A 42,076-nucleotide genomic window follows, 5' to 3' on the forward strand; every position below is an offset into this window, starting at 1 on the left:
GTCCATCCCTGGCCAGCCCGTTCGGAGCATTGCTCCTCACCCATGGCGTAGGAGCTCCGCTTAGACTTGCCCTCGGCGCTGACTCCCAATGCCGGCACGTCAGCGCTCTCAGGCGGCAGCCGGCTGCAGCCGGGCGAAGACGCTGTCCACGGTCAGCGCCAGCAGCCCGATCAGCAGCGCGCCCTGCAGCACGTAGGCGGTGTTGCCGTTGACGATGCCGGAGATGATCGGGTCGCCCAGGTTGCTCGCCCCCACGGTGGCGCCGATCGCCGCGGTGGCGATATTGATGGTCACCGAGGTGCGTATGCCGGCCAGGATCACCGGCGCGGCCAGGGGCAGTTCCACCTGGCGCAGCAGCTGGCCGCCGGTCATGCCCATGCCGCGGGCCGCCTCCCGCACGCCGGGATCGACGCCCTCCAGCCCGGTCAGGGTGTTGCGCACGATCGGCAGCAGGCCGTAGAGCAGCAGCGCGACGATGATCGGCAGGGTACCGAAGCCCAGTACCGGCACCGCCAGTGCCAGCACCGCCACCGGTGGGAAGGTCTGCCCGATCGAGGCCAGCTGGGCGACCAGCGGCAGGAAGTCGCGGCCGGCGCGGCGCGTGACCGCCACCGCGGCCCCGACGCCGATGGCTACCGCGGCCAGCGCCGCGACGGCCACCACCAGCAGGTGACGCCCCAGCAGGGTCAGGAAATCGGCCCGGGCATAGACGACGCTGCGGCTGTCCGGCTCGACCAGCCGGAAAAGGCCCTCGAGCCACGGCATGCCCACGCAGGCGGCGAGCAGCAGCGAACTCCAGGCCAGCGGCACCAGCCAGCGCCGCCCTCCCCCCGTCACCAGGCGACTCACGGCCTCACTCATGATGCTTCGCCCCCACCAGCTGGCGCAGCGACAGCTCGCCGACCGGCATGTCCTCGTCGTCGACCACCGCCAGGCGCTCGGCGTGGCGCCACAGCATCATCGACAGCGCCTCGCGCAGGGTGGCATGGCGGGAGATGCGCTCCCGCGGCAGCAGCCGCGGGCTCAGCGGCATCATCCGCTCGCCGACGGTCAGCAGCGCCGCCTCCTTGAGGCCACGGTCCTCGCCGCCGAGCAGCGATTCGACGAAGGCGTCGGCGGGCTCGCGCAGCAGCTCGAGCGGATGGCCCTGCTGGCGGATGCGGCCGCCGTCCATGACCACCAGCCGGTCGGCCAGCCGCAGCGCCTCGTCCATGTCGTGGGTGACGAAGACGATGGTCTTCTGCAGCCGCGACTGCAACTCGCGCAGTTCGTGCTGGAGCGTCTCGCGGGTGATCGGGTCCAGCGCCCCGAAGGGCTCGTCCATCAGCAGGATGTCGGGGTCGGCGGCCAGCGCCCGGGCCACGCCGACCCGCTGGGCCTGGCCGCCGGAGAGCTGACGCGGATACTTGCCGGCGAACTCCTCCATCGACAGGCCGAGCATCGCCATCAGTTCCTCGACCCGCTTGCGGATCCGCGCCGGGGGCCATTTCAGCAGCCGCGGCACCAGGCCGATGTTGCGCGCCACCGTCCAGTGCGGAAACAGCCCGGTGCTCTGAATCGCATAGCCCATGCGCCGACGCAGGGTCTCCTCGCGGAAGTCGCGGATCTGCTGGCCGTCGATGTGGATCTCGCCGTCGCTGTGCTCGATCAAACGGTTGATCATGCGCAGCGTCGTCGACTTGCCGCAGCCGGAGGTGCCCACCAGCACGCACAGCTCGCCGCGTTCGACGCGCAGCGAGATGTCGTCCACCGCGGTGGTGTCGCCGAAGCGCTTGGACACGCCGATGAGTTCGATCATGTGGCCTCTCCCTGGCGTGTGAGGTCGGTCAGGGCGCCCAGCAGGGCATCGGCGATCAGCGCCATGACCAGGATCGGCAGGGCGCCGAGCAGCACCATGTCCATGGCCGCCTGCCCCAGCCCCTGAAAGATGAAGGTGCCGAGGCCGCCGGCGCCGATCAGCGCGGCCACGGCGGTCAGGCCGATGGCCTGCACGGTGGTGATGCGAATGCCCTCGAGGATCACCGGCGCCGCCAGCGGCAGACGCACCTGGCGGAACACCTGGCCGCGGCTCATGCCCATGCCGCGAGCGGCATCGATCACGCCGGGGTCGACCTCATCGAGGGCCACGAAGGTGTTGCGCACCATCGGCAGCAGGCTGTAGCCGACCAGCGCCAGCAGCGCCGGCGCGGCGCCGATACCGCTCACGCCCAGCGCCGCCAGCCACTCGACGTGGGCACCCAGCCAGGCCAGCGGCGCCAGCAGCAGGCCGAACAGCGCCAGGCTGGGGATGGTCTGCAGGAAGTTGAGCACCGCGAAGCCGAGCGTTCGGCAGCGCGCCCAGCGGCGCATGGCCAGCGCCAGAAGCACGCCCAGCACCAGGCTGACGCCGACGGCGGCGCCGACCAGCAGCAGATGCTCGACGATGGCGGCGATGAAGCCGTCGCGGCGGGTCAGGAACTCCTGGCGCAGCGCCAGCGGTGCGAGACCGAACGTCAGCCAGGCGGCGAGGCTCGCCAGCGGCACCAGCAGCAGCGACCAGCCCAGGGTCCGCGGCAGCGCCAGCCGTGTGCGCAGCTCGATCAGCGCCAGCAGCAGCAGGAACAGCGCCACCCAGACCCCGGCGCCGACGCCCATGCGCGCCTGGGGCAGATCGGCATCGACCAGCCGCGCCGACGCCAGCGCCAGCCAGGCCGGCAGTGCGGCGAGCATCGCCACCGCCAGCCCCAGGGCCCAGCGCAGTCGACGCCGGTCCGGGCGCCAGGCCAGCGCCAGTACGGCCAGCATCGGCACCAGGCTGAGCAGGAATCCCGGCCAGCCGGCCACGTCCCAGGCGGCGTGGCCCTGGCCGGGCACGATGCGATTGGGCGCGACGCTGACGGCATCGAGCCCGCTCCAGGCGACCAGGGTCGCCAGCAGCAGGCTCACGAGCACGACGTTGGGGCGAGGCGAGTCCCTGTTCACCGCTTCCTTGTTGATCACTTCCTTGTTCACCACTTCGGCGTTCACCCCGCCCTTGCTGCGCTCTTCGGTGTCTGACGATCCCGACTCGCTCTCACGACTCGCTCTCACGGCTCATTCCGGAGCGGCTTATTCGTCGAGCGTGTCGAGGAAGTCGCCGGCCACCTTGGCCGGGTCCAGGCCGTTGACGGCCACGTCGCCGTTGAGGCGCTGCAGGGTGTCACGGTCCAGCGCCTGGAACACCGGCGCCAGCAGGGTTTCGATCTCGGGATGCGCCTCGAGCACCTCGGCGCGCACCACCGGCGCCGGCTGATAGACCGGCTGCACCCCGAGGGTGTCATCCAGCACATGCAGATCGAGGGCCTTGAGGCCGCCGTCGGTGCCATAGGTCATGGCGGCGTTGACGCCGCTGGTCTGCTGGGCGGCGGCGCGCATGGTAGCGGCGGTGTTGCCGCCGGAGAGCACCAGCAGTTCGTCCTCGGAAAGCTCGAAACCGTATGCCTGCTGGAAGGCCGGCAGCGCCTGGGGCGATTCGACGAACTCGGCGCTCGCCGCCAGCTTGAAGTCCCCGCCGTCGTCGAGATAGGCGGCCAGATCCTCGAGGCTCTCCAGCTCTTGCTCGCGGGCTAGGTCGCCGCGCACGCTGATCGCCCAGGTGTTGTTGGCCTCGGCGGGCGTCAGCCACACCAGATCGTTGGCCTCGCGATCCTTCTGGCTGACGGTGTCGAAGGCCTGCTCGGCGTCCTTCCATACCGGGCTGTCGGCCATGTCGAAGAAGAAGGCGCCGTTGCCGGTGTATTCTGGGTAGAGATCGATCTCCCCGGCGACCAGGGCGGAACGCACGATGCTGGTGGCGCCCAGCTGCAGGCGATCCTCCACCGCGATGCCACCGTCCTCGAGGCGCTGCAGGATAAGCTGCCCGAGCACCGAGCCCTCGGTGTCGATCTTGGAGGCGATCACCACCGGCTCTCCGGCGTTGTCCTGGGCCTGCGCCGCGCCCACGGTCATCAGGGTGCCGGCCGCGATGGCGACGAGACGTGTCAGTACTGGCTGCATGGATACCACCCGCTTCCCGAATGAATGTATGCTGGAGTATAAGGCCTGTATAGCTTCTCTGTCAGAGCGCCATCTCAACGCCCGGAGCGAGACCGCATGCCGCCATTCCGCGATGACATCCGCCCCTGGCGCCACGCGCTGGTACGTGACCTGGCCTGGCTGGTTCAGGCGCCGGACCTGATTGCCCTCCCCTCGTCCGGCCGCCCCGATCGCCACTGCCTAGGTCTCGAGAGCGACGACGCCCTGACCGACTATCTGAGCCACCTGGACGATGCTCCCGAGGACCTGGAGCGCTACGTCGGTGCGGCCCTAGAGGGCCGCATGGGCCACTATCACGAACGCCTGTGGCAATTCCTGCTCGATACCGCCCCCCATACCCGACTGCTCGCTCACAACCTACCGGTGCTGCAGGAGCGTCGCACGCTGGGCGAGCTCGACCTGATCTATGCCGAATCGCCGGATCCCGTGCCGGTACATCTCGAGGTGGCGATCAAGTACTACCTGGGTCTCACCGAGGGCCCCGGCGACGACGACGATCAGGCCCGTTGGGTCGGCCCCGGCGGCCTGGACAGCCTGGCGCTCAAGCGCCACCACCTGGAGCATCACCAGCTGCCGCTGGCCCAGCGCCCGGTGGCGCAGCAGGCGCTGGCCGAGCGGCTGGGAGCCCCGGTGACGAGGCTGCGGCAGTGCCTGGCGATGCCCGGCGTGCTGTTCTATCCCTGGCGGGCCGAGCTACCCGCCCCGCGCGATGCCACACCCGATCACCTGCGCGGCCACTGGCTGCCCTGGCGCGACTGGTCACGCTGGCGCGCCAGACTCCCGGGACAGGCGCTCGGCGCCTGGCTGTGCAAGCCCCACTGGCTCGCGCTGCCGCCCCGTTCACAGCTGAGCACGCTGCCGACCCTCGAACACCGCCTGCGGCTGCATTTCGCCCGTGGCGGCGCACCGGTGCAGCTCGGCCTGCATCTGGAGCACGCCTCCGGTGCCGCCTGGCAGCGCGTGTTCATCGTCGACGATGCCTGGCCGCATCGACTGCCCCTGCCACCGTCATGATGGGCTAACAGCCTCTCCACGACCGACTTGAGCCACCCGTCTGTAACTTTAATTTACAAACAGCGTTTCTGAACTATGCTGTCGGTAACGGCCCGCCTGACGCTCCCACGACCGGCGACGGCGAGTCGCTTCCCTTGGTTCCATGCCGTTCGGAGGGATGCCTCATGAACCAGGTACTGCGGTTGACCCACAGGTCCGTTGAGCAACACTCACTCCCTCGAGCGCGGCCGATGAGCCACGGCCAACGCCAGGCGTCACGCCCCCGAACGCGCTCTCGTCCCCATCGAAGGATCGCCGGCGGCTGTCTCGCCCATACGCCTCATGACGTCCTTGGCCGCGCGGATCTCGCCAACGCCGAGCGTCGACGCGATGTCTATTCCCGCTGGCACGGGCTGACGGAACCCCGCCTGAAGATCTGGAAGGCTTGCTGAGCGCTCGCCCGAATGGGCGGCTCACGAAGGAAGGTGACGCATGAACATGAACGCTCGGATCGACCCGCGCTGGCATCATGTCCACGCCGACTGGTGGCAGGACGACCGGGGCAACGACATCCACCGTGTCGACATCGATGACGATGCCCTCTATCACTGCCACCTCGTCGGATCGACCCTGCCCTGGGACGCGGTTGCCGCCAGCCTCGACGAAGCCATGGCGCTGGTTGACGAGGCGCTCGGCGCGGAGACGCGCTGAGGATCGAGGATGCCCAACGAGAAACGCCCGGCACGGGCCGGGCGTTTCGACACCGTGCGTTGGCGGTCACGCCAGCTGAATCATGCGCTTTGCGTAGCCGATCAGGTCATCGGCCTGATGACGAATGATCGACATCACGATCGGCGCCTGGACGGCCTGATAATCATGCACGGCGATGTTCCGGAAGCCGGTCATGCGCTTCATAGTCTCACCTAGAGCCTCATCGAGCAGGCCCGCCTGCACCAGCAGCGAAAAGACATCTCGCGCACTCTGCGGCAATCCCAACTGCTTCAGACGAACTAGGCGATTCCCGGCATCAATGGCCGCCTCACAGGCACGCTGCAGATTGAGGATGGCGGCATCCTGACGCGTCTGATCGGACTCGAAGGTGTCAGGATCCTTGTCATACTCTTCCCTAGCACGCCCGATGCATCGCTCGATCGTGGCGGCCTTGTTCAGCAGCACGTCATCGGCCATGTATGCTTCCCCGTTGCTTGATGTCCTCGATCAGGCCGCGCCGCCGGATGCCGAGATCCCAGTACTCGCTGAATATGGCCAGCTCGAACTCGTCGACCTCGGTGCCGGCACGCCACAGCGGCACCCCCTCCGAGACCACCTGATACTGCATGACGGTCGAAGCGCCTCGCAGATCCACGAGATCGACATCCCGATCCAGCAGGCTGGCGAGGGTTCCCGCCAACGCCCAGCAACGGTCGGATGCCATGGCCGAAGGCAGCAGAACGGCCAGGTCGACGTCGCTGTCGCGTCGCGACATTTCGGTCGCCTGGCTGCCGAACAGATAGACGGCCTGCAGGGCTGGCAATGCCTGGCGCAGCGATTCCACGCAGCGTTGGCCTTCCTCCGGTCTCAGCGGCATGGCATGCCTCCCGTCAGCAAACAAGGGGCAGCTCGCGAAGCGGCGCCGCCCACGCGGTTTGACGCAATCCGCCGTTACTCGCCCGGCGCCTCGAACACCCAGCCGGTGCCCTCACGGCTGTCCTTGAGCACGATGCCCAGTGCGGCTAGCTCGTCGCGGATGCCGTCGGCGGTGGCGAAGTCGCGAGCCTTCTTGGCCGCGGCGCGCTCGGCGATCTTCGCTTCGATCTCGGCCTCGGTCATCGGCAGCTCGCCGGCACCGGCGCCCTTCAGGAAGGCCGCCGGTGCCTGCTGCAGCAGGCCGAGCACGCCGCCCAGACGCTTGAGCTCGGCGGCCAGGGCCGGCGCCTGCTCGGGGCTTTCCTTCTTGGCGCGGTTGAGCTCTCGGGCCAGGTCGAACAGCACCGACACCGCCTCGGCGGTGTTGAAGTCGTCGTCCATGGCGGCGGTGAAACGCTCGTCGAAGCGCGCATCGACCTCGCCTTCCCGCACCTCGACGCCGTCCAGAGCCAGCCCGTCCAGAGCATTGTAGAAGCGCTCCAGCGACTTGCGGGCGTCGGCCAGCGACTCCGGCGCGTAGTTGATCGGGCTGCGATAGTGGCTCGACACCAGCAGGTAGCGCACCACCTCGGCGTCGTGATGCTCGAGCACGTCGCGAATGGTGAAGAAGTTGCCCAGTGACTTGGACATCTTCTCCTGATTCACGCGCACCGCGCCGGCATGCATCCAGGTGTTGACGTAGGGCTTGCCGGTGGCGGCCTCGCTCTGGGCGATCTCGTTCTCGTGGTGCGGGAAGGTCAGGTCCGGCCCGCCGCCGTGGATGTCGAAGGTCTCGCCGAGGCAGCAGGTGGACATCGCCGAGCACTCGATGTGCCAGCCGGGACGCCCCTCGCCCCAGGGCGAGCGCCAGTTGGCCTCGCCGGGCTTGGCGGCCTTCCACAGCACGAAGTCGAGCGGGTCTTCCTTGTGCTCGTCGACGTCGATCCGGGCACCGGAGCGCATGTCGTCCAGGTCACGGTTGTTGAGCTTGCCGTAGCCGTCGAACTTGCGCACCCGGTAGTAGACGTCGCCGTTGTCCGCCGCGTAGGCGTAGCCCTTGTCGATCAGCGTCTGGATCATCGAGACGATCTCGTCCAGGTGCTGGGTCGCGCGCGGCTCGGCATCCGGACGCAGCACGCCGAGGCGGCCCTCGTCCTCGTGCATGGCATCGATCATGCGGTCGGTGAGCGCCTCGATGGTCTCGCCGTTCTCGTCCGCCCGCTTGAGGATCTTGTCGTCGATGTCGGTGATGTTGCGCACGTAGCTGACATCGTAGCCGCGGGCCCGCAGATAGCGGGTGATGACGTCGAAGGCCACCATCACCCGGGCATGGCCCAGGTGACAGAAGTCGTAGACGGTCATGCCGCAGACGTACATGCGTACCTTGCCCGGCTCGATGGGCGTGAAGGTTTCCTTGCGACGCGTCAGGGTGTTGTAGATCTGCATGTCAGCCCTTCTTCTGGGCCTTGGCCCAGCCATCCTTGAGTCCCACGGTGCGGTTGAACACCAGCTTGCCGTCGCGGCAGGCATGGCGGTCGGCGCAGAAGTAGCCGACCCGCTCGAACTGGAAGCGGCTCTCGGGCGCGGCGTCGGCCAGGCTCGGCTCGCCCATGGCCTGTACCACGGTCAGCGACTCGGGGTTCAGGTGCTCGAGGAAGTCGGCGTCCTTGTCCTTGTCCGGCTGCTCGACGGTGAACAGGTTGTCGTAGAGCCGCACCTCCATCGGCACCGCCTGCGCTGCGCTGACCCAGTGGAGCACGCCCTTGACCTTGCGACCCTCGGGGTTCTTGCCGAGGGTGTCGAAGTCGACCGAGCAGCGCAACTCGCTGACCTCGCCGGCCTCGTCCTTGATCACCTCGTCGCAGCGGATGACATAGGAGTTGCGCAGCCGCACTTCCTTGCCCGGCGCCAGGCGGAAGAACTTCTTCGGCGGCTCCTCCATAAAGTCGTCGCGGTCGATGTAGATCTCCCGTCCGAACGGAATCTCGCGCACGCCCATGTCCTCGCGGGCCGGATGCCCGGCGACCCGGTAGGTCTCCGCGAAGTCCTCGTCGACGTTGGTCAGCACCACCTTGAGCGGCTTGAGCACGCACATGGCGCGCGGCGCGTTGTCCTCGAGGTCGGAGCGGATCGCGTGGTAGAGCATGGCGATATCGACCAGGCCGCCGTCGGCACGGGTCACGCCGATCATCTCGCAGAACTTGCGGATCGAGGCCGGGGTATAGCCGCGGCGACGCATTCCGGACAGGGTCGGCAGGCGCGGGTCGTCCCAGCCGTCGACGATGTTCTCGTCCACCAGCAGCTTGAGCTTGCGCTTGGAGGTCAGGGTGTAGTTCAGGTTCAGCCGTGCGAACTCGATCTGACGCGGCTTGGCCGGCACCGGCAGGTTGTCCAGGAACCACTCGTACAGCGGACGGTGATCCTCGAACTCCAGGGTGCAGACGGAGTGCGTCACCCCTTCCAGGGCATCGGACTGGCCGTGGGTGAAGTCGTAGGACGGATAGATCTTCCACTTGTCGCCGGTCTGGTGGTGCGAGGCGTGGCGGATGCGATAGAGGATCGGGTCGCGCAGGTTGATGTTCGGCGCGGCCATGTCGATCTTGGCGCGCAGCACCTTCTCGCCCTCGGCGAACTCCCCGACGCGCATGCGCTCCAGCAGGTCGAGGTTCTCCTCGACGCTGCGCTCGCGGTAGGGGCTCGGCGTGCCGGCCTCGGTCAGCGTGCCACGATACTCGCGCATCTCCTCCGGGGAGAGATCGTCGACGTAGGCCTTGCCCTCGCGGATCAGGTGCTGGGCCCAGTCGTAGAGGGTATCGAAGTAGTCCGAGGCGAAGCGCACGTCGCCGGCCCACTCATAGCCCAGCCAGCTGACGTCCTCCTTGATGGCGTCGATATAGGCCTGCTCTTCCTTCGCCGGATTGGTGTCGTCGAAGCGCAGATGACAGTCGCCACCGAACTGCTCGGCGAGCCCGAAATTCAGACAGATCGACTTGGCATGGCCGATGTGCAGGAAGCCGTTGGGCTCCGGCGGGAAGCGGGTGACGATCTTCCCCTGTCGGCCGGCCTCGATCTCTTCGCTGATCTGGTTGCGAATGAAGTTCGGCGCGCTGGTGGTCTCGCTGGTCATGTTGATTGGGCAACCTCTGGTTGAACGCGGGCCTGTCGTCGCGACGCCGCGGGCCTGACCACGGCTTCGCGCATCGACGCAAAACGGCTATTATAGCGCCACCTGCCCATAGGGCGCCAAGGCATCCCGCTTCGAGAAGACAGGACATCATGATGATCATCTTGCAGACCAATTTCGGCGATATTCATGTCGCCCTGAATCACGACAAGGCGCCGAAGACCGCCGCCAACTTCGAGCAGTACGTGCGCGACGGCTACTACGACAACACCCTGTTCCATCGCGTGATCGACGGCTTCATGGTCCAGGGCGGCGGCTTCGACCTGGACTTCAACCAGAAGCAGACCCGTGAGCCGATCGAGAACGAGGCCGACAACGGCCTGGCCAACACCCGCGGCACCCTGGCCATGGCCCGCACCCAGGACCCGCACTCCGCCAGCGCCCAGTTCTTCATCAACGTGGCCGACAACGACTTCCTCAATCATCGTGGCAAGAACCTGCAGGGCTGGGGCTACTGCGTGTTCGGCGAGGTCATCGAGGGCATGGACGTGGTCGAGCGCATCAAGGGCGTGACCACCACTCGCCGCGGCATGCACGCCGACGTGCCGGCCGAGGACGTGATCATCCAGCGCGCCTACATCAAGGACGACGCCGAGGCCTGAACCCCGGCCCGTGAGTCCCGCGCCCTCGCCCTCCGGCGGGGGCGTTTTCCTTCATCCGCTGCCCGCGAGAGATGCCATGTCGACCCTGCTGATCTCCGATCTTCATCTGCATCCCGGCGCCCCGGCCATCACCGAGGGCTTTTTGAACTGGCTGGAGACCCGCGCCGCCGGCGCCGAGGCGCTCTATATCCTCGGCGACTTCTTCGAGGCCTGGATCGGCGATGACCTGCTGGATCTCGGCGCCGCCGATCCCACCGGCACCGCCGCGCTCGCCGAGCGCATCGCCGAGGCGCTGAAGCAACGCGCCGAGGCCGGCACCGCCATCTACCTGATGCACGGCAACCGCGACTTCCTGATCGGGGAGCGCTTCGCCGAGGCCGCCGGCGCCACCCTGCTGCCCGATCCCAGCGTGGTGACTCTCGGCGACGAGCGGGTGCTGCTGATGCACGGCGACAGCCTGTGCACCCTGGACGAGGCCTACATGGCCTTCCGCGCCAAGGCCCGCGACCCGCAGTGGCAGGCGCAGATCCTGGCCATGCCGATTCCCGAGCGCATCGCGCTGGCCAAACAGCTGCGCGACCAGTCCGGGGAGGCCAACTCCAACAAGGCCGAGGACATCATGGACGTGACGCCGGCCGAGGTGGTCGAGGCCCTGCGCGAACACGACGTGACCACGATGATCCACGGCCACACCCACCGCCCCGCCGTCCATGACGTCGACCTCGACGGCGCGACGGCGCGCCGCTTCGTGCTGGGCGACTGGCAGCCGAACCAGGGCTGGGAGATCGAGGTCGCGCCGGGCCAGGCACCGGTGCTGCGCGACTTCCCGCTGCAGGGCTGAGCGCTTCGCCCCGGGCGATCATGCTCCAGCGTCAAAAAGGCCGGATGGCACCTCGCCATCCGGCCCTTTGGTGGGTACGCCCCCGCTCCCGCCCTGTCCTAGATCGACGATGTCCGACGGCAGCGGGCCATCCCGGCCTCGAGCGCCTCGGCGTCCGGCATCCCTCCGGCCTCGGCGATCAGCTCCAGGCGCGAGTCGCGGCGCCACTCGCTGGGCGACAGCGGCCCCTCCCCCCCGGTGCGGTTGATCGAGACCCATCCCGTGTCCGTGTGCAGCACGCCCTTGACCCGCAGCACCGCCGGCAGAGCGTCCAGCCAGGCCGTGATGGCCGAGGCGTCGAAGACCTCATCGGCATGCCAGCGCCAGCCCAGGCTCTCGTGACCCAGCGACGCGCCGCTCTCGCGCACCGGCGCCCCGACGCGCGGTGCCCGAGCGTCCAGATCGAGCCACGGCCCCGGCGCCTGGGCCAGAGCGAGATGCGCCGCCGGAGAGACCGATGAGGCCAGATCCCGGTGCGCGCCACCGTCGAGCAGCCGCTCGACCGGCAGGCGACCCTGGGGCGCCTCGACCACCCAGCGCTCGCCCGGCAGGGTCTCGGCCAGCCAGTCCCGTGCCGCCGCCACCTGCTGCGCCCCGAGCCGATCGACCATGGTCAGGGCCACGCCGTCGGCCAGCCGCAGCTGATCGCGGAAGGTCTCGTGGCCCCGCGCGCGCGGATCGTCCAGGCGTCGCGGGTCCAGTACCGCCACCACGTCACGAAGATCGAGCACCCCGCCGAAGGCCTCGCCTCGCAGCAGCTCGATCAGCCCCGCCGGATGGCCGAGCCCGGAGGGCTCGATGATCAGCCGGTCGGGCCGCTCGCGACGCAGCAGCTGGACCAGGCTCGTCTGCAGCACCGTGGCCAGCTGGCAGCACAGACAGCCGCCCGGCAGGGCCTGAACCACCACATCGTCGCGCTCGGCGAACATCGCCTGGTCGATGCCGACGCGGCCGAATTCGTTGATCAGTACCGCCCAGCGTTCACCGGGCGGCTTGTTCTGGATCAGATGATGAATGAGCGTGCTCTTGCCGCTCCCCAGGAAGCCGGTGATCAGATGGGCGGGAATATCGCGCAGCGGGGGCCGGGCCATGGACAACTCTCGTCGGTGGAAGGAAGATCGAGCGTCATCATCGCATGCTCACGGCCCGCCCCCAGAGCGAAGCCCCTCGACCGGTGGCAAGGGATTGCAAGATAACGGTATAAATTCGGAGACCGGATCACTCGGCCCCCAAGGACGTCATCGCCGGCCGAACGGCAGACACGAACGACAGCCACGAAAAAGGGGGCCGAAGCCCCCTTTTCACCTTCCTTTTCTCCCCTCGCGGGATCCCGCGAGCGGGGTCGCCCGTCAGGGACGCTCGATCTCGGCCTGTTCGCGCAGGTGGTCGAGCAGCCCGTTGACCGCGGCCTGGGAGCGCAGCTGCTGCGCCATGCGCGCCACGAAGGACTCGATCTGCGCGTTGGCCTCACCCGCGGTGACGGATTCCAGCCCGATCAGCACCACCCGCTGGCCATCCCCGGCGCGACCGTAGACGGTCTCGCCTTCGGACGGATGCGGCAGGCGGAAGGCGGCCTCGATCACCGGCTGGGCCAGCTCGCTCTGCCCCTGACGATTCAGCGATTCGGCCCGTTGCCAGTCGAGGCCCAGCGTCTCGCCACTGCGTAGCGAGGCCAGCATCTCGTCGGCGCGCGCCTCGAGAGCCTCGCGCGTCTTGTCGGTCTCGACGGCCGCCACGACACGGTCGCGCACCTCGTCCAGCGGCAGCGTGGTGGCGTCGCGATGCTCGACCACGCGCAGCACCATGCGGCGATCCTCGTCCAGCTCGATGACCTCGCTGTTGAAGCCCTCCTCCAGCACGTCATCGCTGAAGGCCTGACGCATCACACCGGGCTCTGACAGCACGCCGGCGGCGGCGTCACGGCTCACCCAGTCGCTCTGCTGACGCTCGAGGCCCAGATTCTCGGCCACGCTGGCCAGGTCCTCGGCGGCGAAGCTCTCGTCGATCAGCTGCTGGGCCTTGTCGTTGAAGGCGTCATCGACCTTCTCCAGGGCCACGTCCTGACGCAGACGGTCGCGGGCCTGCTCGAACGACGGGCGATCGAGCTCGGTGACCTGGATCAGGTGCAGCCCGTTGTCGGTCTCGACGATATCCGAGACCTGATCCTCGCCGAGGGCGAAGGCCGCGTCCTCGAAGGCCTCGCCGAAGAAGCCGCGGCTGATCACGCCCAGGTCACCGCCGGCATCGCTGGTCGAGGTATCGTCGGAATAGTCGGCGGCCAGATCGGCGAAGGACTCACCGTCGGCCAGCCGGGACTTGACCTCCTCCAGGCGGGCCTCGGCCTCCTCGCGGCTGCGCTCGTCGCCGAAGCTGACCATGATGTGCGAGACACGACGATCGGCGCTGGCCGCTTCGTCCTGCCAGGCCAGGCGCAGATCCTCGTCGCTGACCTCGACATCATCGGCCATGGCCTGCTTGTCGAGCACCACGTAGGCGAGCTTGACCTGCTCGGGACGCTGGTAGGCCTCGGCGTGAGCGTCGTAGTAGGCCTGCAGGTCGGCGTCGCTGATCTCCGGCGCCGCGTCCAGATCGGCCGGTGTCAGGGCATAGTGGCGGAAGGTGCGCGCCTGGCGCTGCAGCTCGGCCAGCCGCTCCTGCTCGCTCGGCAGGCTGAACTCGCTGACCGTGAGCCCCTGCTGGAGCTGGCGACGCTTCATGTCCTCGCGCAGCTGGGCGCGAAAGGTGATCGGCGTGAAGCCGGCGCTGGCGAGGCGGTTCTGAAACAGTTCACTGTCGAAGCGACCGTTGGCGTCCTGGAACTCCGGCAGGCTCACGATCAGCTGGTCGATCTGGGCGTCGGAGAGATGCAGGCCGCCCTCCTCGGCATACTGGGTCAGCAGCTGGTTGGTGATCAGGCTGTCGAGCGTCTCGGCGCGCAGCTGACGCTCCTGCTCCGGCGGCACCTGGCCGCTGCGGATGGCCCGCTGCACCTGAAGCTCGAGCTGCTGACGCGTGATCGGCTCGCCGTTGACGGTGGCGACCTCCTCACCGTCGCTGTTCAGCAGCCCCACCAGGGACTCGACGCCGAACAGGGCCATGGTCACCACCACGGCGCCGACCAGGATCTTGGCGCCCCAACTGGTGGAGCGGTCACGAATACTTTGCAGCATGCAGGCCTCTGCGGATCTAGTGGGTCAGGACGCACATCTTACATGCGTCCGCACTGGCCACGCGACGGGGCGAGCGCCTTGCGCCCGGCTCCGCGTCGGGGCCCCGAAACAAAACAGGCGCACCGCGACAGCGGTGCGCCTGTAGGGAAACGTCGGTCAGGAAGACGGCGAGGCCGTATCCTTAGTTGACGGAATCCTTGAGCGCCTTGCCGGCCTTGAAGCTCGGCACCTTGGCGGCGCTGATCTCGATCGGCTCACCGGTCTGCGGATTGCGGCCGGTACGCGCGGCCCGCTCCTTGACGGTGAAGGTGCCAAAACCCACCAGAGAGACGCTGTCGCCCTTCTTCAGGCTGTCAGCCACGGCGTCGACCATGGCGTCCAGCGCACGGGAAGCGGCTGCCTTGGGAATATCGGCAGACGCAGCAATGGCTTCGATCAGCTCGGACTTGTTCACACTTCACCCCTTGACTGTTACGTAAATTGGCTCTAATCGGCGAGACTAACGGCTGACTGACGCGATCACAGCATGGCGGTAGTTTATAGCAATGCGATGAAAGACGTGTCAAGCAACCTTCCCTGACAATCCCCGTCATGCCGGGGTTTTCACCCCGGCAATAGGGAAAAAAGTCGTCAGTGTGTACTGATCATCGAGTGAGAAGAGGCCTCGTCTTCCGCTCGAGAATCTTCATCCGGTGCACCGAGCTTTTCGCTCAGGGCCACCTCGAGGACTTCGTCGATCCAACGCACGGGTCGGATATCGAGTGCCTGCTTGATGTTGTCCGGGACCTCCTTGAGGTCTCGGCGGTTCTCCTCCGGAATAAGCACGGTATTTATACCACCGCGCCTGGCGGCCAGCAATTTCTCCTTGAGGCCACCGATCGGCATCACTTCGCCGCGCAGATTGACCTCACCGGTCATGGCCACGTTGCAGCGAACCGGCCGGCCGGTATAGGCGGAGATCATCGCCGTGACCATGGCCACGCCGGCGCTGGGGCCGTCCTTCGGCGTCGCGCCCTCCGGCACGTGGATGTGCAGGTCTTCCTTCTCGAACCGCTCGGGATCGATACCGAAGCTGGCGGCCCGTGCGCGCACCACGGTCTGAGCGGCGCTCACGGATTCCTTCATCACGTCACCCAGCGAGCCGGTCTTGTTGATGCGTCCCTTGCCGGGGGTCACCACCGACTCGATGTTGAGCAGCTCGCCGCCCACCGAGGTCCAGGCCAGGCCGGTGACGCGGCCCACCTGATCTTCCTGGTCGGCCAGGCCATAGCTGTAGCGACGCACGCCGGCATAGGCCTCGATATCGGCCGCGGCCAGGATCGCCGGTGCCTGGGCGCCCTCCTTGGCTTCCTGCTCGATACGCTCGCGCAGCACCTTGCGACAGACCTTGGCGATCTGGCGCTCGAGCTCACGCACGCCGGCCTCGCGGCTGTAGTAGCGGATCAGCTCCAGCAGCGCCTCATCGGCGAAGCCGAGCTCGTCCTCCTTGAAGCCGTTGGCCTTGAGCTGCTTGGGCACCAGGTAGCGCTTGGCGATGGCCAGCTTCTCGTCCTCGGTGTAACCGGGCAGACGAATCACTTCCATGCGGTCGAGCAGCGGCCCCGGAATGTTCATCGAGTTGGCGGTGCAGATGAACAGGGTCTCGGACAGATCGTAGTCCAGCTCCAGGTAGTGGTCGCTGAACTTGTCGTTCTGCTCCGGATCGAGCACCTCGAGCAGCGCCGAGGAGGGATCGCCGCGGTGGTCCATGCCGACCTTGTCGACCTCGTCGAGCAGGAACAGCGGGTTCTTGACCCCGGCCTTGCTCATGCGCTGGATCGGCTTGCCGGGCAGCGAGCCGATGTAGGTCCGACGGTGACCGCGGATCTCGGACTCGTCGCGCACGCCGCCGAGCGCCAGACGCACATACTTGCGGTTGGTGGCGCGGGCGATGGAGCGCCCCAGCGAGGTCTTGCCGACGCCGGGCGGCCCCACCAGGCACAGCACCGGACCCTTGAGCTTCTTGACCCGCTTGTGCACGGCCAGGTACTCGAGGATGCGTTCCTTGACCTCTTCGAGGCCGTAGTGATCCTCGTCCAGCACCTGCTGGGCGTGGGCGAGGTCGTGGCGCACGCGGGTGCGCTTCTTCCACGGCACCGCGATCAGCCAGTCCAGATAGGAGCGCACCACCGTGGCCTCGGCGGAGGACGGCGTCATCATGCGCAGCTTGCCGAGCTCCTGACGCGCCTTCTCGGCGGCGTCCTTGGGCATGCCGGACTCTTCGATGGCCTGCTCGTACTTGTCGGCCTCGTTGGGCGCATTCTCGAGCTCGCCCATCTCCTTCTGGATGGCCTTCATCTGCTCGTTCAGGTAGTACTCGCGCTGGGACTTCTCCATCTGGTCCTTGACCCGCGAGCGGATGCGCTTCTCTACCTGAAGCAGATCGATCTCGGATTCGATCAGCGCCATCAGGTGCTCGATGCGGTCGCGCACGCGATCCATCTCGAGCAACTGCTGCTTGTCGTCGATCTTCAGCGACAGGTGGGCACAGATGGTGTCCACCAGCCGGCTCGGATCCTCGATGCCCGACAGCGAGTTGAGCACCTCGTTGGGCACCTTCTTGGACATCTTCACGTACTGCTCGAACTGGTTGAGCAGCACGCGGACGAGCGACTCCTGCTCGCGCTCGGACAGCGGCTCGCTGTCGCGCAGCACCACCTCGGCGCGGCTGTAGCCCTCGTCGACGGCCAGGATGTCCCGGATGTCGGCCCGGGATTCACCCTCGATCAGCACCTTGACGGTGCCGTCGGGCAGCTTGAGCAGCTGCATGATCTCGGCCACGGTGCCGATGGCGAACAGGTCCTCGTTATCGGGATCGTCCTTGCTGGCCTCACGCTGCGCCACCAGCAGCACGCGCTTGTCGGCCTCCATGGCGGCTTCCAGCGCCTGGATGGACTTTTCACGGCCGACGAACAGCGGGATGACCATCTGCGGGTAGACGACCACGTCCCGCAGCGGCAAAAGGGGCAGACTCTGGGTCTGTTCGGCGTTCTGCTGCATCGCAGACCTTCCTCAAACGATCAGTGGAGATACCCAAGGAATGGGGGCGATGACGCGGCATTGCAAGGCCAGGGCAATGACGGCGCAAAGAAAAGGGCCGCCGAAGCGGCCCTTGGGTCGACGACGCCCGATCGGGGGCGCCGCACCGGAGCGAGACGAGCGTCTCAGCCGTCGGTGCCGTCGACCTTCGGCGATTCCTGCTGGGAGTAAATCAGCAGCGGCTCGCTTTCACCGGCGATGACGGAGGCGTCGATCACCACCTTGGAGACGCCTTCCAGGGAAGGAATCTCGTACATGGTGTCGAGCAGCACCGACTCGAGGATCGAGCGCAGGCCGCGGGCGCCGGTCTTGCGCTCCATGGCCTTGTGAGCCACGGCCCGCAGGGCGTCCTCGCGGAAGTCGAGCTCGACGTTCTCCATCTCGAACAGCCGGGCGTACTGCTTGATCAGCGAGTTCTTCGGCTCGGTGAGGATCTGAATCAGCGCATCCTCGGTGAGCTCGGTCAGGGTCGCGATCACCGGCAGACGGCCGACGAACTCGGGGATCAGGCCGAACTTGACCAGATCCTCGGGCTCCACGTCCATCAGCAGGTCGCCGACGCCCTTGGTCTCGTCCTTGCTCTTCACCTCGGCGTTGAAGCCGATGCCGCCCTTCTCGGCACGGTCACGGATGACCTTGTCGAGGCCGGCGAAGGCGCCGCCGACGATGAACAGCATGTTGGTGGTGTCGACCTGGACGAACTCCTGCTGCGGATGCTTGCGGCCGCCCTGCGGCGGCACCGAGGCGGTGGTGCCCTCGATCAGCTTGAGCAGCGCCTGCTGCACGCCCTCACCGGAGACATCCCGAGTGATGGACGGGTTGTCCGACTTGCGCGAGATCTTGTCGATCTCGTCGATGTAGACGATGCCGCGCTGGGCCTTGTCCACGTCGTAGTCGCACTTCTGCAGCAGCTTCTGGATGATGTTCTCGACATCCTCGCCGACGTAGCCTGCCTCGGTGAGCGTGGTGGCATCGGCGATGGTGAACGGCACGTTGAGCAGCCGCGCGAGCGTCTCGGCCAGCAGCGTCTTGCCGCTACCGGTCGGGCCGATCAGCAGGATGTTCGACTTGCCGAGCTCCACCTCGTCCTTGGACGCGTAACGAAGCCGCTTGTAGTGGTTGTAGACCGCCACCGACAGCACCATCTTGGCGCGGTCCTGGCCGATCACATAGTCGTCGAGGGTGTGACGAATCTCGCGGGGGGCAGGCAGACGCTCCTCGTCGCTCTCGGCATCGGCATCGAGCACCTCCTCGCGAATGATGTCGTTGCACAGATCGACACACTCGTCGCAGATATAGACGGACGGGCCGGCAATCAGCTTGCGCACTTCGTTCTGGTTCTTGCCGCAGAACGAGCAGTACAGCAGCTTGCCGCCTTCGTCCTTGCCTTTGCCGTCGGCCATTCGCGTACCTCTCTCGCAGCGGCGGCCCGCGGGCCGCCGGGAATCACGTAATCACAGCGTGGTTGATTTCACGCTATCAGGATGTCGGCCGCTTATCCAGCACGGCGTCGATCAGGCCATATTCCGCCGCCTGAGGGCCGCTCATGAAGTTGTCGCGGTCGGTATCCCGAGCAATGGTCTCGAAGTCCTGACCGGTGTGGTCGGCCAGAATCTGGTTGAGCTTCTCGCGGATGCCGAGGATCTCGCGGGTGTGGATCTCGATGTCCGAAGCCTGACCCTGGTAGCCGCCCAGGGGCTGGTGGATCATCATCCGCGAATTGGGCAGGCAGTAGCGCTTGCCCGCTGCGCCGCCGGCCAGCAGCAGCGCACCCATGCTCGCCGCCTGACCGATGCACACGGTAGAGACGTCGGGCTTGATGAACTGCATGGTGTCGTAGATCGACATCCCCGCGGTGACGGAGCCACCCGGCGAGTTGATGTACAGATGAATGTCCTTGTCCGGATTCTCGGACTCCAGGAACAGCATCTGTGCCACCAGCAGGTTGGCCGTATAGTCCTCGACCGGCCCCACCAGGAAGATCACGCGCTCCTTGAGCAGGCGGGAGTAGATATCGTAGGCCCGCTCGCCGCGTGCGCTCTGTTCGACCACCATCGGCACCAGGCCGCCGGCGGATTGGGTATCGAACTCGTTGCTCATGATGATGTCCTTGCGTCCGATGTGTGGGGGCGACACCAGTAGCCCGCCGGGCCAGCTGATCTCGCGAGGGTCACGACGTTGTCTTACCTCAGGATGAGGTGGGGGTGAATAGCGGACTATTCAACGCCGTCCCTCGACAGAGGAGGAAAACGTCGCTCGCCGACGCCGATCCACGCGTCCCGGCGGGATGACCGCCTTCCCGTCCGCGGCGGACGGGAAGGCGGAAACAACCATCAGGCCTGGGCGTCGGCCTCGTCGGCCTCTTCGTCGTCGGCTTCGCCACCCTGCTGCTGAGCGGCGGCCAGCGCCTCCTGATAGCTCATCTCGACGTCCTTGACGCTGGCCTGGGCCAGCAGCACGTCGACGGCCTTCTCTTCGAGGACCGCGGACTTGACCTGATCCTTCATCTGGTCGTTGCCCATGTAGTACTCGACGACCTGCTGCGGCTCCTGGTACTGCTGGGCCAGCTCTTCGACCTTGGCCTTGATCTCGTCATCGGAGACGTCGAGCTCATTGACCTTGATCACTTCGGCCAGCAGCAGACCGATCTGCACCCGGCTCTTGGCCTGCTCGGCGAACAGCTCGTCCGGCAGCTGGCTGACGTCGAAGTCCTCGCCGAGGCCGAACTGCTGGGCGGCCTGACGCTTGAGACCGTCGGTCTCCTGCTGCACCAGGGCCTGCGGCACCGGGATGTCGTTGGCCTGCTTGAGCGCCTCGAGCACCTGCTGCTTGACGCGGTTGTCGACGGCCTGGGCGGCCTCGCGGGTCATGTTCTTGGTGATCTCGTCACGGAACTTGGCCAGATCGCCGTCCTCGACGCCGAACTTCTCGACGAAGGCCGCATCGATCTCGGGCAGGGCCTGCGCCTTGACGCCGTTGACCTTGACCTTGAAGGTCGCTTCCTGACCGGCCAGCTGCTCGGCCTGGTAGTCCTCGGGGAAGGTGACCTTGATCTCCTTGTCCTCACCGGCCTTGGCACCGATCAGCTGCTCCTCGAAGCCGGGGATGAAGCTGCCGGAACCGATCACCAGGTCGTGGCCCTCGGCGCTGCCGCCTTCGAACGGCTCGTCGCCCAGGTAGCCCTGGAAGTCGATGTTGACCTGGTCGCCATCCTCGGCGGCACGCTCGACCTCTTCCCAGGCGGCGTTCTGCTTGCGCAGGGTCTCGATCATCTCGTCGACGTCGGCGTCGGTCACCTGGGCCACCGGACGCTCGACCTCGGTGCCTTCGATGGAGGCCAGCTCGACTTCCGGATAGATCTCCAGGGTCGCGGTGAACTCGAGATCCTTGCCCGCCTCGTTGACGTGGGCTTCGATCTGCGGGTTACCGGCCGGATTCAGGCTCTCGTCGGTGATGGCCTTGACGTAACGCTCGCGCATCACCTCGCCGACCACCTCGTCGCGCACGCCACGGCCGTAGCGCTGGCGGATCACGGACATCGGCACCTTGCCCTGACGGAAACCATCTAGGCGCACGTTCTTGGCGGCGTCCTTGAGGCGAGTGGCAACGGCATCGTCGATTTCGGCGGCCGGCACCTGCACCGTGATGCGGCGTTCAATCTGGGAGGTCGTATCGACGGAAACTTGCATGAATTGTCCTCTACCGACTGGGGCGTTCAGTGTGTAAAAAAAGCGCTGCGTGAAGAGCGTTCAAACGTTCAAGGGCAAGGATTTTATGAATCCCGCCCAGCAGTGGCAAGCGCCATGCGTGAAGATATGGGGGCGATCACCCGATTAGACAAGGGCTCGGCGCCGATTCTCCGTGACGCGATGTCAGCCGGCCACGAAGTGACCCTGACACGGAAACGACAGAACCGCCGCTCACCTCAGAATGGGTGGCAGCGCCAGGAATCCGAACGATCAGAATCATGTAAAGAAGGGAGGCAATGGGGTGGATGATGGGGATCGAACCCACGACCACCGGAGCCACAATCCGGGGCTCTACCACTGAGCTACATCCACCACTGCCTGGGGTGATATCGAAATGGGGTGGATGATGGGGATCGAACCCACGACCACCGGAGCCACAATCCGGGGCTCTACCACTGAGCTACATCCACCATTTCGATTTCCGCTCGACCGACACGAGACCGCATAGACGCCATACTGACTGGCGCGCCCAGCAGGACTCGAACCTGCAACCTACGGCTTAGAAGGCCGTTGCTCTATCCGGTTGAGCTATGGGCGCATTCTACGTTCCCGAGCATCTTACCGCAAGAGGAAAATTGGATTTTTTCTATTCAATCAACATCTTGTGGTCGGGGTGGAGGGATTTGAACCCCCGACATCCTGCTCCCAAAGCAGGCGCGCTACCAGACTGCGCTACACCCCGCCGGCTCTTGCACGGCCTCGACGCCGCCGCAGAGGCCTCATCGAGCGCTGCGTATTCTACGGATCTCTCCGCGTTCGTCAAGCCACAATGCCCTTTGATCAGGATGTTAGCCGACGCCCTCTTCTCCTCTGCCCTGCTCACGCGCCTGAGCGCCGAGATTGCTTTGCCTGGACGCCGGCTCATGCGAAAATCGCCGCTCTTTTTCTCACCGTCTTCTTTTCACCCAGAGGAAAACTCGATGTCCGCCCAACTGATCGATGGCAAGTCCATTGCCGCCCGAGTTCGCCAGCAGGTCGCACGCCAGGTGCAGGCACGCCACGAGGCCGGCGCACGGGTCCCGGGACTGGCCGTCGTGCTGGTGGGGCAGGATCCGGCGTCTTCCGTCTATGTGCGCAACAAGCAGCGCGCCTGCGAGGAAGCCGGCATTCAGTCGACCAAGTACGAGCTGCCCGCCGAGACCTCACAGGCCGAACTCGAGGGCCTGGTCGACCGCCTCAACGCCGACCCGAGCGTCGACGGCATCCTGGTTCAGCTGCCGCTGCCCGACCACCTGGATTCGCGCCCGATCCTCGAGCGCATCCTCCCCCATAAAGACGTCGACGGCTTTCACCCCTATAACCTCGGCCGCCTGGCGCAGCGCCTGCCGCTGCTGCGGCCCTGCACGCCCAAGGGCATCATCACCTTGCTGCAGGACACCGGCGTGGACGTTCGCGGCCTCGACGCCACCGTGGTCGGCGCCTCCAACATCGTCGGCCGCCCCATGGCGCTGGAGCTGATGCTGGCCGGCTGCACCACGACCGTCTGCCACCGCTTCACGCGGAACCTCGAGGAGCACGTGCGCCGCGCCGAGCTGCTGGTGGTGGCCGTCGGCATGCCGGGCCTGGTCAAGGGCGAGTGGGTCCGCGACGATGCCATCGTCATCGACGTCGGCATCAACCGCCAGGACGACGGCCGCCTGATCGGCGACGTGGAATTCGAGCCCGCCGCCGCCCGCGCCAGCTACATCACCCCGGTTCCCGGTGGCGTGGGCCCGATGACCGTCGCCTCGCTGCTCGAGAACACCCTGCTCGCCGCCGAGATGCACGACGCCATGGATAGCAAGGGCTGACGCCCAGCGTCGGCGCCCATTGGGCCACGGAAGCCGGCCACTGCCGTGCACCCGTGGCCCGATTTCGTTAAAATGTGCCGCTGATTCCCCACGACGCGCGAGGATCGCCAAGGGCACCGCCCGCGGCTTTCTCACCCAGCGTGACGAATGGGCCCAGGTCTTCGGCGACGACGCCGGCCCCTTCCCTCTGACCCCTTCACTTCGCGGAGACACCGGATAGATGAAACGCATCGGCATCATCGGCGCCATGGCCCAGGAAGTCGCCCGACTGGCGGACATGCTCGAGGATCGTGAGACCCGCACCCACGTCGGCTCCACCTTCCACCAAGGCCGGCTGCACGGCGTCGAGGTGGTGGTGCTGCAGTCCGGGATCGGCAAGGTGAACGCCGCCATCGGCACCACCCTGCTGATGGACATGTACCAGCCGGAGGCGATCATCAACACCGGCTCCGCCGGCGGCTTCGGCGAAGGGCTCGAGATCGGTGACGTGGTGGTCTCCAGCGAGGTGCGCCACCACGACGTCGACGCCGTGGTGTTCGGCTATGAGCATGGTCAGGTGCCACAGATGCCGGCCGCCTACCTGCCCGACCAGCGCCTGGTCACGGTCGCCCGCGAGTGCGTCGAGGCAATGAACGAGGTCCGCGCGGTCGAGGGCCTGATCGCCACCGGCGACGTCTTCATGGCCTGCCCCGAGCTGGTGGCCAAGACGCGTTCGCGCTTCCCCACCATGCTGGCCGCCGAGATGGAAGCCGCGGCCATCGCCCAGACCTGCCATCTCTATGGCTGCCCCTTCGTGGTGATCCGCGCCCTGTCCGACATCGCCGGCGGTGGCGACAACCACCTGTCGTTCGAGGAGTTCCTCGACAAGGCCGCCGACCACTCGACGCGCATGGTCACCGCCATGGTGGCGCGGCTCGCCGAGCCGGCGACCGCGAGCGTCGTCGTCGAGGACTGACGAGTGCCCGGGCGCCGTTCCCGCCTGCTGGGGCTGGCCCTGTGCCTGCCCCTGCTGTTCGGCGGCTGCGCTAGCCAGCGCAGCACCGATGGCGCCCCGGCCATCGAGGCCCCGAACGACACCCCCGCCACGGTCGAGACGTCCTTCCGGCGGCTATCCGATCGCGTCTACACGCCGCCGGAATGGCCCGCCCCGCTGACCGCCCAGGTCTATCTGCCGGACACCCCGGGCGAAGCCCGTCGCCCGGCGGCGCTGGTCGTCCACGGCGGCGGCTGGCAGCGACGCGACCCCGGCGACATGGTGCCGATCGCCGAACGACTGGCCGCCCGCGGCTTCGTGGTCGCCAACGTCGCCTACCGCTTCGCTCCCGACCATCGCTTCCCCGCCCAGCTGCACGATCTGCAGATCGCCATGGCCTGGCTGCATGATCATGCCGACGCCTGGCGCATCGACACCGATCGCATCGTGGGCGTGGGCTATTCCAGCGGCGCCCACCTTGTCAGCCTGCTCGGCGTGCAGCGGCCGGACTCCCCGCTCGATACGCCCTACGGCGGCGACAGGACGCGCCTGGCCGCGGTGGTGGCCGGCGGCCTGCCCAGCGACCTGATGAAGTTCGACGACGGCCGCCTGGTCAGGGAGTTCATCGGCGGCACCCGTGCCGAGAAGCCCCGCGCCTATCGCCTGGCCTCCCCCGCCCGCCAGGTCGGGCCACAGACGCCGCCCCACTTCCTGTTCCACGGCGATCGGGACGGCCTGGTGCCGGTGGATCACGCCACCGACATGTATCGTCGCCTCGATGCCGCCGGCGTTCCCGCCGAGCTCTACCTGCAGAAATGGCGCGGCCATATCACCGCCTTCCTGACCCGCGACGGCGCCATGGACGCCGCCCTCGCCTTCCTCGACGAGCAACTCTCCACGACCGAGGAATAAGCGGCAAGCCAACGTGCGAAATGTGTGACGCCCCAAAACAAACACCCCGACGGCATCCGCCGTCGGGGTGTCCTGTGACGCGTCGCCCGGGCCTCGGCGCAGGCGTTAGTCGCGCAGCTTCCAGCCTAGCGTCTCACCGGCCGGAAGCGGCACGATGACCCGGCCATCGGCGTAGGGCAGGCTCTCCGGCAGGGTCCACTCCTCACGCGCCAGGGTCACGGTCTCGGCATTGCGCGGCAGTCCGTAGAAGTCCGGCCCGTGGTGGCTGGCGAAGCCTTCCAGACGATCCAGCGCGCCGGCCTGCTCGAAGGCCGTGGCGTAGAGCTCCAGGGCGTGCGGCGCGGTGTAGGCGCCGGCACAGCCGCAGGCACTTTCCTTGTCGCCCTTGGCATGGGGCGCGCTGTCGGTGCCGAGAAAGAACTTGCCGCTGCCCGAGGTCGCCGCCTCGATCAGCGCCTGGCGATGACGCTCTCGCTTGAGGATCGGCAGGCAGTAATAGTGGGGCTTGATGCCGCCGACCAGCATCTGGTTGCGGTTGAACAGCAGATGGTGCGCGGTGATGGTGGCCGCGACGTTGGCCGGGGCCTCGGCCACGAAGGCCGCCGCATCGGCCGTGGTGATGTGCTCGAAGACCACCTTGAGCGACGGATGGCGCTCCAGCAGCGGCTTCATCACTCGCTCGATGAAGATCGCCTCGCGATCGAAGATGTCGATCTCGGCGTCGGTCACCTCGCCGTGAACCAGCAGCGGCATGCCGAGGCGCGCCATGGCGGCGATGGCCGCATCGCAGTGGGCCAGGTCGGTGACGCCGGAGTCGGAGTTGGTGGTGGCACCCGCCGGGTACAGCTTGACCGCCTGCACCAGCCCGGAGGCGTGGGCGCGCTCGATCTCCTCGGCCGAGGTGCGATCGGTGAGATAGAGCGTCATCAGCGGCTCGAAGTCGAGCCCGTCCGGCACCGCCGCCAGGATGCGATCGCGATAGGCCAGCGCCTGCTCGGTGGTGGTCACCGGCGGCTTGAGGTTGGGCATGATGATGGCACGGCCCATCTGCCGGGCACTGGCGGAGACCACGGCGGACAGCACCGCGCCATCGCGCAGGTGAAGATGCCAGTCGTCGGGGCGGGTCAGGGTCAAGGAAGTCACGATCAATCCTGTCTCGGCGATTCCGGGAATGGGCCTCGCGGGCCCGGCGTCGCCGGCAGTATACCGGAAGCGGGCCCCGGGCCGGGATGCGATTTACGCGGCCGGCCGTCGGCGGCACGCCCCACCGGCCGCTCGAGCGCACGACAGCGGCGAACACGGGTGGGTCGGCCGGCCACGATGCCGTATCATGGGTGCGGATCCTGCCAGGCCTGTCGAGCCCTCGCCGCGACCCGAGGACGTGAGTCGCGCGACGGCCTGCATCATGTCGGCGACCCTGGCCAAGCGTCAGCGCTCATGGCGGATCCGCGACACGTCCGACAGAATTTCCGGGAGAGAACATGCCGAAGGTACGTCACTACGCCGACCTCGTCGCCATCCTGGCCGGCCTGATGTGGCTGCTGGTCTACTGGTCGGTGAGCTATTCGGTGTACATCGACAACATCGAGCCCACCATGGCGGCACTGCTGATCGCCGGCAGCCTGATCATGATCAGCTTCGTGCACCGACCCATCCGCGTGCTGCTGAGCCGGTATCACGTGCGCAAGCGCCGCACCGAGATGTGGATGCATATCCTCGCCCTGCCCCTCGGCCTGGCCTTCCTGCTGGCCATTCTCATCGAGCACCTGATCACGCCGATCAACGGCATCCAGAAGATGCTGCTGTTCAACGTGCTGGCCACCGCCGGCTGGCTGGTGTTCATCTTCACCCTGGCGGTCAAGCTGCTGATTCATGTGGTCAAGGAAAAGCGCCGCCATCGCGAGGAGCGCAAGGCCCAGTAGCCGCGCGCGGCGCCTCGCCCGCCGACTCAGAAGCGATCGACCCGGAACGGCCGCATGTCGATCGCCGGCGCCTCCCCCGCCATCATCTGCGCCAGCAGCTCCCCGGTGGCCGGCCCCAGGGTGAAGCCCTGGTGGCCGTGGCCGAAGGCGCACCACAGCCCCGCCTGCCCCTCCACTCGGCCAATCACCGGCTTCATGTCCGGCGTGCAGGGCCTCGCGCCCTTCCAGGCCTCGGCATCGAGACGCTCGCCCAGCGGATACAGGTCACGGGCGCGCGCCTCGGCCGCCGCCAGCTGCTGCGTATGCGGCGGCGCCTCGAGGCGCTCGAGCTCGGCGCCGGTGGTCAGGCGAATGCCTGCCCGCATCGGCGCCAGCAGATAGCCGACCTCGGCATCCATCACCCAGTGATTCAGTCGCGCACTATCTCGGCTGACGTAATGCATGTGATAGCCACGCTTGGCAAACAGCGGCACCGACACGCCGAGCCGCGACAGCCACTGGCGCGACCAGGGCCCGAGGGCCAGCACCACCGACGCGGCCGACAGCGTCTCGGCCCCGGCGGTGACGCGCCAGTGGCCATCGCCCCCCGACAGCGTTTCGACCTCGGCCTTGACGATGCGCCCACCCTCACGCTCGAATGCCTCGGCATAGGCCGAGACCAGCGCGCCGGGATCGGCCACCGTCCAGGGATCCAGCCAGTGAATGGCACCGGCCAGCCCCTCGCCCAGGCTGGGCTCCATATCGGCCAGCGCCGCGGCATCGAGCGCACGATAGCGCACGCCGAACTGCGCCGCATTCTCTTCGGCCTGGGCCAGACGCGCCTCGAGGGCGGACTGACGGCGATACACCTCGAGCCAACCCTCACGGCGCACCAGCGACTCGGCGCCTGCGGCCTCGATCATCGCCCCGTGGGCGTCCAGGCAGCGTGCGATCAGCGAGGCGTATTCGGGCACGATCCGCCGATACCGATCGGGGGAAGAATTTTTCCAGTACTGCCAGAGCGGGCCGGCCGACTCGAGCATGCCGCCGGGGCGATAGCGGATATCCACCTGCCGATTGGGCAGGACGCGCCACAGGGTGCCGAGATCACGCGGGAAGGGATACGGCCGTACGGCCTCGCGCTGGATGATGCCGGCATTGCCGAACGAGGTTTCGCGGCCGGGCTCACGACGATCCACCAGGGTGACGTCATGCCCGCGCCGGGCCAGGTGCCAGGCCACCGACACGCCAACCATGCCCGCTCCCAGTACGATAGTGCCACTGCTCATCCGCTCATTCCCTCGTCGATGCGTAAGACACCATGATCACGAAGAGGCCATGAGGGAAGCAAGGGCACGGCGATCATTCGCCGCCGGCTTCCACCTCGATGCGGGTGCGGATGAAATCGCCGTGCGTGACGTGCAGCAGCTCGGCCAGGCGACGAATGCGATGCTCCTCGAGCGGATCCTTGTCGCCGTCGACCAGCGCCAGCGACCACATCTCGCGAACCAGCGCGACTCGCTCGTCGTAGTCGCAGCCATCGCGCACCGCGCGCAGGAAACGATGATGATCCACCGCCGATTCCGTCTCGTCGCAGGCCTGGCTCACCAGCGCCTGCGCCTCATCGCCCGGCAGCCCGAAACGCGCGGCGAGAAGCATCGACAGGTGCTCGAGCTCGGCCTCCTCCAGGCGATAGTCCGCCCGGATCACCTCGCACAGCAGCACCGCCACCGCCAGCGCCTGACCGGGTTCGGCCTGTTCAGACGACGCCGCGGGCGTCATCATGTCCTGAAAGAGCCGTTGCAGGGACTGAATCATAGGGACTCCCGACATGCCGAATGTGACTCCCCTTCTCATTGCCCTGGCCTGCGGCGCGGGCGCCGCCCTGGCCCTTCGCGGCGCGTGGCGGCGGCGCGCCGTCAACCGTTGGCCCGAGGCGCAGGCCACCGTGGAGCGCACCGAGGTGCAGGCCGTCGATGACCAGCATCGCCGCGCCGATCGTGACGATCATCCCCGGCGTTTCCTGGCGCGCATCCACTATCGCCTCGAGGTCGAGGGGAGCGAGTATCGCTCTGACAACGGACGCTTCGACGGCGTTCCCGATTTCCCCAGCGGGGAGGCCGCCGAGGCCTTTCTCGCCCAGACGCCGCCGGGCAGCCGGCTGACCGTTCGCTACGATCCGGCCGCCCCCACGCTGACGCAACACGGCGAGCAGCGCCTGCCCACGGCCCGCCTGGGGCTGGCGGCCTTTCTGGGCATGGCGGCGATAGGGGCGCTGTGGGTGTGGTGGTGAATCCGACCTCGGCGCCGGGGGCAGGCATGCCCGGGCCGGCGGAGAAGGTCACGGCAGCATCCGGTCGACCAGTAGGGCCAGGTGCAGGCGCCAGCGATGGCGCCGCTCCAGGGAGCGCATCATGCTCAGATCGAGGCGATCGCGCCAGACACCACGGTGTCGCTTGAAGGCACGAGCCATACCGAATGACACGAACGTCAAGCCATCCGACACGACATGATGCCGGGCATCCTCTAGCAGCCGCGCGCTATCGGTAGAGAAATGCCCGAGCTCATCCGAGCCGATGACCCGGAGCGGCGCTCCCGGTGACGGTCCCGGTGACGGTCCCGGTGACAGTCCCGGTGACAGTCCCGGCGATGGTCCCGGCACCCTGGTCAACACATCGATATAGCGAGCCTTCCTCAACCCGTACAACTGCATCAGCGTTTCCGGGCCAAACAGCACCTCTTGCGGCGTCACTCCGGCCCGGGTGAGCAGGCCACGCAGCTCGGCGCTGAAGTCAGGGGCCAACTTCGCCCGCCGGGCATGAAGCGCATGGTTCAGGAAATGCCGCCCGCCGGGGGTCAGCACCAGCTCGGCGATACGCTCACGCTCCCGCGGGCAGCTGAGCAATAACCAGCCCTTCTGCGCCAGACGCGCGGGGGGCCGCATGCCGACCGCCATGACCAGCCGTTTGACCAGCAGCGGTGCCTTGTGCGGCCTGGAGCGGGGCCAACCAGGCGGCACGGGGTCCAGGCAACGCAAGAGGTACTGCCAGCCACCGGGCGACAGCGACATCTCCTGCCTTTCGATCACGACCCCGGGCAGCACCATCTCGCTGTTCCAGGCGTCCTCCATGGGAATCAGGGCAAGCAATCCGGGGCCTTCCTGGGTCCCATCCCGTTCCCGGGGCGCGGTGACGACCGCCGACGGGGCACCGCTCTGAGCCATCGACAACTCCTCATCTTCGGGCACCCGGCCTCGGCGTAGCGCCGTGCCGCAGATCGGCACAGCCGTTAACACAAGATTACATTGTTAACGTGCCGTCGGAATGATGGTTTTTCCCATGACAGGGCGATCAGGTGAGAAGTGATGGGGGTCAGTCAAAAGAGGGGGCAGATATGAAGAACGAGACAATCCGTCTTCTGGCAAGGGGACAGGCATCATGCCAGCTAAACCGACGGGACATGACCTGGTTCGAGACCGCGAGAATGCGATCGGGGTCCAGGGGTGGGGGCCGCCATCAGGGCCAATGGAATTCACTCGGCGCAATGCCAATCATGCCGCTGCCCAGTGGGCAGCGGCAAGACGCCTATCCTTGGATGACACTAGGCCGACGTGACCGACTCGCCTCGCCCCACGGCGTAGTAAAGCAGCCCCGCCGCCTTGAGCGCTTCGGGATCGAAGAGATTTCTGCCGTCGACGACGACCGGCAGTGACAGCTGTGACTTCAGCCAAGCGAAGTCGACGCTGCGGAAACTCTTCCACTCGGTGCAGATCACCAGTGCGTCGGCACCCTCCACCGCCTCGGCGCGATCGCTCACCAGCGAGAGATCGTCACGCTCCCCATACAGGCGGCGGCATTCCTCCATGGCCTCGGGATCATAGGCGCGAACGCTGGCACCGGCGGCCCACAGCGCCTCCATCAACGTGCGGCTCGGGGCATCACGCATGTCGTCGGTGTTGGGCTTGAACGCCAGCCCCCACAGCGCGATGGTCTTGCCACTCAGGTCACCGTCGAAGGCACGCGACAGCTTGGCGAACAGCGTCTGCTTCTGGCGCCGGTTGACGGCTTCCACCGCGCCCAGCAACTCGGCCGAATAGTCGACCTCACCGGCGGTTCGCGCCAGTGCCTGTACGTCCTTGGGGAAGCAGGAACCGCCGTAGCCACAGCCCGGATAGATGAACTGATAGCCGATACGCGGATCGGAGCCGATGCCGCGTCGCACCTGTTCGACGTCGGCGCCAAGACGCTCGGCCAGATTCGCGATCTCGTTCATGAAGCTGATCTTGGTCGCCAGCATGGCATTGGCGGCATACTTGGTCAGCTCCGCCGCCCGCACGTCCATGAACATCAGCTTTTCCTGCAGGCGAATGTAGGGCGCGTAGCACTCGCGCATCAGCGTCTTCACTCGCTCGGATTCGGTGCCGACGATGATCCGCGCGCCATGGGTGAAGTCCTCGATCGCCGCGCCTTCCTTAAGGAATTCGGGATTGGAGCACACCTCGAAGTCGATCGCCTCGCCGCGCTCATCGAGCACGCTGGCCACGGCGGCACGCACGCGGTCGGCGGTGCCCACCGGCACGGTGGACTTGTCGACGATGACCTTCTCCTCGGTCATGTGACGCCCGATGGTCTCGGCCACCGCCAGGACATATTTGAGATCAGCACTCCCATCTTCATCGGGAGGTGTACCGACGGCGATGAACTGCAGGGTGCCGAAGGCGACCGCCGTCTCGGGGTCGGTGGTAAAGCGCAGCCGCCCCTCCGCCACGTTGGCCTTGACCATCTCTTCGAGGCCCGGCTCGAAGATCGGGATCTCGCCGGCTTCAAGGCGGGCGATCTTGTCCGCGTCCACGTCCATGCACAGCACGTCGTGACCCACGTCCGCCAGGCAGGTGCCGGTCACCAGGCCCACATAGCCGGTGCCGAAGATGGTGATTTTCATGGGTGTCCTTCCCTTTTAACGATGAGATGCCGAAAGCTGGGCGCCGTCAGACGCCGTAGTAGTCGCGATACCAGGCAACGAAGCGGGCGACGCCCTCCTCGACGCCGACCTTGGGCCGGTACCCGGTGGCCTCGAACAGGGCCTCGGTGTCCGCCCAGGTCCGCGGCACGTCGCCCGGCTGCATGGGCTTGAGGTCGCACAGCGCGCCTTGACCGGTGGCGGCCTCCACCGCGCGCACGAAATCCATCAGCGCCACCGGGCTGCCATGACCGATATTGTAGAGCGCATAGGGCGCATGGCTGGTGTCGGGCATGGTGGTCGTCGCCTCGGCCCGCCGCTCGGGCACCACCTCGAGCACGCGTACGATGCCCTCGACGATATCGTCGATGTAGGTGAAGTCCCGCGACATGTCGCCGTGGTTGAAGACCTCGATCGGCTCACCGGCCAGGATCGCACGGGTGAACTTGAACATGGCCATGTCCGGCCGGCCCCAGGGGCCATAGACGGTGAAGAAGCGCAGCCCGGTGGTCGGCAGGTCGTAGAGATGGGCGTAGGTGTGCGCCATCAGCTCGTTGGCCTTCTTGGTGGCCGCATAGAGGCTGATGGGATGATCGACGTTATCCGAGGTATCGAAGGGCACCTTGTCGTTGGCGCCATAGACCGAACTCGAAGAGGCGTAGACCAGATGACCCACCCGGCCATGGCGGCATCCCTCCAGCACATTGAGATGAGCGATCAGGTTGGCGTCGGCATAGGCATGCGGGTTCTCCAGCGAATAACGAACCCCCGGCTGAGCCGCCAGGTGAATCACGCGCTCGAAGCCCTCGGCCTCGAACAACGCGGCCACGGCCTCGCGGTCGGCAAGATCGAGGCGCTCGAAGCGCACATCTTCGCAGGACGCCAGGTCGTCAAGGCGCGACTGCTTGAGCGCAACATCGTAATAGGGGTTGAGATTGTCGACGCCGATGATCTCATGCCCTTGCCCCGAGAGGCGCTTGGCGACGGCATGGCCGATGAAGCCCGCCATGCCGGTGATCAATAACTTCATATTTTCCTGCGACTCCTGATCGTCATTCTCGCGCGGCACTGGCGCCCGCTTATGGCGGCATTGTACCCCAGCATCGCGTTCACGCCGAAGCGCCCCGTGCCTGCCCGGCGGCGAGGAACATGCTAGAATTCGGCCCTTTAGCGGCGCCGCGACGACGCGGAGCGCCACCGGATGACCTCGCCGTGCAGGACGACCCCATGACCCGCAAACGCTTCGCCTTCGTCATCGAAGACCTCTACGGCGGCGGCGCCCAGAAATCGCTGCTCTACACCGCCGACCAGCTGCGCCAGCGCGGCCATGCGGTCAAGGTATTCACCCTGCGCGAGCGCATCGAGCATCGCCTGCCCGAGGGGCTCGAGATCGAGGACCTGGGCGTGGTCACCCGCATCACCAAGGCGACCAGCACGGTGCTGACCGAGAAGTGGCAAGCCAGCCGCATCAAGCGCGCCCTGACGCCCTGGAGACCCGACGTGGTGATCTCCTGCTCCTGCGACAAGATCACGCGGCATCTCGACCTGCCCAACCTCTATTTCTGGATCAAGTCGGACGTCTCCGCCAAGTTCGCCGACCCCAAGCAGAGAAAGCGCGCCTTCGATAAAGTTCGCCGTTTCTATCGTGGACGCCAGGTCATCGCCGTCTCCCAGGGCGTGAAGGAGAACCTGGAAAGCGTGGTCGGCCTCGAGGCAGAGCGCATCGTACCGATCTACAACCCCTACGAGCGCGAGCCCTTCGTGGCCATGGCCGAAGAGCCGACGCCGGTTCCAGAGGGCGACTACTTCTTGTGCGTGGCGGCCATCGAGCCCCGCAAGCGCCACGACCGACTGCTTCGCGCCTACGCCGAAAGCGGCGTGACCACGCCGCTGGCGATCATGGGCAAGGGCAAGCCGGAGCACGAGGCCACCGTCCGCGAGCGGATCAAGGCACTCGGGATTGAAGACCGAGTGCTGTGGCTCGGCTACCATCACAACCCCTATCCCTTCATCCGCCACGCCAAGGCCATGGTGCTGGCCTCCGACGCCGAGGGGCTGCCGCGGGTGCTGATCGAGGCCCTGCTGCTGCACACGCCGGTGGTCAGCGTCGATTGCCCCAGCGGCCCGCGCGAGATCCTGACCCAGGAGCTGGCCGACTTCCTGGTCGCCCCCGACGACGAGGCGGGCCTGGCCCGGGCGCTTACGCGCATGGATCGGGAGCCAGTCACCATCGAGCCACGTCACTACCGGCAGTTCCTCAAGGAAACGGTGCTGCCCCAGTTCGAGGCGCTGTGACGGTGAAACTACTCGATATCCCCTTCGACGACCGCCGCCGACGCTACCTGGTCTTTCATGCCGATGGCCTGCCTGCCCGGCTGCGACTGGCCAGCACCAGCACCACCGCCGCCTTCGAGGCAGTGGGCAGCAGCCGTTTCTATCTCTCGCAGGACAGCCAGATCCTCGCCAAGGTGGTACCCGACAAGTTCGCCAAGCGCCAGGCACCATTGAGCTGGCTCAGCCGGGACTACCTGGAAAAGCGCTGGCTGATGCAATCCGACGCCCGCAAGGAATTCCTGAGCCTGCGCATCCTGCAGCGCGCCAGGCTCACCACACCGAGATGCCACGGCTGGGGCCTGTCGCTCAACCCGGCGAATCGCTATGCATCGTTGTTATTGATGGAGCACCGACACGATGCCAGACCCGGCGGCGAGGTCTTCGACAGCCTCGACGAAGCCGGGCGCGAACAATTCCTCGAGCGATTCTGCCAGGAAGTGGCCATGCTCGCCCGCGCCGGCTACGTGCACCGCGATCTGCACTACAACAACCTGCTGGTCGCTGACGACGGTTCTCTGATCTGGATCGATGCGCACGTGCGCCGTCTGCCACGAAAAAAAGCCGACCAGTGGTCTGTTCTAAAAAAGTCTCTCACTTCCAGAAAGCTGAGGGGAAGTCGTTACCTAGAGGCAAGCCGCAAGATATTATATAATGCGTTTGAAAAAATGCATGACTGATCACAAAGGCCAGACTAAAACATTTATCACGCACCTTAAGACTAGCCATTAAAATGAACACTGATCTAAAAACCATTCGACTTCCAAAAGAAATCGAACTTTCCAGGCAGCACAACCCCAAAGACCAACTTGACACACAAGATCTTCAGCATTTTGACACGAAAACGCTTTTCTATGATTTCTTCATAGACCAGTCTGGAGAACATCTGCTCGGGATTGGTCCACCAGCGATGAACCTTTCACAGTACATTCGTACTGCAAAGCTATTCGTTAATGGCGAAAAGCAGAAGTTCGCTTTTCAGGATCTACCTGAGTACAAATTATCTTTCCTCAAGACCGCAGCTCCTAAGGGCCACGGCGTCAGTATTGAGTTGATTTTCAGCGACTTCCATGAAACTTTTTACATCCCTCAAAATAACGCCTCACAAAAAAGGCGCATTTTAGCAGCAATATCAAAAAACAATGCAGCAGAGTGGGTGGCAACATGGGCTGATTTTCATCGCCACAACTACGGTCTTGACGATGTCATCGTCTATGACAATGGCAGCGACAACATTCAAGAGCTCGAAATCGCTCTAGATGGTAAAGCAAAAATCATTAACTGGAACTTTCCCTATGGCCCCCCCGGGAAAAGATTCAACAAATTTGCCCAGCCTGGCGCCCTAAACCACTGTCTAAGAAAATTTTGCCGTCGCGGCACACTTTTCAATTTTGACATTGACGAACTTCTCATCGCCAATCCCCCGACCCTAGAAGAAGAAATCAAAAGAAACAAAACTGTTTATATAGACAGCCATAATGTGCCTAAAACTAAAAATCTCACTTCGCCTTACACACATTACGACTTTAAGTTGCGCGACGTAGAGAGGCGAAAAAAGGCAAGAAAATTTGTCTGCTCTGAAGCCACGGTCGACATCATCTCTCAACACAATACTTGGAAGCATTCAAAAATACCGTTCACCAAAAAGCTGCGGCGCAACAAGCCCAAGAAGCTAGAAAGCGACCACGCTTACTTTTTACACTTTCTCGGCATAACAACTAATTGGCAGCCCAGCCTAGGAAAACTAAACATTGTCCCAAAAGACAATTTGACCGAAGACGAAAGCCATATCAAAAGAAAGCCACCGGAACAATAGGCGAAGCCTTAGAAATGGAAAAAGACGCACCATTGAGCAGCAGCCACATGCAACTAGACAGCGTTGATCTTCTTGTCAATACTTACCTACATTATGGCTATCTGCCGTCTTTAAGCACACCCAGCAAACTTCATGAAATCGACAAACCTAACCCTCGTCCAACTTTTTCAGTTTCAGAGGCCTCCCAACTCTTTAACAAAATCATGGATGATGTGGTATCTCAGCATACCAATAAGGAAGGTAGATGCATCGTACCTCTAAGCGGTGGGTGGGATAGTAGGATTTTGTTTGGCGCCGTAATGGATCGCTTCCCCAAAAACAAAATCAGCACCTTAAGCTTCGGGGCCCCCGGGCAGCTAGATTATAAAATCGGAAAAAAAATCTCAGCTCACTATGACATAAACCACACTTCAGTCGACCTTAGCCAACAAGAAATTTCCTGGCAAAAGCTAAGACAATCCGTGGAAATTGCACCATGGACTTATACTCCAGATGCTTACTTTAACAAGCTAGCCATCTCCACAGTGATGCCAAACAAAGATGATATTATAGTAAGTGGGTTCATGGGAGGACCGTTGACTGGAGGTCACTATACTAACAACAGCCCAGAAGACGAGAAAAAAGCTTTTTCAAAAAAACAAAGGAAAGTTAAGGAAAAATGGCTTCCTGAGAGCGGCTTTCACCCAGAAGCTAGCTTGCCACCTGTATCAGATACCTCTCCCTTATCACCGAGCGAACAGCTAGATATATGTGTTCGCCAAAGCAACTGTATTTCTGCGATTGTCACGCCTTGCCAGAAGTTCAGTCAGTGGTCATACAAAATGGGCGCGCTGCAAAGCGGCACTCAATTTTTGACGCCTTTCACACATCCTGAGTGGGCAAGCTATTGGCTCCATGCGCCAAAAAGTGTGAAAAAAAACCAGGAGCTCTACCTTTCAATACTCACTAACCTATATCCCGAGCTATCTGCCCTTCCCAGCAAATATTCACTGGGCGCTCCTAATAACTCTCGCTTACGAAAACGTTTTGCAAGAAGTAAGCGCAATTTAAAGCGACACCTAGGAAATCGACTTCCCATGCTTGGCGTACGGGAATGTTCAGGAATAAACTACCTAGATTATGACCATGCTTTTAGAAAAAGAGAAGACTATTACGAAGTTATAAAAACAGCAAAAAATATTCTGAAAGAAAACAACATCACTCCTTGGATAGATATTGAAGGACTTATAGAAAACCATATTGCGAACAAAGAAAATAACGGGAAGACATTCCTAGTTCTTGTCGGCCTTGCATTGAACTTAGAGAGAGAGGGGGTAGTTTAACCCACGGCAAGAGAAACCATCACCGGAGCCCTTTCGACAAGGGTAGAAAGGGCTCTATGGACCATAACTTCCTGAAACAACTTTAAGAGGCAAGAGCAAACGTAGCACAAAAAAATTAATCAAAAAAACCAAGTTCAACATGGCCACTCAAAAGATCTTGGCCATCTAGCTGGATCAAGCTGGCCTGCTTGAAACTCCGGCACACACTGTTGTAAGGCTAGTGCCACTCTATCAAGCGCTTCTTTCCCAATAGCTCCCCTAACGACTTGATACCACCATTCACGATGAACTGCCATCACACGCACTGGCACAGACGACAGACCGAGACGCTGTGCCATCGCCAGGCGATGCAAGCCACGATTGATTTTGATCAAACGACCCTCCCGGCTGACGGCCACGCCCAGCTTGTCCTTGCCCCGCCCACCGTCGAAGCCACGCACCGCCATGTCATCGAGAAAACTGAGATACACACGCAGGTACATCAGAATGCGCTCCTCTGAATCCAGCAGCACGCCCTGCTGATGCGAGGACCACGGTTTGCCGGCCTTTAAAAGAGCCGCATACTTGGCAAAGCTTTCACTCTGCTGGAGATCATCTCGATGTTCGTCGAGGTCGCTTATGAAGCGATAGCGAGAGCTGAAGCGCAGATCGCCACGCCTCAGATCCCACTCGCCGTCCCAAAGAAACGACGAAGAAGAAGGGCGCAATCGCTTGTCATACCCACGCCAGTCTGCGCTTTGGATCAGTTCTCGCGGAGAGACCTCAAGTGTCAAGCGATCTCCCAGGCACTCCTCTACGGCCCGACGAGGTAACCCTTGACGCTCAACCCACCCACTACCGAAGCGCCCTCCAAGCCACAGGCCCAGAAGCCTGCGCTCCAGTGGCAAGCTCACACCATTTTGAAAGGCCTGTCTGACCTTCACCTGCGCACGTGCCCGACGAATAGGCCAGCGCATGCGCTCGTCATAGAGGGGAAAGAAGGCGGGATCGCCAGCAGGGGCCAGCGGGACAGGCGACACGCCTGATCGGGCAGGTTGACTCATCTAGGGCTCACCAACAGAAGACCAGGCGGCGGGAGGCTCGCTCGAAGCTCCACCGACGGCCGACAATACGATCACAAAACATTAGCAACCATAACATGCTCGCCCTAACAAATCATCCTTGCTCGCCTGACCGGCAGGAGCTGACGACTCTATCCCCTATCCTGCCGTTGATTCCAGAATCAGCAGCATCGAAGAGTTTTTTAAAAATAACCTAACAGGGCGAAAGCGGCCACACCACTTCCGCCCCTAAATAACATCCAAAGCAATTAAATGGGATATCAATATGCCCCAATGCCGCGACAGCTCAGTGAGATAACGAGTCGCCGCCAACTGAGACAATGTTCAAGCCGTTTCCTTATTTTTGGGCATCATTTGCCAGCGCCAATAATGCGTGATCAAGCCACCCACCACCAAATTGTGCACATAGACGCCTGTCCAGAAGGAGTTATAGGATTCAAACTGATTGACGACCATCCAGTAGATGAAGAATCCGCCTCCGAATAGCGCCAGATCGCCGGGTAGCGCACCCGCTCTCCAGGCACGCCAAGTGGCCAAACCGATCCAAAAGGCCAGAGCGCCGATGACAGCAAGCCCCAATATGCCGTAGGCGACCCAAATCTCTATAAAGTAATTATGGAGATGCCCATACTTCTCACTCACCCGCTCCGGTAACCATTCTGTGTGGTCCATCACCAAGCCACGCCCTTGGCCGCCCCATCCCATGAGGGGGCGCTGTTCGATCCACTCAAAGGCCGCCTGCCATGAATGGATACGAATTCCGATACTGGTATAGGGCACCTCATCGATATTTCCTGCCAGCAGCATGCTCACGACCGATGATTCTTTATTGAGCCTTTCGAGGAGCGGGCCCTTGATGACGCTACCCGCTCCCAAGAGAACGAGTAACAAGGCGGTCGTGCACACGGCCAGCAGCTTGCGATTGACGGGAGATGTGCCTGACTGACGCCGGACGACCAGCCAGGCCACTAGCACCATGGGCAAGGAGAGGCTCAGCGCCAACCAGACAGCCCGCGTCTGACCCATCATGACGGCGATCACCGAAAGCCCAAGCAATACGCTCCAACCAACGATCCTGAGCGCTCGCCAGCGGCCGTGAGCAAAAAAACGAGGCGTGAAAATGGCTAGACCCAGGAGTGCGACGCCGAACAGCATGGCGCCGTGCTGACCATTACGCACCCCGAATCCCACACGCTGCCCATCGAAGCCTTGGAGCCACTCATTCAAGCCGTCCCCTTGAACGACGCTGGAAAGGATCAAGCCAATGACGGCCAAACACCAAACCAAGAGGGTGTTGCGAGTGCTTCCACCCAACCACCACGCCACGGCGATGAAGATGAACAGTTTAGCCAGACGGTCGACCTGAGGGTTGTCAGCCACCCACTGGGGATGGTGCAGATAGCCCAGCCACCAGGATAGCGTCTGGACGGCCACGGCCATCAGCAATAGCCACAAGGCAGCGCCGCCTCTGAGACCTTTGCCCCACACGAGCACAGCGATCAGGCCTATCAACGCCATCGCCGTTTCGGAAGTGGAGCCCACATCAGGCCACAACATGCGACACGTGGTGTAGAGCAACAGCGATAACATGCCCACCGCCCAGAGGCTCTTGGGGTATGACCAACCCACGGGAGCAGCCCAGATATGTTGCAACTTCACAGCCATCCTCACACCAGACGTTCAGAGCCGAGCACTTTACCTAAGCGCCATCGGCACGTACATAGCCAGCATATCCTAAATGAGATTAGCGACCCTTTTATCGGGCTTGGCAGACATCGAACGGGCCTCAAAACGAGAACGGGGCACCCCAGCCATCTGGAGTGCCCCGCTAGCGAAATCCTGCGTGCTCAGGCAGCCGCACCACCGCGAATCGGCCCTACGAATACCCCTCCGGATTGCCCGACTGCCAGCGCCAGGTATCGATCATCATGTCGTCCAGGCCTTTTTCGACGACCCAATTCAGCTCTTTTTGCGCCTTAGAGGCATCGGCCCAGAAGGCAGGAAGATCGCCTGCGCGGCGGGCACCGAACCGGTAAGGCACCGGCACATCCGTCACACTCGTAAAGCTGTTCACCATCTCCAGCACCGAGATACCCTTCCCCGTGCCCAGGTTATAGATCGACACACCTGGCGCGCTGACGACTTCAAGCGCCTTGAGGTGCCCGACCGCCAGGTCCACCACATGCAGATAGTCGCGCTCGCAGGTACCGTCAGTCGTTTCGTAGTCATTGCCGAAGATCGTCAGCTCGTCGCGTCGGCCAACGGCAACCTGAGCAATGAACGGCATCAGGTTATTGGGGATGCCCTGCGGGTCTTCGCCGATCTTGCCGGAAGGATGCGCGCCGATCGGGTTGAAGTAGCGTAGCAGCGTGACCGACCAACGCTCATCGGCGACCACCAGGTCCTCGAGCAGCTTCTCCACCATGGCCTTGGAGGTGCCATAGGGGTTGGAGGTGGTGCCACGCGGCGTGGTTTCCACATAGGGCACCGGCGCCTCGCTGCCATATACCGTGGCCGAGGAACTGAACACGATACGGCGAACACCGGCGGCCTCCATGGCCTGGCACAGCACCAGGGTTCCGTTCACGTTGTTCTCGTAGTAGGCCAGCGGCTTGCCGACACTCTCGCCCACCGCCTTCAGACCGGCGAAATGGATCACGGCATCGATATCATGCTCGGCGAAGATCGCATCCATGGCCTCGCGGTCGCGAATGTCCGCTCGCACGAAGTCCACGCCCTTGCCAGTGATCTCCTCGATACGCCGCAGCGCCACTTCCGAACCGTTGCACAGGTTGTCGACCACGACCACATCGTGGCCAGCCTCGAGCAGTTCCACAGCGGTATGCGAACCGATATAACCGGCGCCGCCGGTGACCAATACTTTCATGAACCTTCCAAAAATGTTATTGGGCGTGGGGATGAAAGAACCCACGCCACACGGTCAGAAACAGGATCTTCAGATCCAGCCAGACGGACCAGTTGTCGATGTACCAGAGATCATGTTCGATGCGCACCTTGAGGTCCGTATCGCCTCGCCAACCGTGCACCTGGGCCCAGCCAGTGATACCGGCATGCACCATGTGCTTCTGCATGTAGCCGGGAATCTCGCGCTTGAACTGCTCGACGAACACCGTGCGTTCGGGGCGCGGCCCCACCAACGACATCTCCCCCTTGATCACGTTGATCAGCTGCGGCAACTCATCGAGGCTAGAGCGACGAAGAAAACGACCTACGGGGGTCACCTTCTTGCTATCTGCTCCACCCCAACGAATACCATCAGTTTCGCTATCTGTTGACATGCTGCGAAACTTGAGCATCTGAAAGGTATCACCATTCCAGCTCATCCGCTCCTGACTATAGAATACAGGTCCACGCGATGTCAGTTTCACTGCCAGTGCGATAGTCAACATGACTGGTGAAATAAGCAATAGTGCGATGCCAGCAAGAAATTTATCTTCGGCGGCTTTCACAAAACGAGAAGCCCCACTCATCGGACTACAACTCATATCAAAAAGATACAAGCCGGCAACATTAGAGACATCATGATTAAGCAATCGCAAGCCTTGCATATCGGGCATATATCGAATATTCCCAGTATAATGCACAAGACTATTCATAATGTTCTCTAACAATGGTCCTCGCGAAAAAGGCAAACAGATCCAAACCTCGTCAGTAA

The 42,076-nt window shown here is 64.2% G+C and carries 38 protein-coding genes and 4 tRNA genes; 13 read left to right on the plus strand and 29 right to left on the minus strand.

Annotated features, from left to right (window positions below; translation table 11 throughout):
* Positions 1 to 108 precede the first annotated feature (108 nt).
* The 4 genes from UYS_RS0208075 to osmF form a co-directional block, all read right to left on the minus strand.
* Positions 109 to 861 carry an ABC transporter permease gene (locus tag UYS_RS0208075; protein WP_051008816.1) on the minus strand — a complete coding sequence of 251 codons (753 nt, stop codon included), beginning with the start codon at positions 859 to 861 and terminating at the stop codon, positions 109 to 111.
* Positions 854 to 1,798: an ABC transporter ATP-binding protein gene (locus UYS_RS0208080; protein WP_016855005.1), complete on the minus strand. Its 945-nt coding sequence runs from the start codon at positions 1,796 to 1,798 to the stop codon at positions 854 to 856. The genes UYS_RS0208075 and UYS_RS0208080 overlap by 8 nt, the downstream gene beginning before the upstream one ends.
* A complete protein-coding gene (locus UYS_RS0208085; protein ID WP_026068423.1) occupies positions 1,795 to 2,961 on the minus strand; it encodes an ABC transporter permease in 1,167 nt (388 codons plus the stop codon). Before UYS_RS0208085 ends, UYS_RS0208080 begins: the two co-directional genes overlap by 4 nt.
* Positions 2,962 to 3,087: 126 nt before the next feature.
* Positions 3,088 to 4,014 (minus strand): glycine betaine ABC transporter substrate-binding protein OsmF, encoded by a 927-nt coding sequence (gene osmF / locus UYS_RS0208090; protein WP_016855007.1) that lies wholly within the window; start codon positions 4,012 to 4,014, stop codon positions 3,088 to 3,090.
* Between the two features lie 96 nt (positions 4,015 to 4,110).
* Here osmF and UYS_RS0208095 point away from each other — a divergent pair, with 96 nt between their 5' ends.
* Together UYS_RS0208095 and UYS_RS0208100 are read left to right on the plus strand one after the other, a co-directional pair.
* On the plus strand, positions 4,111 to 5,067 hold the full coding sequence (locus tag UYS_RS0208095) for a DUF1853 family protein (protein ID WP_016855008.1): 957 nt from the start codon (positions 4,111 to 4,113) through the stop codon (positions 5,065 to 5,067).
* Between the two features lie 471 nt (positions 5,068 to 5,538).
* Positions 5,539 to 5,757: a hypothetical protein gene (locus UYS_RS0208100; RefSeq protein ID WP_016855009.1), complete on the plus strand. Its 219-nt coding sequence runs from the start codon at positions 5,539 to 5,541 to the stop codon at positions 5,755 to 5,757.
* A 66-nt stretch (positions 5,758 to 5,823) separates the two neighbouring features.
* Here UYS_RS0208100 and hepT read toward each other — a convergent pair whose 3' ends face one another.
* The 4 genes from hepT to UYS_RS0208120 form a co-directional block, all read right to left on the minus strand.
* Entirely contained in the window at positions 5,824 to 6,234 is a 411-nt protein-coding gene (gene hepT, locus UYS_RS0208105) for a type VII toxin-antitoxin system HepT family RNase toxin (protein WP_016855010.1), read from the minus strand.
* Positions 6,224 to 6,634 carry a type VII toxin-antitoxin system MntA family adenylyltransferase antitoxin gene (mntA, locus tag UYS_RS0208110; RefSeq protein ID WP_016855011.1) on the minus strand — a complete coding sequence of 137 codons (411 nt, stop codon included), beginning with the start codon at positions 6,632 to 6,634 and terminating at the stop codon, positions 6,224 to 6,226. The genes hepT and mntA overlap by 11 nt, the downstream gene beginning before the upstream one ends.
* A gap of 74 nt (positions 6,635 to 6,708) precedes the next feature.
* Positions 6,709 to 8,118 (minus strand): cysteine--tRNA ligase, encoded by a 1,410-nt coding sequence (cysS, locus tag UYS_RS0208115; protein ID WP_016855012.1) that lies wholly within the window; start codon positions 8,116 to 8,118, stop codon positions 6,709 to 6,711.
* A 1-nt stretch (position 8,119) separates the two neighbouring features.
* Positions 8,120 to 9,799, minus strand: coding sequence for a glutamine--tRNA ligase/YqeY domain fusion protein (locus UYS_RS0208120; protein WP_016855013.1), 1,680 nt, complete (start codon positions 9,797 to 9,799; stop codon positions 8,120 to 8,122).
* Positions 9,800 to 9,951: 152 nt separating this feature from the next.
* Between UYS_RS0208120 and UYS_RS0208125 the strand changes: the two genes are divergently transcribed.
* Together UYS_RS0208125 and UYS_RS0208130 are read left to right on the plus strand one after the other, a co-directional pair.
* Positions 9,952 to 10,458 (plus strand): peptidylprolyl isomerase, encoded by a 507-nt coding sequence (locus UYS_RS0208125; RefSeq protein ID WP_016855014.1) that lies wholly within the window; start codon positions 9,952 to 9,954, stop codon positions 10,456 to 10,458.
* Between the two features lie 76 nt (positions 10,459 to 10,534).
* Complete coding sequence (locus UYS_RS0208130) at positions 10,535 to 11,299, plus strand: UDP-2,3-diacylglucosamine diphosphatase (RefSeq protein ID WP_016855015.1); 765 nt, start codon at positions 10,535 to 10,537, stop codon at positions 11,297 to 11,299.
* 98 nt (positions 11,300 to 11,397) lie between these two features.
* Here the strand turns inward: UYS_RS0208130 and UYS_RS0208135 are convergent, their stop codons facing one another.
* From UYS_RS0208135 to UYS_RS0208185, 11 genes are all read right to left on the minus strand, one after another.
* On the minus strand, positions 11,398 to 12,429 hold the full coding sequence (locus UYS_RS0208135) for a CobW family GTP-binding protein (RefSeq protein WP_016855016.1): 1,032 nt from the start codon (positions 12,427 to 12,429) through the stop codon (positions 11,398 to 11,400).
* Between the two features lie 258 nt (positions 12,430 to 12,687).
* The gene (locus tag UYS_RS0208140) at positions 12,688 to 14,508 is read right to left on the minus strand and encodes a SurA N-terminal domain-containing protein (RefSeq protein ID WP_016855017.1); all 1,821 of its coding nucleotides are present in this window, start codon (positions 14,506 to 14,508) and stop codon (positions 12,688 to 12,690) included.
* A 181-nt stretch (positions 14,509 to 14,689) separates the two neighbouring features.
* Positions 14,690 to 14,962: an HU family DNA-binding protein gene (locus UYS_RS0208145; RefSeq protein WP_016855018.1), complete on the minus strand. Its 273-nt coding sequence runs from the start codon at positions 14,960 to 14,962 to the stop codon at positions 14,690 to 14,692.
* Between the two features lie 176 nt (positions 14,963 to 15,138).
* On the minus strand, positions 15,139 to 17,547 hold the full coding sequence (gene lon, locus UYS_RS0208150) for an endopeptidase La (protein WP_016855019.1): 2,409 nt from the start codon (positions 17,545 to 17,547) through the stop codon (positions 15,139 to 15,141).
* A gap of 164 nt (positions 17,548 to 17,711) precedes the next feature.
* Positions 17,712 to 18,989 (minus strand): ATP-dependent Clp protease ATP-binding subunit ClpX, encoded by a 1,278-nt coding sequence (gene clpX / locus UYS_RS0208155; protein ID WP_016855020.1) that lies wholly within the window; start codon positions 18,987 to 18,989, stop codon positions 17,712 to 17,714.
* A gap of 76 nt (positions 18,990 to 19,065) precedes the next feature.
* Positions 19,066 to 19,686, minus strand: coding sequence for an ATP-dependent Clp endopeptidase proteolytic subunit ClpP (gene clpP, locus UYS_RS0208160; protein ID WP_016855021.1), 621 nt, complete (start codon positions 19,684 to 19,686; stop codon positions 19,066 to 19,068).
* Between the two features lie 233 nt (positions 19,687 to 19,919).
* Positions 19,920 to 21,275 (minus strand): trigger factor, encoded by a 1,356-nt coding sequence (gene tig / locus UYS_RS0208165; protein ID WP_016855022.1) that lies wholly within the window; start codon positions 21,273 to 21,275, stop codon positions 19,920 to 19,922.
* 297 nt (positions 21,276 to 21,572) lie between these two features.
* Positions 21,573 to 21,647, minus strand: a tRNA-His gene (locus UYS_RS0208170).
* A 23-nt stretch (positions 21,648 to 21,670) separates the two neighbouring features.
* Positions 21,671 to 21,745: transfer RNA gene (locus tag UYS_RS0208175), tRNA-His, on the minus strand.
* Between the two features lie 51 nt (positions 21,746 to 21,796).
* A tRNA-Arg gene (locus UYS_RS0208180) sits at positions 21,797 to 21,873 on the minus strand.
* Between the two features lie 67 nt (positions 21,874 to 21,940).
* A tRNA-Pro gene (locus UYS_RS0208185) sits at positions 21,941 to 22,017 on the minus strand.
* 238 nt (positions 22,018 to 22,255) lie between these two features.
* Here UYS_RS0208185 and folD point away from each other — a divergent pair.
* From folD to UYS_RS0208200, 3 genes are all read left to right on the plus strand, one after another.
* Entirely contained in the window at positions 22,256 to 23,125 is an 870-nt protein-coding gene (gene folD, locus UYS_RS0208190; protein WP_016855023.1) for a bifunctional methylenetetrahydrofolate dehydrogenase/methenyltetrahydrofolate cyclohydrolase FolD, read from the plus strand.
* Between the two features lie 220 nt (positions 23,126 to 23,345).
* Positions 23,346 to 24,080 carry a 5'-methylthioadenosine/S-adenosylhomocysteine nucleosidase gene (mtnN, locus tag UYS_RS0208195; protein ID WP_016855024.1) on the plus strand — a complete coding sequence of 245 codons (735 nt, stop codon included), beginning with the start codon at positions 23,346 to 23,348 and terminating at the stop codon, positions 24,078 to 24,080.
* Between the two features lie 3 nt (positions 24,081 to 24,083).
* The gene (locus tag UYS_RS0208200; protein WP_016855025.1) at positions 24,084 to 25,010 is read left to right on the plus strand and encodes an alpha/beta hydrolase; all 927 of its coding nucleotides are present in this window, start codon (positions 24,084 to 24,086) and stop codon (positions 25,008 to 25,010) included.
* A gap of 105 nt (positions 25,011 to 25,115) precedes the next feature.
* Here UYS_RS0208200 and pyrC read toward each other — a convergent pair whose 3' ends face one another.
* Entirely contained in the window at positions 25,116 to 26,153 is a 1,038-nt protein-coding gene (gene pyrC / locus UYS_RS0208205; RefSeq protein ID WP_026068425.1) for a dihydroorotase, read from the minus strand.
* A gap of 338 nt (positions 26,154 to 26,491) precedes the next feature.
* On the opposite strand from pyrC, the gene UYS_RS0208210 reads away from it, so the two are divergent.
* Positions 26,492 to 26,932: a hypothetical protein gene (locus UYS_RS0208210; protein WP_016855027.1), complete on the plus strand. Its 441-nt coding sequence runs from the start codon at positions 26,492 to 26,494 to the stop codon at positions 26,930 to 26,932.
* A gap of 26 nt (positions 26,933 to 26,958) precedes the next feature.
* Here the strand turns inward: UYS_RS0208210 and UYS_RS0208215 are convergent, their stop codons facing one another.
* Together UYS_RS0208215 and UYS_RS0208220 are read right to left on the minus strand one after the other, a co-directional pair.
* On the minus strand, positions 26,959 to 28,200 hold the full coding sequence (locus tag UYS_RS0208215; RefSeq protein WP_026068426.1) for an NAD(P)/FAD-dependent oxidoreductase: 1,242 nt from the start codon (positions 28,198 to 28,200) through the stop codon (positions 26,959 to 26,961).
* A gap of 73 nt (positions 28,201 to 28,273) precedes the next feature.
* The gene (locus tag UYS_RS0208220) at positions 28,274 to 28,729 is read right to left on the minus strand and encodes a tellurite resistance TerB family protein (protein ID WP_016855029.1); all 456 of its coding nucleotides are present in this window, start codon (positions 28,727 to 28,729) and stop codon (positions 28,274 to 28,276) included.
* A 13-nt stretch (positions 28,730 to 28,742) separates the two neighbouring features.
* Between UYS_RS0208220 and UYS_RS0208225 the strand changes: the two genes are divergently transcribed.
* On the plus strand, positions 28,743 to 29,204 hold the full coding sequence (locus UYS_RS0208225; protein WP_016855030.1) for a DUF3592 domain-containing protein: 462 nt from the start codon (positions 28,743 to 28,745) through the stop codon (positions 29,202 to 29,204).
* Between the two features lie 48 nt (positions 29,205 to 29,252).
* Here UYS_RS0208225 and UYS_RS0208230 read toward each other — a convergent pair whose 3' ends face one another.
* The 3 genes from UYS_RS0208230 to UYS_RS0208240 all read right to left on the minus strand — a co-directional run bounded on the left by UYS_RS0208230 (position 29,253) and on the right by UYS_RS0208240 (position 32,900).
* A complete protein-coding gene (locus UYS_RS0208230) occupies positions 29,253 to 30,134 on the minus strand; it encodes a hypothetical protein (RefSeq protein ID WP_016855031.1) in 882 nt (293 codons plus the stop codon).
* Between the two features lie 377 nt (positions 30,135 to 30,511).
* A complete protein-coding gene (locus UYS_RS0208235) occupies positions 30,512 to 31,852 on the minus strand; it encodes a UDP-glucose dehydrogenase family protein (protein WP_016855032.1) in 1,341 nt (446 codons plus the stop codon).
* A 46-nt stretch (positions 31,853 to 31,898) separates the two neighbouring features.
* On the minus strand, positions 31,899 to 32,900 hold the full coding sequence (locus UYS_RS0208240) for an NAD-dependent epimerase (RefSeq protein ID WP_016855033.1): 1,002 nt from the start codon (positions 32,898 to 32,900) through the stop codon (positions 31,899 to 31,901).
* Positions 32,901 to 33,097: 197 nt separating this feature from the next.
* Here UYS_RS0208240 and UYS_RS0208245 point away from each other — a divergent pair, with 197 nt between their 5' ends.
* The 4 genes from UYS_RS0208245 to UYS_RS18455 are packed head-to-tail and all read left to right on the plus strand — an operon-like array spanning position 33,098 to position 37,339.
* Positions 33,098 to 34,165, plus strand: coding sequence for a glycosyltransferase (locus UYS_RS0208245; RefSeq protein ID WP_016855034.1), 1,068 nt, complete (start codon positions 33,098 to 33,100; stop codon positions 34,163 to 34,165).
* Positions 34,166 to 34,167: 2 nt separating this feature from the next.
* Complete coding sequence (locus UYS_RS0208250; RefSeq protein ID WP_156821573.1) at positions 34,168 to 34,881, plus strand: lipopolysaccharide kinase InaA family protein; 714 nt, start codon at positions 34,168 to 34,170, stop codon at positions 34,879 to 34,881.
* A gap of 53 nt (positions 34,882 to 34,934) precedes the next feature.
* A complete protein-coding gene (locus UYS_RS18450; RefSeq protein WP_156821574.1) occupies positions 34,935 to 36,017 on the plus strand; it encodes a glycosyltransferase family protein in 1,083 nt (360 codons plus the stop codon).
* A 47-nt stretch (positions 36,018 to 36,064) separates the two neighbouring features.
* On the plus strand, positions 36,065 to 37,339 hold the full coding sequence (locus tag UYS_RS18455) for an asparagine synthase-related protein (protein ID WP_192813918.1): 1,275 nt from the start codon (positions 36,065 to 36,067) through the stop codon (positions 37,337 to 37,339).
* Between the two features lie 134 nt (positions 37,340 to 37,473).
* On the opposite strand, the gene UYS_RS17965 is transcribed toward UYS_RS18455, so the two are convergent.
* The 4 genes from UYS_RS17965 to UYS_RS17130 form a co-directional block, all read right to left on the minus strand.
* A complete protein-coding gene (locus tag UYS_RS17965; protein ID WP_192813919.1) occupies positions 37,474 to 38,112 on the minus strand; it encodes a hypothetical protein in 639 nt (212 codons plus the stop codon).
* Positions 38,113 to 38,724: 612 nt separating this feature from the next.
* Positions 38,725 to 40,065, minus strand: coding sequence for an O-antigen ligase family protein (locus UYS_RS0208260; protein ID WP_237738435.1), 1,341 nt, complete (start codon positions 40,063 to 40,065; stop codon positions 38,725 to 38,727).
* Positions 40,066 to 40,276: 211 nt separating this feature from the next.
* Complete coding sequence (gene galE, locus UYS_RS0208265) at positions 40,277 to 41,287, minus strand: UDP-glucose 4-epimerase GalE (RefSeq protein ID WP_026068427.1); 1,011 nt, start codon at positions 41,285 to 41,287, stop codon at positions 40,277 to 40,279.
* 16 nt (positions 41,288 to 41,303) lie between these two features.
* On the minus strand, positions 41,304 to 42,076 hold a 773-nt coding region (locus tag UYS_RS17130), incomplete at its 5' end, for an exopolysaccharide biosynthesis polyprenyl glycosylphosphotransferase (RefSeq protein WP_040478122.1).

This window comes from Halomonas smyrnensis AAD6 (assembly GCF_000265245.1).
In the GTDB taxonomy this organism is placed as follows: domain Bacteria; phylum Pseudomonadota; class Gammaproteobacteria; order Pseudomonadales; family Halomonadaceae; genus Halomonas; species Halomonas smyrnensis.

What these genes read in the sequence shown, in the direction of transcription:
- mtnN (WP_016855024.1), top strand. Translation starts at nt 23,346, where the DNA reads ATGAAACGCATCGGCATCATCGGCGCCATGGCCCAGGAAGTCGCCCGA.
- UYS_RS0208260 (WP_237738435.1), bottom strand. Translation starts at nt 40,065, where the DNA reads ATGGCTGTGAAGTTGCAACATATCTGGGCTGCTCCCGTGGGTTGGTCA.
- UYS_RS0208220 (WP_016855029.1), bottom strand. Translation starts at nt 28,729, where the DNA reads ATGATTCAGTCCCTGCAACGGCTCTTTCAGGACATGATGACGCCCGCG.
- tig (WP_016855022.1), bottom strand. Translation starts at nt 21,275, where the DNA reads ATGCAAGTTTCCGTCGATACGACCTCCCAGATTGAACGCCGCATCACG.
- UYS_RS0208095 (WP_016855008.1), top strand. Translation starts at nt 4,111, where the DNA reads ATGCCGCCATTCCGCGATGACATCCGCCCCTGGCGCCACGCGCTGGTA.
- UYS_RS0208075 (WP_051008816.1), bottom strand. Translation starts at nt 861, where the DNA reads ATGAGTGAGGCCGTGAGTCGCCTGGTGACGGGGGGAGGGCGGCGCTGG.
- UYS_RS0208235 (WP_016855032.1), bottom strand. Translation starts at nt 31,852, where the DNA reads ATGAAAATCACCATCTTCGGCACCGGCTATGTGGGCCTGGTGACCGGC.
- galE (WP_026068427.1), bottom strand. Translation starts at nt 41,287, where the DNA reads ATGAAAGTATTGGTCACCGGCGGCGCCGGTTATATCGGTTCGCATACC.
- clpP (WP_016855021.1), bottom strand. Translation starts at nt 19,686, where the DNA reads ATGAGCAACGAGTTCGATACCCAATCCGCCGGCGGCCTGGTGCCGATG.
- UYS_RS0208210 (WP_016855027.1), top strand. Translation starts at nt 26,492, where the DNA reads ATGCCGAAGGTACGTCACTACGCCGACCTCGTCGCCATCCTGGCCGGC.
- UYS_RS18450 (WP_156821574.1), top strand. Translation starts at nt 34,935, where the DNA reads ATGAACACTGATCTAAAAACCATTCGACTTCCAAAAGAAATCGAACTT.
- UYS_RS0208215 (WP_026068426.1), bottom strand. Translation starts at nt 28,200, where the DNA reads ATGAGCAGTGGCACTATCGTACTGGGAGCGGGCATGGTTGGCGTGTCG.
- UYS_RS0208080 (WP_016855005.1), bottom strand. Translation starts at nt 1,798, where the DNA reads ATGATCGAACTCATCGGCGTGTCCAAGCGCTTCGGCGACACCACCGCG.
- mntA (WP_016855011.1), bottom strand. Translation starts at nt 6,634, where the DNA reads ATGCCGCTGAGACCGGAGGAAGGCCAACGCTGCGTGGAATCGCTGCGC.
- hepT (WP_016855010.1), bottom strand. Translation starts at nt 6,234, where the DNA reads ATGGCCGATGACGTGCTGCTGAACAAGGCCGCCACGATCGAGCGATGC.
- UYS_RS0208140 (WP_016855017.1), bottom strand. Translation starts at nt 14,508, where the DNA reads ATGCTGCAAAGTATTCGTGACCGCTCCACCAGTTGGGGCGCCAAGATC.
- cysS (WP_016855012.1), bottom strand. Translation starts at nt 8,118, where the DNA reads ATGCAGATCTACAACACCCTGACGCGTCGCAAGGAAACCTTCACGCCC.
- osmF (WP_016855007.1), bottom strand. Translation starts at nt 4,014, where the DNA reads ATGCAGCCAGTACTGACACGTCTCGTCGCCATCGCGGCCGGCACCCTG.
- folD (WP_016855023.1), top strand. Translation starts at nt 22,256, where the DNA reads ATGTCCGCCCAACTGATCGATGGCAAGTCCATTGCCGCCCGAGTTCGC.
- UYS_RS18455 (WP_192813918.1), top strand. Translation starts at nt 36,065, where the DNA reads ATGCAACTAGACAGCGTTGATCTTCTTGTCAATACTTACCTACATTAT.
- UYS_RS0208130 (WP_016855015.1), top strand. Translation starts at nt 10,535, where the DNA reads ATGTCGACCCTGCTGATCTCCGATCTTCATCTGCATCCCGGCGCCCCG.
- UYS_RS0208125 (WP_016855014.1), top strand. Translation starts at nt 9,952, where the DNA reads ATGATCATCTTGCAGACCAATTTCGGCGATATTCATGTCGCCCTGAAT.
- UYS_RS0208240 (WP_016855033.1), bottom strand. Translation starts at nt 32,900, where the DNA reads ATGAAGTTATTGATCACCGGCATGGCGGGCTTCATCGGCCATGCCGTC.
- UYS_RS0208135 (WP_016855016.1), bottom strand. Translation starts at nt 12,429, where the DNA reads ATGGCCCGGCCCCCGCTGCGCGATATTCCCGCCCATCTGATCACCGGC.
- clpX (WP_016855020.1), bottom strand. Translation starts at nt 18,989, where the DNA reads ATGGCCGACGGCAAAGGCAAGGACGAAGGCGGCAAGCTGCTGTACTGC.
- UYS_RS0208225 (WP_016855030.1), top strand. Translation starts at nt 28,743, where the DNA reads ATGCCGAATGTGACTCCCCTTCTCATTGCCCTGGCCTGCGGCGCGGGC.
- lon (WP_016855019.1), bottom strand. Translation starts at nt 17,547, where the DNA reads ATGCAGCAGAACGCCGAACAGACCCAGAGTCTGCCCCTTTTGCCGCTG.
- UYS_RS0208120 (WP_016855013.1), bottom strand. Translation starts at nt 9,799, where the DNA reads ATGACCAGCGAGACCACCAGCGCGCCGAACTTCATTCGCAACCAGATC.
- UYS_RS0208245 (WP_016855034.1), top strand. Translation starts at nt 33,098, where the DNA reads ATGACCCGCAAACGCTTCGCCTTCGTCATCGAAGACCTCTACGGCGGC.
- UYS_RS0208230 (WP_016855031.1), bottom strand. Translation starts at nt 30,134, where the DNA reads ATGGCTCAGAGCGGTGCCCCGTCGGCGGTCGTCACCGCGCCCCGGGAA.
- UYS_RS0208100 (WP_016855009.1), top strand. Translation starts at nt 5,539, where the DNA reads ATGAACATGAACGCTCGGATCGACCCGCGCTGGCATCATGTCCACGCC.